The following is a 51,536-nucleotide window of genomic DNA, read 5'->3' on the forward strand; positions in this document are numbered from 1 at the left end:
TCGCTTTCGATTTTTACGATTGTGTATAAAATTTCGGGTTTGACGCCCTCGTTTGTGGCGACATACGCGACAGAATTCGTAATATCTGCATGCGAATATCCAAACAATCGCAATGAAAAAAATAAAATCAGTATAAAATTTCTCATAACTCTTTCTTATTAAATTTAACTTTGCGTGAGTATAGCAAAAAATTCGATTTTTTTCTCCAATTTAAGCGAAATTTAATATCAATCGATATATAATCACACTTCATTTTTAATAAATGGTCGCTTAGCTCAGTTGGTAGAGCGCCACCCTTACAAGGTGGATGTCATAAGTTCGAGTCTTATAGCGACCACCACTTGTGCGATGGTAGTTCAGCTGGTTAGAATGCCGCCCTGTCACGGCGGAGGTCGTGGGTTCGAGCCCCATCCATCGCGCCACTTACTTTACAATCCGTGTCTTGCTAGCTCAGTCGGTAGAGCATCTCACTTTTAATGAGGGGGCCGTTGGTTCGAATCCAACGCAGGACACCACTTTTTTATCCACATAATTTTTAATCCTTAAAGTGTTTGGCTTAAAACCTATATAAATTTTATTTTTCTTTTGATATAATCGCCAGATTTCAATTTTTGGGTATTTTATGAAAAATTTCTTTTTGCTAATTTTCTTTTTTTCGTTTGCAAACTCACAAGAGCTACTAAATGGCTACATAGAGGCTGAATTTACCTATATTTCGCCGTATAATCCTGGGATTTTAGATGAAATTTATGTGCAAAAAGGGCAAAAAATTTCTCCCGCAGATAAACTTTTTTGCGTAGATAAGGGTCTTGTCGAAGCAAATGTCAAAATCGCCCAAAACGAAGTAAATAAGGCAAAATCAAACTACGAAAATTTAATCAAAGGCAAAAGACAAAGCGAAATCTCTGCCCTAAATGCGCAGTTAAATTCCGCTAAAATCGCCTTTGAGAACGCACAAAAAGAGTTTTTTAGAGCGCAAAAACTTTTCAAATCAAACACCATAAGCAAATCCGAATTCGACCAAAAATCTGCGAATTTCGACACTGCAAAAGCCAAAGTAGCGGAATTCGAGGCAGTGTTACAAACAGCTAACCTTGGCGCAAGGGACGATGAAATCGAAATCGCAAAAACAAATATCGCCATTGCTGAGCAAAATTTAGAAAAAACAAAATTAATCTTTGCCAAAAACACAGCCGTCTCGCAACACAGCGGTCAAATTTACGATATTTATTTCAAAAAAGGCGAATTTGTCGGCTCAAACAGCCCGGTTTTATCGATTTTAGAACCGCAAAATATAAAAGTCAGATTTTTTGTGCCACAAAAAATCCTTGCGAAGCTCAAAATCGGCGATGAAATCGGAGTTTCGTGCGACGGCTGTGAGGACGAAAAACCAGCCGTGATCTCGTATATCTCGCCAAGCGCTGAATTTACTCCGCCCGTGATTTACAGCGTCGCAAGCAGAGAAAAAATGGTCTTTATGCTCGAAGCCACCTTTGCGCCAAACACCGAATTTAAGCCGGGTTTGGGCGTTAGCGTGAGAATAAAATGAGCGAATTTGCAATCGATGTTAGCGAGCTAAGAAAAAGTTTCGGCGGCAAAGAGGTCATAAAAAATATCTCGCTTCAAGTCCCGCGTGGCAAAATTTACGGATTTTTAGGCCCCAACGGCAGCGGCAAAACCACGACAATCAGGCTAATTTGCGGACTTTTGACCCCAGATAGCGCAAAAGGTCAGGTTTTAGGATACGATGTTTTGACCCAAAGCGATAAAATCCGCGAAAAAGTCGGCTACATGACCCAAAAATTCAGCTTTTGGGAAGATTTGACGATAAGGGAAAATTTAGAATTCGTAGCCCAAATTTATCAAATCCCAAATTCGAAAACAATCATCGACGAAACACTTGCAAACTTAGGCCTTATAGATAGACAAAATCAGCTAAGCAGGGGACTTTCTGGTGGTTGGAAACAAAGACTTGCGCTTAGTGCTTGCATACTGCACAAGCCTGAAATTTTGTTGCTTGATGAGCCCACGGCAGGCGTCGATCCAAAGGCTAGGCGCGAGTTTTGGGACGAGCTTGGCAGGCTCAGGGACGAGGGAATTACTACGCTTGTGAGCACGCACTACATGGACGAGGCTGAGCGTTGCGATGAGTTGGTCTATATTGCAAACGGCAAAATCGTCGTCAAAGGCACGCCAAAAAGCGTCGCTAGGCAAACTGGGCTTTTTTCGTTTATACTTGGCGGAATAAATTTGGCAAATTTGGCGCAAATTTTGCAAAATATGGACGAAATCACCACCACAGCGATGTTTGGAGAGAGTTTGCGAATTTGTGGCGAAGATGAGCAAAGCCTAGAAAAAATCCTGCAAACCTATAAATTTAAGCACGAACTTTCGTGGCAAAAAAGCGAGGTTTTGCTAGAAGATGCCTTCGTGTATTACCTAAAAAAGGCGCTTAAATGAGGCTGGCGCGCATAAAAGCCCTCGTCAAAAAAGAGCTAATTCAGCTAAGGCGCGATAAAACCACATTTGGCATGGTCGTGGCGATCCCGATAATTTGGCTTTTGATGTTTGGTTACGCCATAAATATGGACCCCAAAAACCTGCCCATGGCGCTTAATTGCAGGGACAATTCGCCGCTTAGCAGAAGCATTGTAAGTGGGCTTGAAAATTCGGGCTATTTTAGGATAGTCGCCGAAATCTCAGATGACAAAACCGGCGAAAAGCTCCTAAAACAGGGAAAAGTTTTGTTCGTGCTAAATATAGGCGAAAATTTTACCAAGGGTATAATCCGCGCTGAAAATCCTAAAATTTTGCTTCAAGCAGACGCTAGCGATCCAGTGGCTGTATCGTCAGCTATAAGCGCGATTTCTGGGGTCAGCCAAAGCGTGATAAATAAAGAATTTAAAGGAAATCTGGCTCATTTGCGCACCAAAAATCCGCCATTTGAAATTCTGCTTCACCGAAATTTCAACCCAGAGGGATTTACGAGATACAACATAATCCCCGGGCTAATCGGCATGGTTTTGATTTTTACCGGCGTTATGATGACGGCACTATCGCTGACGAGGGAGCGCGAGCTAGGCACGATGGAAAATCTGCTCTCCATGCCAGTAACCCCGCTCGAAGTGATGATTGGCAAAATCACGCCGTTTGTTTTCATCGGCATTGTGCAAACCTCTCTCATAATCATAATGGCGAAATTTCTCTTTGAAGTGCCTATTTTAGGCTCTTTGGCACTGCTTTTTTTCTGTTCGTTTATTTTCATTGTTTGCAATTTGGCATTAGGATTTTTGATATCGACAATCGCCAAAAACCAGACCCAAGCCCTGCAAATGTCGGTTTTCGTAATGCTTCCATCAATGCTATTAAGCGGGTTTATGTTCCCATTTTTAGGCATGCCAAGCTGGGCGCAGTTTTTGGGACAGTGTTTCCCGCTGACATATTTTTTGCGAATTTGTCGCGCGATAATGCTAAAAAACGCGCAATTTGCCGATGTTTTGCCAAACCTTGCCCCGCTTTGCCTAATTGTGCTTGTAATCACCGCCCTAACGCTAAAAGCCTACAAAAACACATTGGACTGAGAAATTTAAGCATTTTTTGATAAAATATATCGTTATTGAAATTTAAAAATCCCGTCAAAAGGATATTTATGCAAAATAAAATCGCAAATACGCTATTTATTCCGTTGATCGCAAGAATTCATGCAAGTAAAAATTTCAAGCAGTATTTTTACGATGAGACGGCGATGAAATTTGAAGATAAAATCCCGCAAAAATTCCTAAAAATTTCGTCCGAATACGAGTTTTTGGCTTCTGCGGCAAGATACTATGAAACCGACATTATGATAAAGGATTTCATTGCCACGCACGGCGTTTGTAATGTCGTAAATTTGGGCTGTGGCTTGGAGACTTTGGCATTTCGTTTTAGCAAAAATGGGGCGAAATTTTACGGCGTTGATTTGGCAGAAGTTATCGAATTTAGGCAAAATTTACTCCCACAAAATGAAAATGAAACTCTGATTTCATGCGATTTGTTTGATATGAAATGGAGCGAAAATTTAGATAAAAGCTTGCCTACGATTTTTGTCGCAAACGGCGTTTTTATGTATTTTACCGAGACAAAAATACTAAATTTAATCGCAAATTTAAAGGCAAATTTTAAAAATTCCGAGCACATTTTTGACGCTACGACAAAATTTGGCATAAGATGCGCGAATTTTTATGTTGGGCGGTTTGGCAAAGATATGGCAAAAATGGAGTTTTTCGTGCAAAACAGGGACGAATTTGCTAGTAAGTGCGAGTGTGAAATTTTAAGCAAAACGCCGTTTTTCACCACTGCACGAAAAATGCTAAAAAATAAAACAAAACTCTCCACTCGCCTTACAATGGCGTTTGTGGATAAATTTGATTTGGCGTTTATTTTGAGATTAAATTTGCGAAAAAAATAAAAAAGACGGGCAAAACGCCCGTCAAAATTAAAAAATTACTCCCACTCGATAGTTGCAGGTGGTTTGGACGAAATGTCATAAACTACTCTATTTATGCCTTCTACTTCGTTTATAATGCGGCGTGAACAGTTTTCTAGCAAATCATAAGGTAGGCGTGAAAAACTAGCCGTCATGCCGTCGCTCGCATCTACTACGCGGATACAAACGGCATTTTCATAAGTGCGATTATCGCCCATGACGCCGACACTTCGGACATTTAATAACACACAAAATGCCTGCCAAGTTTTATCATACCAACCGCTCGATTTTAGCTCTTCTCTTAAAATCACATCGGCTTTGCGAAGTAGCTCTAAATTTGGCGTATTTACTTCGCCCATAATGCGAATAGCTAAGCCTGGTCCCGGGAAAGGGTGGCGGAAAACGACATCTCGCGAAAGCCCAAGTTCAAGCCCTAGCTGCCTAACTTCGTCTTTGAAAATTTCACGCAATGGCTCGATTAGCTCAAATTTCATCCACTCAGGCAAACCGCCTACATTGTGATGGCTTTTTATCGTCTTACTTGCTCCGCTTGGAGAGCTTTCGATCACATCGGTATAAAGTGTGCCTTGTGCAAGATATTTTACATTTTCAAATTTTTTGGCTTCCTTATCAAAAACTTCGATAAAAGTCTCGCCGATGATTTTGCGTTTTTTCTCTGGCTCAGTTACGCCTTTTAGTCGGCTCAAAAATAGCTCGCTCGCATCGACGCTGATTAAATTTACGCCAAGTTTGAGTTTAAACATCTCTTCTACTTGCCTTGCTTCGTTTGTGCGAAGTAAGCCGTTATCTACAAAAACTACGATTAGATTCTCTGGCACTGCGTGGGCAAGGAGAGCTGCCACCACAGAGCTATCTACGCCACCACTTACGGCGCAAAGGACTTTATCATTGCCCACTTTTGCTTTTATTTTAGCGATTTGATCTTTTGCGAAGCTTCCCATATTCCAAGTGCTACTTAACCCGCAAATCTCTTTTGCAAAATTCTTTAAAATTTGATCTCCAAACTCGCTGTGTTGCACCTCTGGGTGGAATTGCAATGCGTAAATTTTCTTCGCGTCATTGCCAAACACGCACCACTCGCTCTCGTCCGAACACGCCAAAACCTCGAAATCCTCTGGCAGGCTAGCGACCTTGTCCGAGTGGCTCATCCACACGGTCGAGTTATCGCTCACGCCGTTAAAAAGCTTGTTTGAACGAAGTAGTTTTAGGCTTGCTTTGCCAAATTCTTTTTTCGCTGCTGGCACGACAGAGGCGCCGAAATGTTGCGCGATTAGCTGCATACCATAGCAAATCCCAAGTATCGGCAAACCTAAATCAAAAATTTTCTCATCACAAAAATAAGCGTCCTTCGCATACACGCTCGCTGGCCCACCGCTTAAAATCAAGCCTTTTGGGTTTTTCGCCAAAATTTGCTCGATTGAGGCGTCAAATGGTATAAGCTCTGTATAAACACCTTGTTCGCGAAGCCTACGCGCGATAAGTTGCGTGTATTGCGAACCAAAATCCAAAACTAAAATGTCAGCTGTTTGCATATTTTCCCTTCATTAAAATTTCACTGATTATAACTAAATTTAGCCATTATTTGGTTACCTTGCTCGAATTTGAGTCTGTGCTATAAAACGGATCGGCTTTGTATCCGCACCCACTAAGCAAACCTAAAATAAAAAATGCTAAAATCAACTTATGGAAACTAAAAGTATTAAACAAATCATTGCACATGTGAAAAATAGTCCTTTATACGCCAAATTTCGTGCCAGAGAGAGTTTTATTAAAATTTTGCCCAAAAACTGGCAAAAAATCATAGCCTTTATCTACACCAAAAATGACATTTTGATGATAGCTGTGAAGCACCCAGCAGGACTTCAAGAGCTAAAACGAGATAGTAGTATAAAACTGATAAAAGATATATTAAAAATATTTGCCAGCGTGCATAAATTTGGCGAATTTCACCCTGATATGGATGTGAAAATTTTTGTCGCTACCAAAACAATGAGTAAAAAGCGCAAGCAAGAACTCGCCCAAAAAAAGGCAAGTAGTAGCGATGCGCGCGTGGCAGAGAAATCACAGGGCAAATTCAAAAACAATATCAAAGATGAAAAAATTCATAAAATTTTTGAAGAAATAAGAGAGATTATCATTGCTAATCGACGAAATCAAATCCCTACCCGCTAATCCCGGCATTTATCAGTATTTCGGCGCAGACGGGAAATTGCTCTATGTGGGCAAGGCAAAGGTGCTAAAAAACCGCGTCAAAAGCTATTTTAGCTTCACTCCCACACTCGCTCCAAGCCCGCGCCTTGGCGCTCGAATCGCCAAAATGATAAGCGAAGCTGTGCATTTAGAATACATCATCACCCCAAGCGAGAGCGACGCGCTGATTTTGGAAAATTCCTTTATCAAACAGCTCAAACCTAAGTATAATATTCTTTTGCGCGACGATAAAACATACCCTTATATCTATATAAATTTAAACGATGAATTTCCGCGCTTTGAAATCACGCGCAAGGTGATAAAGGGGGCGAATATTCGCTATTTTGGTCCGTATTTTCACGGCGCAAAGGAAATTTTAGAGACGCTTTATATGAAATTTCCGCTCGTGCAGAAAAAAAACTGTATCAAAGACAAAAAAGCCTGCCTGTTTGCTCAGATTAGCCGCTGTAAAGCCCCGTGCGAGGGCAAAATTTCAAGTGGCGAATATAAAAAAATAGTCGAAGAGGCGTTAAATTCGCTCAAAAATCCGCAAAAAATGGTGCCGTATCTAAGCTCGCTAATGCTTAAATTTGCCGAAAATGAAAATTTCGAAGAAGCTGCCAGCATGCGCGATAAAATCGAAATTTTAAAGCAGATGAATATCAAAGTCGAGGTGGATTTAGCAAAGCTAGATGATTTTGAAGTATTTGCGATCGCTGGGGAGGCAAATTTGATTTGTGCCGTGCATTTTAGCGTGAGAGAGGGCAAAATTTCAGCCTCGAACTATCACATTTCCCACCTAAAAAACGCAAACGATGACGACGCAAAAAACGGCTACAAACAGCTCATTTTAAGCGCATTTCCAGGGGGTTCGCCCGTAGCGTGTGCAAAAATTTATTGCTACGCTGAATTTGACGACAAGGCGCTTGTGAGCGAAATTTTAGCCAGCAGGCATGGCAGAAATTTTAGCATTATCGTCCCAAAAATTGGCGAAAAACGCAAAATTTGCGAAATCGCCTACCAAAACTGCCAAATAAACATAAAAAAATATCTCAAAACGCATGATTATGGATTTTTAGCGGAATTGAAAGATTATTTTGGCTTGCAAAATTTGCCTGTAAATATCGAAATTTTTGATAACTCGCACATGTTCGGAAGTGCGCCAGTAGGGGCGATGGTCTGCTATAAAGAGGGCGAGTTTTTCAAAGAAAATTATCGCCACAAACACCTAAGCTCAAACAATGACTACGACCAAATGAAGGAATATCTCACCTCGCGTGCGCTTAAATTTGACGAGCTTGGCGCACCTGATTTGTGGGTGATTGATGGCGGCGAAGTTTTGTTAAATTTAGCTTGTGAGATTATTTTGAGCGTGGGAGCAAATGTCGATGTGATCGCGATTTCAAAGGAAAAATTGGGCGCCAAAGCTCACCGCGCCAAAGGATCTGCAAAGGATAAAATTTGCACAAATAATGGAATTTTTGCACTCCAACCAAACGATAAAAAATTACAATTTTTCCAAAAATTAAGGGACGAGGCACACAGATTTGCAATCTCATTTCATCAAAAAACAAAACGCAAAAATGACTTAAATAGCTCAAAACTCCTAAATTTAGGGCTTACGCAAGGCAAAATCAAAAAACTTTTGGATTTTTACGGAAGTTTCGAAAATATATATTTGGCAAATTTTGATGAAATAAAAAGCTTAATCGGACAAAATTTTGCTGAAAAATTGTTCAAATTCCGCCCATAAAATAGGCAAACAAAGCTACCTTTAAAGATTTTTAGAGTAAAATCCGAGATTAAATCTTTGAAATACAGTTTTCATTTTTCTTTGTAAAGCTTATTTTGAGGTTGAAATTTCACTTTTTTGCATTTTGCAAAATACGAAGGATGTTTTATGAGACTAAATACTTCTAGCGCTCTTAAAATGGTTGCGTGGGTTCCACTTTTAATCATTTTTGTCGTTGCGTCTTGGTATTTGTATGATGCTGCGAGGTTGTATAAAATCAACGAAAACCTCAAGCATAAAGTCGATATCTCAGCTGCTTTGTATGACTTCTACGAGGAGTTTGCCAAAGAGCGTGGTATCACAGCGGCGTATCTAGGTAGCGGTAACAATGTCGGTCTTGGCTCTGTTCTTAAAACACAACGCGCCAAAACTGATAAAGCATGGCAAGATTTCCTTGACTATCACGCTCAAACACACGAACAAGACAATGCTCTTCACCAACTTTTCATCGAGCACTCAGAGGCACAATCTGCTGCGATTAATCAAATTACAAATTTGATTGGCAGACTTCCTGAGATTAGAAAAAGCATTGACAATCGTGACAAAGTATTCGTTGAGTTATTCGAGGAGTATTATGATAAGTTTGACGAGCAATTGACTGCCTTCCGTGATACTATCAACGAAAACTTGTATTCAGCCGATGTTGGTACTCTATCGCTTACCCTTGCAAACATGTATGACACGATCTCTGGAACAGCTGCGGTTCGCGATGTTAGTATCGAATACATCATCTCAGGTAGCCCACTTCCTAGGGAAGAGATTGATCACTGGAAAGAGCACGCATGGCAATCAGAAATGCCTGACCTAGTCATCGCTACTCACTATGCTGCTACTGGTGAAGATATCGGTATTAAAAACGAGCTAGAAGAGTATTTCGCTAAACCTGAAAATGAGCAAATCGCCGAAAATGCACAAAATGCAATGAGAACGATTGAAACTCAATTAGCAACTGGCGAGTATGATATTCCATTTAACGAGTGGTTTAGTATCCAATCTAAAAAATATGCAATGCTAGATGAAGCTGTTAAAATGGCTTCTAACGCACTACAAGAGCGTGTTGATATTCACTCAGCGCAACAACTTCAAACATTGATTTTCGCTGCCGCTGCGTTCTTGCTATCACTTATCCTAGTTGGTTTCTCAATCGCCGTCGTTAGACGCATTAACAGAAACATCAACGACCTTGGAAGGGTTCTTGGTAGAGTTGGTGAGCTTTCTAACAACAACGAGCAATTCGATATCAACACAGCTGATGGTATCGACAAAGCCTACTCGCTTATCGAGGACGCGATCGACTTCATTGCCTTGCAAAAAGCAGAAGCCGAGGATGCCAACAAAGCGAAATCTATCTTCCTTGCGAATATGTCACACGAGATTAGAACTCCGCTTAATGGTATTATCGGATTTACAGAGTTGCTCAAAAACACAGATTTGGACGAAGAAAAACGCGATTATGTCGATACAATCGAAAAATCATCTGAAAACCTTCTAACCATTATTAATAACATTCTTGATGTTTCTAAAATCGAAAGCAATAAAGTTGAGATTGAGGATATTTTATTCAACCCAATTCAAGATTTCGAAAGTGCTGTTGAGATCTACGCTGCAAAAGCTGCTGAGAAAAACATCGATATCTTGCTTTACATTGACCCTACATTGGTTCATCACCTATACGGCGATATTACTAAGATTAAAGAAGTTCTTATCAACCTTATGTCAAATGCCGTTAAATTTACACCAGAGCAAGGTAGCATTGCTGTTAATATCGTCAGAGAAGAAGAGAAAAACCCTGGCGAAGCTATCGTAACATTTAGCGTCGAAGATACAGGTATCGGTATCTCTGAGGATAAACTAGCAAATGTATTTAACGCCTTCTCACAAGCTGATTCTACAATCACTAGAAAATACGGCGGAACCGGTCTTGGTCTAACCATTTCATCTAAATATGTTGCGATGATGGGTGGTAAGTTACAAGTTAAATCAACAGTTGGTAAAGGAACGAAATTCTTCTTTACTCTACCACTTAAAGAGACTCAAAAATCAGACGCAGAAGAGATGTTTGCTCACATCAGCGGCTTAAATTTCGCACTTCTAGCAGATCCTAACGATGTAATGTATAGCGATGTCGTTAAGAGATATGTAAATAATCTAGGTGCAAAAATTTCAGTCTTTAATTCAAGCGCACAACTTCGCTCTGCACAAAACAACAACTCTTTTGATGCGTTGATTACTAGATTTAAAAACTATGGCGATGTAAGCAATACTACGATTTTACCTACAATCCTAACTCTAAAACCAAAAGAGTTACAAAGTATTAGCATTACAAACCCTAGAATTTTCACTCTATCTGAGCCAGTGAACTTATCAAAACTAGGCAAAACAATAGATAAAATTCTAAAATCTGGTTCATTAAAAGCTAGACCAGCAGCAGCGGCAGCAGCGGCAGCGCCAGTAGTAGAAGAGCCTAGCCTATCTGCTATCGCTGATGAATCACCAATTATCCCAGATATCACTCTTGATGAATCGCCAATCGTCGAGGAAAGCCCTGTCGTAGAAACTCCGATAGTTGCAGAAGAGATGATTATGGAAGAAGCTCCACTAGCCGTAGAAGAACCAAAAATAGAAGAACCAAAAATAGAAGAACCAAAAATAGAAGAGCCAAAACCATCTAGCTCATCAGCAGATGAATTGCGTGCTATTTTACAAAACAGACACAGAGGCACAGCTAGCGAAGCAAGCTTCGTATCTACACCAGAGCCTGCAATCTCAGAGTCAGTTGTAGAACCTAGCGTAAGCATCGAGCCTGAAATCCCAGAGATTAGAACTGATATTTCTGATATCACTCTTGATATCCCTGAAACACCAAATGTCGAGGTAGAAATCCCTGAGATTACAATTGAAGAGCCGGTTGTGGCACCGGTTGTAGAAGCAGAAAGCCAAGAGATTGAAATTTCAGATATCGAAGCTCAAATCAGCGAGCCAGAAGTAGCAATTCAAACTCCTGAGATCAAAGTAGAAGCTCCAAGCGTAGAAGTTAGCGCTCCTGTAGTAGAACCGGTCGTAGAGCCTGAGCCAGTAGTCGAGCCAGTTGCTGCGGTTGTAGAACCAGTAGTAGAGCAAGTAGTTGAGCCAGTCGTAGAAAAAGTAGTCGAGCCAGTGGTAGAAACAGTCGCTCCTGCCGCAGCAGCTACTAAACAAAGAGTAATCGAAGAAATCATCGAAGTTCCTGTTACAATCTACGAGGAAGTTCAACAAGAAGAGACAATTATGGTTGAAGAGGAAGTTGAAGTCGAAGAAGAAGTCGAAGTTCCTGCTGAGCACAATCCAAACGATGACAATGTTCCTATGGTTAATCGCAAATACGCTGCTAAAATTCTAATCGCAGAGGATAATGAAATTAACCAAAAACTTATGAAGCACACATTAAACAGCTTCGAAATGGATTTAACGATCGTAGAAAACGGCTTGTTAGCACTAGAAGCTAGAAAATCAGGCGAAGAGTATGATTTGATTTTTATGGATATTTCAATGCCTGTAATGGACGGTATCGAAGCAACAAAACAAATCAAACAATACGAAGCAGATAACAACCTACGCCATATTCCAATCGTAGCCGTTACAGCTAACGCGCTAAAAGGCGATAGAGAGAAATTTATGGCAGCTGGCTTAGATGAGTATTGTACAAAACCAATCAAAAAAGACATTTTGGCTAATATGCTTAATGACTTTATCGGTGACAAACGCTCTGACGCGGCTCCTGCTGGTGGCACAGTCAAACAAATAGTCAAAAAACTTGTAAAACGCCAAGTTCCAAAAACTATTCTAAAAACCGTGAAAGTGCCTAAAACGATAATGAAACAAGTTCCTAAGAAAACTATCGTTAATGAACCAGTAGCACAAGCTGTCAAAGCAAAAGATGTCTTGATTTGTAAAGCAAATGTCATGGAAAGCAAAATTTTCGCAAGCATTTTGAAACACCAATACAAAGATGTTGATATGGCTGCGAATTTTGAGCAACTAATTACTATGGCAACTAACGATAGCTACAAATTGGTATTGATAGATAAAAAACTAGCTGGTATCGATTTCGCTGCCCTAGAAAATCTACACCAAAAAGCGCCAAATACAAATCTAGTATTGTTCTCTAACGACAACGATGAGAACCCTGCATTTAGCGAAGTTGTTACTTACAATATCACTAAATCTGGCCTAGAAAAACTTGCGCAAAAATATATATAAGGGATAGTTGATGAAAGAATTAAAAGTTTTGATGATTGATGATGACCTTATAAATTTGAAACTATTAGAAGTTATGATAAAAAAATATGGTAAATTTACCACAATTCTCCAAGCCAAAAACGGCTTGGACGGATTGGCTGTATTAGAGGCAGAGCCAGTGGATTTAGTCCTACTTGACATTGTTATGCCTGTAATGAACGGCTTAGAATTTTTAGATAACTTGCATTCTAGGGAGCATATCGCACATATTCCTGTAATAGTTTTGACCACAGATGAAACTGCAAAAAGAGAGGCTTTAAATAAAGGCGCGTATGACTTTATGACTAAGCCAATCGATTATTCAGATTTACAACGCAAGCTAGATGATGTTATGAACATAATCGGTGATTAATTTCACCGATTTTGTCCTTGTAGCTCAGCTGGATAGAGCGCAAAATTCCTAATTTTGAGGCCGTGAGTTCGAATCTCGCCAGGGACACCACCTATTAAATTTCAAATCAAATTTATTAAAATTTAACCCCTTTATAAAGCACAAAACGCTATAATCGCGCCAAAATTTTAAGGCAAAATTTTAAGGATAATAGTGAAAATCGCACTTTTTGGCGGGAGTTTCGATCCGCCTCATGCCGGACACGACGCGATAGTAAAAGAGGCTCTAAGCGCAAATTTAGCCGATTTGCTAGTGATTATGCCAACTTTTATAAATCCGTTTAAGTCCGAATTCACAGCCCCTCCAAGCCTGCGCCTAAAATGGTGTCAAAGCCTTTGGGGTGAGCGCGAAAATATCCTTATTAGCGATTACGAAATCTCGCAAAACCGCAAGGTTGCGACTATTGAAAGCGTGAAATTTTTAAAACAAAAATTTAACCCTAGCCAAATTTACCTCATCATCGGCGCAGACAATCTCGCCGAGCTTGAAAAATGGCAAAATTTCGAGCAGTTGCGAGATTTGGTTTGCTTCGTGATCGCCACCAGAGAGGGCGCTAGTATCCCCACAAAATGGGCAAATTTGCCAAAAATTAATATTAATGTTAAAATCTCTTCCTCATCTTTTCGCGCTAGTTTAAAAGGCGAAATTCCAGCGCAAATCAAAGATGAAGTAATAAATTTTTACAAAGGAAAAAAATGCAAGAAGTAAGACAAAGAGCCGAAAAAATCGCTCATATCCTAAGCGAAAAAAAGGCCGAAAATCCCCAAATCATCGACATGAGCGAGAAAGAATACATAGCTAAATTTGTAGTCATCGCCACGACCTTTACTGGTCGCCACGCATACTCACTGATTGAAGAGATGAAAACCACTCTCAAACCAGCTGGCGAGGAATTTTTGGCGATTGAAGAAGGCGATGATTGGAGCGTGGTTGATTTGGGCGATATAATCGTGCATCTTATGAGCGATACATACCGCGCCAAATACGATATCGAGGACTTTTTAGCAAAACTTAAAAAAGAAGAGTTCTAATGGAGCGTCAAACTTGGAGTAACAAACTCACCTATATCCTAACCGTCGCAGGCGCAACAATCGGCTTTGGCTGCACCTGGCGTTTCCCGTATTTAGTCGGCGAAAACGGCGGTGGGGCGTATGTTTTTGTATTTTGCGTAGCGATGATTGCGCTTGGAATTCCAATGATTTTGGTCGAAAATGTCATCGGACGCAGGGCGCTAAAAAATTCAGTCGATGCCTTTGGTGTGCCAAAACTTAATGGCGAGCAAATATCGCAAAAATGGAAAATCGTAGGCATTATGGGGCTAATTGGCGCGTTTGGAATTTTGGCTTATTATATGGTGCTTGGCGGCTGGGTTCTGACATACATTATCAACATAATCAATGGAAATTTCAATCTCTCCGCCCCGATAACAGACCCAAAATTTACGGAAAATTTCTACAACGCAAATATCGAAAACAACCCGCTTTGGATCGGAATTTACACATTTATTTTCGTAGCTATTAACTGGTATATCCTAAAAAAGGGCATAATAGATGGAATCGAAAAATTTGTCAAATTTCTCATGCCAGCACTTTTTTTGTGCTTTATCGCGGTTATTGTTACAAATTTGACCCTGCCTAGCGCGACAGCGGGCGTGGGGTTTTACCTTAGTATCGATTTTGCCAAAATCACGCCAAAGCTTCTAATCGATGTGCTAGGGCAGGTATTTTTCGCCCTATCTTTGGGATTTGGCGTTATGATTACCCTTTCTAGCTTTTTGGACAAGGAAGAAAATTTAATCCAAACCGCCACACTCACAGCCGTGATAAACACGATAATTGCGGTGCTTGCGGGATTTATGATTTTCCCTGCGCTCTTTTCTGTGGGTTTAGAGCCTACAAAGGGCACAAGGCTAGTGTTCGAATCCCTACCTATCGCGTTTTCGTATATGCCATTTGGCAATCTAATCGGCGTCGTGTTTTTGTCGATACTGCTCATCGCAGCACTTACCACATCGCTTACGATTTATCAGGTTTTGATAAATTATGTCGAGGAAAAATTCAACCTCACCACCATAAAATCTACAAATATCGTGCTTTTAGCTATTTTTGTGCTAGGAAATATCCCTTGCATACTTTCAAGCAATATCTTGGGCGATGTGCAAATTCTCTCTCGCTCGATATTTGACGCGTTTGACTTCGTGAGTGCAAATATTTTCTTTGTCCTAACAGCCTTGATGTGTAGCCTTTATGTAGGCTGGGTGCTAGGCGATGACGCCGTGTATGAGCTCACGAACGGCGGAAAACAAGGCGCAGGTTTAGCCAAAATTTGGCTAGTATATGTGCGATTTGTGCTACCACTAATCATAGCGGTCGTCTTTGTGTATGGAATTTTTGGATAGAAATTTATGATTTTATTTTTTCTTACAATGTTTCCGATTTCGCTAATGCCGGGCATTAATATGATTTATGCGCTAAATTTAGGCATGTCGCATGGATACGCACGCTCGCTTCCTGCGCTCATAGCCCAAACTATCGGCATTGCACTCGTTTCGCTTGCTTGCATTTTAGGCATTGCTGGGCTTTTGATAACGCACCCAAGCGCACTTTTTGTAATCAAGGTTTTGGGCGGAATTTACATTTTATACCTTGGAATTTCGCTTTTTAGAAGCAACGGAAAATTCGAAGAAAAAGAGCAAAAAATAGAGAAAAATTTATTCGCGCAAGGCTTTGTGATTTCTACGACAAATCCCAAAGCATGGATATTTTTCGCCGCGATTTATCCTAAATTTATCGATGCTAACCAAATTTTGGGTTATTATAATTTCGGCTTAATCGGCGTAATGTGTCTAAGCGAGATTATCGCGCTTAGCGTGTATTCACTCGGTGGAACGATTTTGAAAAATTTGCTTAAAACACATTTGCGATATTTAGAGATTTTTTGCGCGATTTTAATGTGCGTAATCGGAATTTTGATGATTTTTAGATGATTTAAGGAGGGAAAATGGCAGAGAGGTATGAAGGCTACAATTTTAGACTAAAAGATTCGCTTTTGGGCGTGCAGTTTCTGTTCGTAGCGTTTGGCGCGCTGGTGCTGGTGCCGATTTTGACAGGGCTAGATACTAATGTCGCACTATTTACGGCTGGTATCGGAACGCTTGTTTTTCAGCTTTGCACGAGAAAACAGGTCGTGCCGATATTTTTGGCTAGTTCGTTTGCATTTATCACGCCGATAACTTTCAGCGTATCGCAATGGGGCGTGAGTGCGACAATGGGCGGATTAATGGCGGCAGGTTTGCTCTATGTCGCACTTAGCTTTGTGGTTAGATACAAGGGTGATGGCTTCATACACAAGCTCTTGCCCCCAGTCGTCGTGGGTCCTGTAATCATCGCAATCGGCCTAATCCTAAGCCCGACAGCTGTGAATATGGCTATGGCAAAGGATATCGACGCGATCCCGCAAACCACCGCGCTTATCATCGCTTTTATCTCGCTAATCGCCACGATAATCGCCATAATGTTTGGCAAGGGTATCATCAGGCTAATACCGATTTTATCTGGTATTTTTGTAGGATACATCGCCTCGCTGTGCTTTGGGATCGTGGATTTCTCGCCCATTAGCAACGCAAAGTGGTTTTCCGTGCCAAATTTCAGTGCACCAAGCTTTAATCTAAACGCGATTTTATACATGCTTCCAATCGCCATAGCCCCTACAATCGAGCATATCGGCGATATTTTGACGATTAGTAATGTCACAAAGGAAAATTTCTTAAAAAACCCAGGACTTAAAAGCACGCTTTTGGGCGATGGCTTGGCGACTACGGCAGCTGCGTGTTTTGGTGGTCCGCCAAATACCACTTATAGCGAAGTTACAGGCGCTGTGCGCTTAACCAAAGCCTTCAACCCAGCCATTATGACATGGACAGCCATAACTGCGATTTTGCTTGCATTTGTGGGCAAACTAGGCGCATTTATCGCCACAATCCCGGTGCCTGTCATCGGCGGAATTATGATTTTGCTCTTTGGAATCATCGCTTCTGTGGGCATGGAATCTCTCATCAAAGCCAAAGTTGATCTGTCAAATCCGCGAAACATGGTCATAATCTCGCTAATCTTGGTCGTTTCAATCGGCGGATTGGTGTTGGATTTTAGTTTTGCTAAATTTAGCGGAATTGGCCTTGGAGCAATCGTGGGCGTGGTTTTAAATTTAGTTCTACCAAAGGTCGATAAAATCGAAGAAATGGACTTCGAGCAGCTAGAAAGCGACGAAGAATAAACTCAAAATTTAAAGATAAATTTGCAAAAATTTATCTTTAAATTCCTACTAAAATTCCAAAAAAAACAAAATTTGTAATAAATTATAATTATGTAACATTTTAAGCAAATTTATTGATTTAAATCAATAAATTTTTACTAAATCGTGCTAAAATACCAACTTAACAAATTTTAAATGAAAGGAGTGCTTTGATTACTAACAAATCATCACAGAAAAAGCCTTTTTCTGTAGCCGGCCTCATTCTTTCAGCCTTGATAGGCTTAGTGTTTGGCTTCGGTGTTTTTACATTTGTCTATGCAGACGGCCTAGTGCATCTTAGCAAAGATCCAATCGCCTGTAAAAAATGCCATGTCATGAACCAAGTCTATGAGAGCTGGGAAAAAGGTGGTCACCAGCATGTCGCTACTTGTGGTGATTGCCACTTGCCACACGACTTTGTCGGCAAATGGCTAATGAAAGCAGAAAGCGGTCTTCACCATGGCTATGCTTTTACTTTCAAGGACAACCCGGTAGCTTTTTCAGCTAGCCCTAAGAGCAAAGCAATCGTGCAACAAAACTGCATTGAGTGCCATAAAGAGTATGCTGAACCAGCGATTCACGCTAAACAAGCAGGTGGCTCAGATGTCCAAAACGAAGCCCTTAGTTGCGTATCTTGTCATAGACAAGCCGGACACGCCCATAATTATTAAAATTTAAATAGGAGTACCATAATGAAAAAACTTTTTGCTACCGTTTTTGTCATCGCGGCACTTGCAGGTGCTGGCGTCCTTGCGCTTTTCGCTGACATTAACAGTAAAAAAAATGAGGATAGAGAATATCCACTAATGCTTACTAAGAACGACGATACTGTTCCAAATATCCAAGAGTGGGGTAAAAATTTCCCAAGCCATCTTGATATGACTTTGAAAATGAAAGACATAAATTTCGAGACTGATTGGGCTGGTTCATTGCCATACTCAAAACTTCGCCGCTTCCCAGCTGCTAGCGTATTTTGGAAGGGCTATGCGTTTGCGGTAGATTACAATCGCCCAAGACTTCACTACTATTCACAAATAGATCAAATGGAGACAAAACGCAATAACAAAGAGTATCTAAATTCTCACGGATTGCCTAAATTTAACGGCCAACCAGGATATTGTATGAACTGCCACAGCGGTCATATCATGGCTATAATGAGCGATCCTGATTACAAAGAATTACACGATCCAGCTACTCGCCCAGAGTCATTTAACCAACCAATGGATTATTTCGACAATGACAAAGAAAATGGCGTATTCAAAAAAGAAGCATGGACAAAAATGAACTCTATCCCATACTTCGATGTTGTTAAAATGATCACTAAAAAACACGGCGAAGATCCTCACGGCGGCGCTCAACTAGGTTCAGCCTGTGCAGACTGCCACCACCCAGATGATATGAGCTTACGCGTAACTCGCCCAGGATTTGTAAATGCAATGGTTGAGCGCGGTTATGAAGCAGATCCTAAATCAGGTATCAAAGGCACAAGAGTAGAGATGAGAAACTATGTTTGTATGCAATGCCATGTCGAATACTATCCAGGCATGAACTCTACACTAGTTTTCCCATGGGCTAAATGGAAAAAAGATGAGCCTTTCAAAATCGAGAATTTCGATGAATACTACGATGAGAAAGCTGCAAATGGTCAGTTCAAATTCGACTACAAACACAAACTAACTGACGCTCCAATCGTAAAAATGCAACACCCAGAAGCAGAGCTATACTCTACAAGTATCCACGCTAGAAGCGGTGTAACATGCGTCGATTGCCACATGCCATACAAACGCGAAGGCGCTAAGAAAGTGACAAATCACACTATCCAAACACCTTATGCTGACATTACTGGCGCATGCAAAACTTGCCACATGCAAAGTGAGCAAGAGCTAAAAGATAGAATTTCATTTATCCAAAATCGCTATGCGTTCGAGCTTAGAAAATGCGAAAACAACCTAATGGCATTTATCCAAGATGTCGTTACAGCACGCGAAGAGCTAGCTAAACACGAGCAATTCTCAGGGCTTGATGCTGACGCTCAAAAAGCAGCTATCAGCGAGGCACTAAAAGATGTTCTAGCTTACCACAGAAAAGCTCACATCCGCTGGGACTTCGGATTTAGCGAGAACAGCTATGGATTCCACGCTCCACAAGAAGCAAGCAGAATCGTAGGCCAATGCCAAACTGTCGCAAGAGAGGGTCAAGCAGCACTTGTTAATGCCCTAGCTCCATACGGTATCACAATCGCTCTACGCCAAAACGCAGACGAGATCCCTGAGCCAGAGGTTATCACATCTCACAACTACCCAACAGCGATTGATCCTTCTGATAAACTCAAAAAACTTGACGAGGATATCAAAAATATGAATTTCAAATAATCTTTGATTGATTGAAATTCAGCTGCCCCGAGCAATCGGGGCATTTTTTTGCACTAAAATTTTAAAATTTAACCTTCACAAAAGCACTATTTAACGCTAAATTTTGTATAATCGCCAAATTTTATTTTTGAAGGACGCTTATGAACGCAAAGGCATATTTTGGCGCATTTGGAGGGCAATTTGTCCCAGAAACTGCGATGTTTGCGCTAGAAGAGTTAGAGGAAGCTTACAATAAAATTTCAAAAACCAAAGAATTCCAAGACGAGCTAGCAGATTTGCTGAAAAACTACGCCGGTCGCCCTAGCCCGCTTTACCACGCTACGCGCCTTAGCGAGCATTACGGGCACGAGATTTATCTCAAACGCGAGGATCTAAACCACACTGGCGCACACAAAATCAACAACGCCCTAGCCCAAGCCTTGCTCGCCAAAAAAATGGGCAAAAAAAAGGTCATAGCAGAAACCGGCGCAGGTCAGCACGGCGTGGCGACTGCGACAGCTGCGGCACTTTTGGGATTAGAGTGCGATGTGTATATGGGCGAAACAGATGCGGCTAGACAGCAGTTAAACGCATTTCGTATGAAGCTACTTGGCGCAAATTTAGTCACCATTTCTGACGGATTAAAAACGCTCAAAGAAGCTACCACAGCGGCAATTCAAGCATGGGTCAATGAGATTGAGAGTGTTTTTTATGTCATAGGCTCAGCCGTAGGTCCGCACCCATACCCTGCTATGGTGCGCGATTTCCAGCGCATTATTGGAGATGAAGCCAAAGCACAAGCCACAGAACTTGGCATAAAGCCTGATTTCGTCATCGCCTGCGTGGGTGGCGGAAGCAACGCGATTGGGATTTTCACTGCGTTTTTAGACGATGAGAGCGTAAATTTAATCGGCGTCGAAGCTGCTGGACTTGGCGTAGATACCCCCTATCACGCAGCGACTATCACAAAGGGCAAACCCGGCATAATCCATGGCATGAAAACTATCGTTTTACAAAACAAATACGGCATGATTGACCCAGTCCATAGCATTTCAGCAGGTCTTGATTATCCGGGTGTGGGCCCACAGCACGCGCATTTGCACGATATCGCTCGCGCCAAATACGCCGCCGTCACAGACGATGAGTGCATAAACGCGCTTAAACTTTGCTCGCGTTTAGAGGGTATTATCCCTGCGATTGAGAGCTCGCACGCTTTGGCGTATTTAGAAAAACTCTGCCCAAATTTGAAAGAGAAAAAAACCATAATCGTAAATGTCAGCGGACGCGGTGATAAGGATATGAACACCGTAATGAATTATCAAAAAGGAACAATCTATGGATAAGATAGCAAGCGCATTTAAGGGCAAAAAGCCAAATATCGGCTACATCGTCGCAGGATACCCAAGCGTGGCGCACACGAAGGAATTTTTATCAAATTTAGACGCTGGCGCGCTTGATTTGCTAGAAATCGGCATACCATACTCAGACCCAATCGCCGATGGCAAAGATATTTTTAACGCTAGTTTTAGCGCTGTGCAAAATGGCGTTACCACAGACACGGTGTTTGAAATTTTAGGCGAAGTAAAGACACAAAAACCGCTAGTTTTTTTGGTGTATTACAACCTGATTTTTGCTTACGGCGTGGAAAAATTCATCGAAAAATCCGCGCAGTGCGGAATTAGCGGATTTATAATCCCTGATTTGCCGTATGAGGAAAACGAGGAAGTATTCGCTCTGTGCCAAAAATTTAACCTAGCCCTAATCCCGCTAATTAGCGTTACTAGCGAGCATAGAGCCACGCGCCTTTTAAGCAGGGCGAGCGGATTTATCTACGGCGTGGGCGCAATCGGCGTAACAGGCACGAAGCAAACTCCGCTAGATAGGCTAAAAAACATGGTCGCCGACCTGCATAAAATGAGCGATTTGCCAGTGGCTATTGGCTTTGGAATCCGCACCAAAGAAAATGTTTCAGAAATCAAATCCTTTGCCGACGGCGCGATAATCGGCACTGCGATTGTAAATTTGTGCGCGAAATTTAGTGGCGCCGAGCTACAAAAACAAATCGCAAATTTATTTGAATAAAGAAAGAAAAAAAATGAGAAAACTACTTTTAATCTTACTTGCAAATTTCGCCCTCGGGGCAAATTTATTACAATACGAAATTTTCAACAACGACGATAGCGTCGATATTGTGCTCTCTTTCGACTCGTCGTATGAGCCAGATATCACGCGCACGATCGACGGGCAGTCGATGAGCCTAGTGCTAAAAAATCTAGGCAGCGAAGAGAAATACAACGAAATGCGCACCAACCAAAAGGTTTTGCGCGGATTTACTATCGCGCCTAAGGGCAACAATGTCGAAATCAACTTCCCCACAGGGGCAAATTTAATCGCAAATGCAATTTCGCAAGACGCGAAATTAAAGCTCTCAATCAATATCAAAAACCCGAATTTCGACCAAAGCCAAATGAGCGTTTCGCCTAGCCAAAGCGAAACCGAGCAAGAAAAGCCAAGCTCAAATTCTGGCCTTGGCTGGATACTGCCTGGCATTGTCATTTTGCTACTAATCGGCGCAGTAATGGTGCTCGTGCGCAAATTTAAGGGATTTAAAGGGCGCAAAAGCATAGATGATACTTGGGAGCAGTTCAACTCATCTGTGCTAGAACGCCAAAGTAGCGATGAGAGCGAGGATACAGGCGCGCAAGGTGGTGAGCGTAGCTATGAGGCGCGAGCGAATTTCGACGATGAAATCAGCGACGAAGTAGCCCAAAACATATCCTTCACCCAAGAGAGCGAAAAATCGTGGCAAGAACTAGCCCAAAGCGACGAAATAGAGGAAGCAGTAGCGGAGGAATACGAACCGCGTGGCGATAAATTTGACGATGAAATGCAAGATAAAATAGAAGAAGAATTTGAGGAAGTCCCGCAAAACAGCGCTTCTCAAAACACTGCCCCGAAAAATACTGCGCCGCAAAGCTCATTTAGCTCGGAATTAAAAGAGCGCTTGGAGGCTAAAAGCGATAAAATTTCAGCCTTTGAAAGCGTTTTGCGAAATGAAATCAAAGAAAACGCGGAAGCCAGCGTGAGCGATATCGGCGTCGAGTTTGTCAAAGAAATCGACGAAAGTAGCACAGCTGTGGTGTTAAAATTTGCTGGCAAAAAACACCTTGTCGTGCTCAAAAACTCAAATATCATCGAATAATTCTAAATTCAGGGCGAAATTTGGCTAAATTTCGCCTTTTTTATCTTTTTGATCTTATTTTATACACTCATCTTGTAATTTTTGTGCTTTTTCAAATTCTGCATACTCTTGTAAATCGCCACCATATTTAGGCAAATCATATATTTTGTATCGTAAAAATTATATATTTTTTGCATTTTTTACAACGCACAAATTTTTTCAATAATTTTATTTATTTAAATTTGCCATTTTTTTATATATCAAAAATTCAAAAAATAAATTAGCGTAAATCAAAATAATCACATAGATATGTATGACAAAAATAAAAAGCCAAAATAAAAAATTAATTGATTCTAGCCTCTTCATTATAAATTCTATATCTGAAACAATAGCTAAAAAAGCAAAATAAAAATTTGGGACAAATATAAGCAAAATCGCAAAAACGCTGACCAAAAAATTACCATTATCACTCAATTTGTAAAAAACATAATAGGTTTTGTATATAAAAATACCGCCAAATAGGTAACCTAAAAAAATAATAATATTAATCAGCAAGCTATCATCAGATCCAAAATTGCGAAAATGCAAACAACTCGCCAACATAATAATCAAAACTCCAATCAAATATAAAATCCAAGAATTTTTGTTTTTTGCAGTTTTTGACATTATGTAAAATTGCTTTATTTTGATTAAAAGCACAGAAAATAAAGCAAAATAAACCAAGCCTAAATTTGTAAAGATTGTATCCGGGTGAGAATCTATACACAAAAGACAAACGCTGACTATAAGTAATTGAATATGTATATATCTCTTATATTTTTTTAAATCAATTTTTATTAAGTGCATTGTTCAAATTCTTTATATTTTTCTATATTATTCTAAATTCTGCTTCTTTTTCACGGCCTCGTAAATTTCATCTACGCTGGTTAAATTCTGCTCGATAAATTTTTGCGCGCTTTGGCGAGTTTTGCGCCCGAAAATCCCATCTTGCTTGGCTCCGACAGCCTTTTGGATAAAGAGGATTTTCTCTTTTTGACTGATATTTACGCTATCGTTTGCATCGCGGATTATCACGACGCTGAAATTCCCCTCGTCCTTTATCGCCACGGGCGCGCTCGCGCTATCCCCAGAGCTAAATTTCGCGCACAGCTGGCTGGCTAAATTTTCAAATTTGCCCGCAAGCGCGATTTTTGGGACGCTGTTTTTAGCCGCCAGCGCCCCATACACGCCCCCTGCTAGCACAAAAACAGCCAAAATTTTCGCAAATTTCACAAACGCAGGGCGATTTCGCAGGCTTCTGCGATATTCGCTTGGGATTTCACGCTGTTTTATCAGCGTCCAAACGCTACTTAGCCCCCACAGCACCGCACCGCACACGCTAGCAGCCAGAGCGAAAACACACAACGCGCCCAAAATCCCCACTAGCGCGCTTTTACCTAGCGCCCCCGCCATAAATCCACACGCCCCAAGCGCGCCTAGCACCCATACTATCGCGCCTAGCACGCCCCACACAGCGCGCGAGTGCGTAGGCGAGACCCTATCTAGACAGCCCCTTATCATCGCGCTCATATTTCGCGCCATTTCATCGCCGATGAAGCCCTCGCATGAGCGTTTTACGATATTTACAGCCTCGTCCTCGCTAGGATTTGGCGCGCTAGCGATTTTTTTCATCGCGCTATCAAGCACGGGTTGGGCAGAGTATTTCTCGAAAAATCCATAAGCCTGACGCGCACTCATACCGCCTTGGGATTGAATTTTGACCAAATTTATGGCGTCATCGGCGAACAAATCATCGAAAATTTTAGGCTTTATAAAGATACTAAGCGGATCGCCAAAGCCAACCAAAACATAATTTTTATCAAAAATTTCAAACCTTAGCTCGACCACCTTGCATTTGCCGATATATTCGGCTTCGCACGCACTTTCGCTAAGCTCTTCCCCGCTTTGGGTAAAGGCGATTTTGCTAGCAATAAATTCTAAATTTTGCGCGCACAAATACGCCAAAAATTCATCATTATAAGCGATTTGGCGCAGTCCGATTCTAGCGCTTGCACTTGCATTTGCGCAAACGCTTCTAGTGCGGATAAAAAAGCCATTTCCCGCGCATACTTCGCAATCGCTCCAACCAGCCCCGTCGCAGGCTTTGCACTTCAATTTCCCAGTGCCAGTGCATTTTTGGCACTCTTCATAGCCCGCACCACCGCATTTTTGGCAGGTTTGCACGCCCTCGACCATTTTGGTAGAGCCGTCGCTTTGCTCCTTAATGTATGTGGCTGGGATCTGACCTGCGCCCGCGCAGACAAAGCAGGGCTGTTTGCCCGCACCCTCGCATGCTGGGCAATCTTGCGTGCCTGAACCTGCGCATTTTTTGCAGGCGATTTTGCCCTCTTGGGCGCATTTTTCGCAACCCTCATAGACGCTAAATGGGCTAAATGAATAATACCTTTGCTGTGCTTGCGCGCTTGCGATTGCCGAATTTGCGCCCTCTCTTAGCGAACTAAGCAAAATTTCATGCAGTTTTTGGCTGTTTTTGGCCTCGCTCATGCACTCACTTGCATGCGCTTCAAACCCCGCTCTATCCTTGCCAAAATGGATTGAGGCGTTTTCTCCGCCGGCTATGACCTCATCGCTAAATTCGCCGTCAAATTCCCATTTAATGGAAATTTTGACCTCGCTAGGGAAAAAGTCCCCCCTAGCATTGCGCAAATCGCTAGCCTTGGCAGAGTTTTTGTCGATTAAATTTCGTAATTTTTGTATCAGTGCTTCGTATATTTCGTCCATTTCATCGCCTCAAATTTAATCCCTAATTATAATCAAATTTTGCTTTATTATTTTTCAAATTTCGCCCACCAAGGCGCAACTAGGATAAAAATTTTGTTTTATAAGCAAATTTAAATTATAATCGCTTTATAAAAAAGGAAAACGGACAAAATGAAAAAACCAACCCCCATAAACGAAGAAATTCGCCTAGAACCAGATCGCTACATCGTATCCAAAACCGATACCAAGGGCTTTATCACCTTTGCCAACACTTATTTTTGCTATATTTGCGGATACAGCGCCGATGAGCTTCTAGGCTCGCCACACTCGATTATACGCCACCCAGACATGCCACGCCTCGCCTTTAAAATGATGTGGGACGAGATAAATCAAGGGCATGATTTTATCGCGCTGGTTAAAAATTTAGCCAAAGACGGGCGGTATTATTGGGTGATGACAGAGTTTCGCCCATACCGCGATCCCCTAAGTGGCGAGATTTACGAGCATACCGCATACCGCAAGGCTCCGCCTCGCTCTGCGATTGAGACAATCGCGCCGATTTATGCCAAGCTTTTGGAGGCTGAGAAAACAGGCGGAATCAAGGCTAGCAAGAAAATTTTGGACGAGATTTTAGCTAGCAAGGGCAAAACTTACAAAGAGTGGATTTTGGAGCTGACACTACGCAAAGATACATTTACCGATAATTTTTTCCGCACGATGAGAAATATTTTTAACCGCGGCGAAATTTGAAATTTTGCGTTATTCATTATAATTGTGAGAAATGCGAAGCATTTCAGTTAAACAAAACCAGCTAAATTTAGAGCGAAGCTCTAAATTTAGCCACCTTGTAAAGCGTCGTCGGGGGAAATTCGCACGGTGCAAAAGACGCGAACAGCGCTTTTGCGTGCGAATTAAATGTGGGGAGGGTAGCGTCTCACAAAACAAGCGAAGCGCTCGGCGTCAGCCAATGTTTCCTTGAAAACCAGCGTAGCGGTGCGAGGCGGAAGCCGAAGCAGGTTTCCCCAGAGCGCAACGCGCGAAGCAGAGCAAACAAGCGCGCCCCCTTACAGAGAATTTCAAAATTCGCTTAAAATTTAAAAAATCGTTCAATGCTAAATTTAAGTAGAATTTTGCTTTAAATTTTGCTGGATTGCTTCGGCGATAAATCGCCTCGCAATGACAGCAAATTTGCATACTTTAAATTTTAAAGTCGTAGATTGCTTCGTCGCTATCGCTCCTCGCAATGACATAGCGAGCAAAATTTGCATAATCTGTCATTGCGAGAATTTGCGTAGCAAATTCGAAGCAATCTACGAATTAAAAATTTAAAGTCAGTTTTTTTGCAAAATTTACCTAAATTACTTCGCGCGTTGCGCTTGCAATAAGAATAATTTCGGCTCAGTATTTTGAAGTTTGCGCTAGCGGAATTTGAAGAAAATGGCTAAATTTAGCCTTTGCCAAATTTAGCCTGGATTTTAAAATTTAGCCGTTTTTACGAGCGAATTCGTTCATAAACTCCACGAGAGTTTTGACATTTTGCGCTGTGATTGCATTATACAGCGACGCACGGATTCCGCCTAGCACGCGGTGTCCTTTGAGCCCAATCATACCAGCCTTGCTAGCCTCATCGATAAACTTCGCCTCGATCTTGGCCCCGCTTGCGATATTAAAGCTAATATTCATCAGGCTCCTGCTATCCGCCCTCGCATGCCCAGCGTAAAATCCGCCGCTCGCGTCGATTGTCTCGTATAAAATCGCGGCCTTTTGCTCGTTGCGCGCAGCCATTTTGGCAAGGCCGCCGATTTCGTTTTCGATCCACTCTAACATCAAATCAAGCATATAAATTCCAAAGGTATTTGGGGTATTATACATAGAATCGGCGTTTGCTTGGGTTTTGTAGCGCAAAATCATGGGCGTGTGAGTATCATCAGCCCTATCAAGCAAATCCTCGCGAATCGCCACCATTGTTACACCTGCTGGGCCGCCGTTTTTTTGGATACCGCCATAAAACAGCCCCACGCTTGAAATATCCACAGGCCTAGAAAATAAATCGCTCGAACTATCCACGACTAGCGGGCATTTGCACTTTGGTAGAGCCTTATACTGTGTGCCATAAATCGTATTATTCGAGCAAATATAGCCATAATCGGCATCGTCGCTGAATTTCACCTCTGGGATATGGTCGAATTTGCTCTCTTTGCTACTTGCGATTACGCGGTGATTTATGCCTAAAATTTCCGCCTCTTTTATGGCTTTGTTCGTCCAGTTGCCGGTGTTTGCGTATTCGGCGTAGCCTGTTTTTGTCATGAGATTCATAGGCACTTGCGCGAACTGCAAACTGCCCCCACCCTGCAAAAACAAAATTTTGAAATTCTCGCCAAAGCCATAGAGCCGTTTTACGCGCGCCATTGCGCTATGTAGGACTTCCTCGAAAATTTTGGTGCGGTGAGAAATCTCGATAATCGAATATCCATGACCCTTGTAGTCGGTAAATTCGGCCTTAGCGTGCTCTAAAACGCTTAGCGGAATCGTGCTAGGACCAGCGCTGAAATTAATAACTCTACTCATTTTGCCTCCTTGAAATTTAATCTAATATTTGCGCCACTTTTTTAGCATTTTGCGATACAATCGCGATTTTATCGCCACTTTGTAGCTCTTCTAGGCTGATTTTTTTGCCATCTTTTTGGATTTGCACTAAATCTTTTGTTAGCTCAAAATAGCTTGCTTTTTGTTTTAAAATTTCGTTTTTTAGCTCGATTTGATGAGTTAAATTTGCAAATTTGGCGTTGATTGTGTTTTTAAATTTAATCTCTAAATTTTGCAAATTTAATAAATTTTGCGTGATTTTGGTATCTACGGATTTGCTTTTTAGCTCGAAATATCGCATTTTAAGTTCATTTTGCAAATTTGCGATTTTTTCGTTTATAAATTTTTTCAAACAATTTTCCGCGCCGTCTAAATTCTGATAAAGCGTGGAAATTTCAGGCAATAAATCCACCATAGCCGCTGTTGGCGTGAGTGAGCGATGATCTGCGACAAAATCGCTTATGCTAAAATCTATTTCGTGCCCCACAGCCGAAATTATCGGCGTTTGCGCTGCATAAATTTCGCGGGCGAGCATTTCGTCGTTGAAGCACCACAAATCCTCTTTGCTGCCACCGCCCCTTGCGATAATAATCGCGTCATACCCAGCGCTATCAGCCCTGCGCAGTGCCGATATGATCGAGCTTGGCGCGCTAGTTCCTTGCACCAAAGAGTTGTAAATGTCGATTTTAAGCATAGGAAATCTATCGTTTGCTACTCTAAGCATATCCGCGCACGCTGCCGACCCCGCACTCGTAATAAGCGCGATATGGCGCGGAAATTTCGGAAGCGGTTTTTTGCGCGACGCGTCGAAAAGTCCCTCGCCAGAGAGCTTTTCTTTAAGCGCATTAAAGCGCATTTCTAGCTCGCCAGCCCCAGCTTCTCGCATTTGCGTTACTTGGATTTGATACGCACCAGTGGCTGGATAAATCGTAAGTTTGCCCGTTAGCACGACACGCATGCCGATTTTTGGTGTGAAATTTAGCTTTTGATTGGCGAAGCGAAACATAGCGCAATTAAGGGCTGAGTTTTCGTCTTTTATCGTAAAATACCAGTGTTTGCTTATACTTTGCTCGCTAAATTTCGAGATCTCGCCCTCGACCTCGATACCAGCAAAGGTCGTTTCTAGTAGCGCTTTGGCCTTTTCATTGACTTCGCTGACGCTAAGCATCGCGCACCTTTTTGGCGATAAAAAGCGTGCTCACATCGAAGCTAAATCCCTTTATCACAAGTGGCTCAAAACCCGAAATTATGAGCTTTTCTTTGAAGCTTGCGGTGTCTAGGAAATTGCCGATTGAGCTTGGCAAATACTCGTAAGCTTCCTTGTTTTTCGAAATCGCGCCACCGATTAATGGCAAAATTTTGCTGACATAAAAATCGCGCATTTTAAATACTAACCCGCCGTTTTGGGCTTTGGTAAATTCTAGCACCACGACTAAGCCGCCTGGCTTTATCACGCGGTTAAACTCGCGCAAAGCTTCATCTAGGGCCACTACATTTCGTATGCCATAGCTGATACTTACGATATCCACGCTAGCGTTTTCTAGCGTCGTTTGCGTCGCAGTCGCGGTGATAAAGGTGTGGTCTTTGAATTTCTCTTTGGCTACGCCTAGCATACCCACGCTTGGGTCAATCCCTATGATTTGCTCGATTGAAACGCCGTGTTTTGGGGCTAATTCCTCCCAAATTTTAATCATATCGCCAGTTCCGCACGCTACATCGGCGATTTTTACGCTTTTGTTTTTGCAGTATTCAAGCGCCGCTCCCACGCCTGCTTTGCGCCACGAAGTATCCACGCCAAGGCTGATTGCGCGGTTTGCCTTGTCATAAGTAGGCGCGATTTCATCGAACATTTTTATGATTTTTTCTTGTTTTTCCACGATTTTTCCTATCTGTATATTTTGATTTTTGCAATTGCTTTTTTTATGGATTTTAAAAACTCATCTTTGTGAGCTAAAATCTCGCTTTTTAGGGACTTTGTCTTGGCAATTAGCTCGTTATTTAGAGCTAAAAGATATTTAAAACTCTCGTCGTTTTTATCGCTTGCTTTTTGATACATGGCGATGAAATTTTGCCAAATACTCACATCTTGGAGCGCACCAAAGCTCTCTTGCGCGATTTTTACCTGCTTGTAAGCCTCGCTAATCCTAGCGCTCTCATAAATCCTAGCGCAAAATTCAAGCTCGTAGCGAACCTTTTTTAGATAAATTCGCGCATCGTGAAATTTGGCGATTTCGCTTTTTTCGTTTAATTCACCAATCACGCTTTTTAAAGTTTTCAACGCCTTATTTAGGCGGTTTGAAATAAATTTTTTAGCGATTTTTTCATACTCTGGGCTAAGGTAAATTCCGCCTAAATTTTTCAAAAAATCCTCAAATTTAGCCCTAAATTTATCAAATTCAGCGTCGCTTAAAGCCCTTTTTGTGCGCTCATTGATACTGCGCCCAAGCGTATTCATCTGCGCTCCAAAGTGCGCTGGGGCAGAGTTTTGCACCAAAAATTTGCTAAATACTTCGATATCTCGCATTTGGTTTGTTTTGCCGACGATGTTTTTGAGATGAGTTAAAATTTCATCAGTGATTTTTGGCGCGAAAAGCGGAGCGAAAAATTTCACCATAACCCGCATTTTGCGCATTGCAATGCGAAATTTATGAAGCGCTTCCTCATCTTTGGCGCACATATATTCATCGTGCGATTTTAAAATTTGTGAATAAATTTTAGCAAAAATCACGCCAGCACTTTGCGCGCTATCGGCGTATGGCGGGATTTGAAATTTCATATCGTCAAATTTTTCAAAAACGCTTTTGGCAAAGCCGTAATTTAGCTTTTCGCAAGGCTTACCAAAACGCGCTAAATAGCGTGTTTTGTAGCGAAAATCATCGCTGATATCTAAAAATTCGTGTTCGCCAAATGTTTTGATAAAATCAAACTTCTTGCTAGCTTCTTCGCTTTTGAAATTCGCAACTAGCGTGATTAGCGTAGATAACCTGGAAGAATAAATTTCTAGGTGAAAATCAGCCTGAGAATTCGCAAAGCCATAACGGCATTTTTGCACCATTTCGCCCTGCATATCGGCCTTGGCTTCGCTAAAATCGTCTTTGGAAATTTTAAATTTCAAAGCCTCGCGGATGAGATCTTCTTTTTTATGATGAAGCGTAAAGGTATTGTTTTCGCAGACATAGTAAATTTCGGGCGAAAATGATGTATAAAACCAGCTAACATCGCTTTTGCGAAGTTTGACGCCAGCATCTTGCAATGCAAATAAAATCGCCCTATCATAAAGTAGAAATTTGCGCTTTGTCTTCATACCCACTCCAAAAATAAAATGGGTAATGATAGCAAATTTAAGCTTATATTACCTACAAAACTCGCAGTCTTCAACTGTGGCTGTGATATTTAGTTTGCGGACAAAATTTTTAAGCTGTTTTTCGACGCTGGTGCGCATATCGTCCATAAAAATATCGCCCATAAACATATCGCTGACATTTCCGCATTTTTCGCAAACGACATGCATGTGCGGGGTGTTGTAGATATCGTATCTTGGCTTTTGGTTTGGAGTATTTACCTCGACGACCACGCCCTCATCAAGCAATCTATTTAAATTTTTATAAACCGTAGCAAGCGAAATTGATGGGTAATCCTCTTTGATCCCGTCATAAAGTGAGTCGATATTTGGGTGCTCGTGACGGTCTAGCACTTTTAGGATACAAAGGCGTTGTGGCGTGGCTTTGAGCCCGCAGTTTTTGAGCAAATCTACATGTGTCATAATGTCGTCCTTAGATAAAATTTACTCATTATATGCAAAAAATATTAAACTAAAATTATACTAATTGATAATTTTTTGTATTTGATATTACCTTTGCCAAATTTTGCGCGTCTAAACCTAGCGATTTCTCCACATCTGCGGTGCTTCCGTGCGGTAAAAAAATATCGTCAAACTCATAAGAAATAATTTTTACATTTTGAATATTTTCCTCTTGTAAAAACGCGCCTAGTATTTCGCCCACACCGCCTTTTTTCATACTTTGGCTAAATACGAACCAAATTTTGGTTTTTTTCGCTAAATTTAGTAAAAATTCTCTATCCAGCGGTTTTACAAAGACCAAATCAACGATATTTACGCTCATTTTATCATTTAGGATTTTTGCTACCTCGCACGCCTTGCCGGTGCTATCTCCATAGCCGATAAATGCGATTTGGCTAGCCTCACACTCTTTGATAAATCTTGATTTTAATGGCGAAATTTCAGGAATTTGCCCGAAATTTGGCTCCAAGCTTTGCATCGTAAAACTTCCGCGCGGATAGCGAATCGCCAAAATCCCTTTATGCTCGTGCGAATACCTCATCAAAGCCCTAAAACTCGCCTCATCGCACGGCGCACACATGCTTAAATTTGGAATCCCGTTAAATAGGCTGATATCAAACACACCCTCGTGCGTCTCGCCGTCCTCGCCCACGATTCCAGCCCTATCCATGGCGATTACTGCGTTTAAGCCCATAAGCGCTAAATCGTGGATTACTTGATCGACTGCGCGTTGCATGAAGGTCGAATATATCGTAATATATGGCCTAAAACCCTCTTTTGCCATTGCTGCCATTGAGGTTACGGCGTGTTCTTCGGCAATCGCCACATCCCAAAATCTATCAGGGAAACGCTCAATTAGCGCGTCTAGCCCAGTCCCGCTTGGCATAGCAGCTGTTACGCCAACTACATCAGAGTGAGCCTGCGCTAGCTCTAAAAGGGCTTCTTGGTAAATTTTTGTAGCCGATTTCGCGCCAGATTTTTTCTTAAATTCGCCACTTTTTATGTCGAAAGCTCCCACGCCATGCCAGTTGCCGTCGTCGTTTTCGCTGTTTTTATAACCCTTGCCTTTGATTGTTTGGATATGCACGATTACGGGCTTTTTAGCACTCTTTGCGACCTTAAATGCGCTAATTAGATCGCCCAGGTTGTGCCCATCAACGGGGCCTATGTATTCAAGGCCAAGCTCTTCAAAAAACATGCCAGGGATTATGAGTTTTAGCGAGTTTTCAAAGCGCCTTGCCATGTATGTAGCACTCTCTGGCGCGTGAGATAAAAGCTCTCTTATGCGCGATTTAAATTTTTGATATGTCTCGCCCGCCATCATTTGGCTAAGATACTTGCTAAATGCGCCGATTGGCTTAGAAATGCTCATTTTGTTATCATTTAGTATGATTACGCAAGGCAAATGCAAATCCCCTAGCTCATTCATCGCCTCATAAGTCATGCCCCCACTCATCGAGCCGTCCCCTACTAGCACCACAGGCACTCTATCCTCGCCTTTGAGTTTGATAGCCTTTGCCGCGCCCACAGCTAGGCTAATCGAGGTGCTAGCATGCCCAGCTACGAAATAATCATGCGCGCTTTCGCTAGGCTTAGTATATCCGCTAAGTCCGCCAAATTTACGCAAAGAGCTAAATTCGTCCCAACGCCCAGTCAAAAGCTTGTGCGCGTAGCTTTGGTGGCTGACATCGAAGATAAATGGATCTTTTGCGCTATCAAAAACCACATGCATAGCCACTATCGCCTCGACCGCGCCCATGTTTGAACTAAGATGACCGCCGTTTTGGCTCACGACTTCGACGATTCTGGTGCGAATTTGCTCACAAAGCTCGCTAAGTTCGGTTAGGCTTTTGTTTTTGATATCCACTATAACAACTCTTTTAAGGCTTTAAAAACGCGCGAATTTTGCTTCGGAAGTCCGATTGTAATGCGAATCGCGTTTAATCCATAGCTCTTTAAATTTCGCAAAATTATACCTTGTCGCAAAAGTGCGTCGCAAATTTTAGTTGAATTTTGGTTATCACCCAGCATAAATGTTATGAAATTTGCATAACTTGGCAGGAATTTAATGCCGTTTTTGGTGGCGAATTTTTCAAATTTTTTCATCTGCTGAAAATTATTTTGCAAGGTCTTTTGCACAAATTTATCATCGCCAAGTGCCGCAATCGCCGCTGCTAAGGTCGGCGTGGTGATATTAAATGGCGGGCGCAGTTTATAAAGCGCGCTAATAATTCCGCTCTCGCCAATTCCATACCCCACTCTCATACCCCCAAGCCCATACGCCTTAGAAAATGTCCCAAGATAGAGGGCGTTTGTGAAATGCGTGGCTATAAATTTAGGGTCAAGGTGCTTGTTTTTGTCCTTAAATGTGGCAAATTCGTTATAAGCTGCGTCGATGATGACGAGGGTGTCCTTATCCACGCTAGCGATAAATTCGTAAATTTTCTCAGCGTCCAAACACTCGCCAAGAGGGTTGTTTGGCATACACAAAAATATCGCTTTTATCTCGTTTTTATGCGCCTCGTAAAGCGATTTTAGCGCCTCTAAATCGTGCGAAATTTCTTTGGTTTTATAAATTTTGCCCTCGCAGTGCCTTGCGTAAATGCCATACATCGCAAAGCTTACCCCTGCTTGAAGTATCGCAAAACCCTTGCTAAGCACGCTGTGAAGGGCAAATTCGATGATTTGATCGCTACCTGCGCCGATTATGATATTTTCGCTTTTTACGCCAAATTTCGCCGCTAGCGCGTCTTTTAGCTCAAACATACTATCATCAGGGTAAAGATGAGCACAGGTGGCGCATTTTTTAATGGCTTTTTGCGCTTTTTTGCTAGATCCAAATGGATTTTCGTTGCTAGCTAGTTTTAGCACATCTTTTTTCTTCACACCAAATTCGCGCACCACTAACTCGATTGGCTTTCCAGCCTCGTAATTACTCAAATCGTCCAAAAATTTGTTAAATTTCATTATTCATCTCCATTTAAATAGCTTCCAAGCCAAGTTATTTCATGAGCGTGGCGAGTGGCGTTTTCTAGCACTCTAATCACACCCTCATCGTCGATATGCCCCTCAAAATCGATATAAAATACGCTTTTGAAATCATGCGATTTAATCGGGCGACTCTCTAATTTAGTCAAATTTATCCCCTCATTGCGAAACATTTGAAGTAACTCCACCAAACCGCCCGGTTTATCATCGGTTTTAGCCAAAATGCTAGTTTTGTTGCGATCACTTCTTTGGTTTTTAAAGTCGCTTAGCACGAAAAATCTCGTGCGATTGTTTGCATTATCCTCGATTTTTTCATACATTACAGGCACGCCATACAGCTCGGCTGCGATTTTAGAGCAAATCGCTGCTGAATTTGGGGTTTCAAGCGTGGCTTGGGCGGCTTTGGCAGTAGATTTGGTGGCTGTAAATTTAACCCCGCTAAGTCCGTGATCGTCTAAGAATTTCAAGCATTGATTATAGGCTTGCGGGTGAGAAAAAATCTGCGTAATCTCGGCTGTTTGCGTGCAGTTTGTAACCAAAGAGTGGTGGATATCCATATAAATTTCGGCTACGATTTTGACCTCTTGATATTTGCGCAAACAATCCAGCGTAACGCCGACTGCGCCTTCGGTGTTGTTTTCTATGGGCACGACGCCGTATTTTGCCTCTTTGGTGATTAGGGATTTAAACACTGCCTCGATGTTTGAGAGTGGCTCATAGGTGCTAATCGCGCCAAATCTGGCCTTGGCTGCTTGGTGAGTGTATGTGCCAAAAGGCCCTAAAAACGCTACGACTTGCGGTTTTTCTAAATTTCTAGAAACTGAGAAAATTTCAAAAAATATCGCCTCAATCGCCTCTTTATTTAAATTTTTAAGTTTGACGCCATCGAGCCTAGAAATTATCGCACGCTCCCTTTCTGGGCGATACACGGCGCTTCCTGTGGTTTGCTTCAATTCACCGATTTTTTTGACATAATCCATACGCAAATCAATCAAACGAATAATCTCATCGTCGATTTTATCAATCCCTACGCGTAAATCTTCTATGCTTTTCATCACTCTTCCATATATTTTTTTTCGTTTGCAACGAGATCCTCGAAACTCTCTCTGGCTCTGATTAGGCGATCCTTGCCCTCGCTAATAGCCACCTCAGCTGGACGCGGGCGCGTGTTGTAGTTGCTAGACATGCTAAACCCATACGCTCCTGCGCTTTTTATCACCAAAATATCGCCGTGGTCTAAATTTGGCAAATTTACATTTTTGGCTAAAAAATCGCCACTCTCGCAAATCGGTCCTACAATATCACAAAGCGAGCTTTCGCCCTCTTTTTGCACTGCAACAACCTCGTGATAGGCTTGATACAGGCTTGGGCGGATTAGATCGTTCATAGCTCCGTCTGTGATGACAAAGCGTTTGGCGCCGTTGTATTTCTCGTATAAAACGCTAGTGATAAACTCGCCCGCATTTCCTACGATAAACCTGCCCGGCTCGCATGTAATCGTCACATCTAGCCCACTTAAAACAGCCAAAATTCCTTGCGCATAATCATACAAACTAACCTGTTTTTCGTCTTTGTAGCGGATTCCAATCCCTCCGCCGATATCGAAAAATTTAATCTCAATCTGCGCTGCAAGCAGTTCGCGCAAAAGATCGCTTACGATTTTCGCCGCGTCGTGGATCGGCGAAATGTCAGTTAGCTGCGAACCTATGTGGAAGTGGATTCCAACTGGATTTAAAAATTCAGACTTTTTAGCGTAAAGATACATAGCGCGCGCATTATCAATGCTAACGCCGAATTTGTTTTCGTTAAGTCCAGTAGAAATGTATGGGTGGGTTTTGGCATCGACATTTGGATTTACACGGATACTAATCCTAGCGGTTTTGCCCAAATTTTGCGCGATTTTTTCTAGGCGATACATTTCGGCTTCGCTCTCTAAATTTATATATAAAATTTCGCTTTTTAGCGCCTCTTCTAGCTCGTAATCTTGCTTGCCCACGCCTGAATATATGATTTTATACGAATTTGCCCCAGCTAGTAGCGCGCGTCTAACCTCGCCGATACTCACGCAATCAAACCCGCTTCCTAGCCTTACTAAATGTTGCAAAATGCTTAAATTTGAGTTTGCCTTAATAGCGAAGCAAACTAGCGATTTGCGCGCCGCAAATGCACCTTTTAGCAATTCATAATTTTTCGTAATCTCGTCGAAATCATAAACATAAAGTGGAGAGCCGTATTTTGAGACTAAATTTTTGTAATTCATATATTTTCTTTCGGTAAAAAATTTTGCGCATTTTAGCAAATTCGGACTTAACGATGCTTAAAAACCAGCCAAATCGCAAATACTAAAAGTAGCAAAATCGGCACGATAATGCCTAATTCTGGGAGTATCACGCCATTAAGCGAGAAGCGAATCAGCACGAAAAACAGCCCCCACGCACACAGCGTAATGATAAAAAACCCAAAACTCATAAGAGCTAGGTTAAAAAACCTGCCAGTAATCGGAAAATAATAATAAAGGATTAAAATCATAATCGGCGCAAAAAGCGGGAAAAATATCATATTGTATAAATTTGCCTTGATTGAATTTACATTGACGCCTTGGTTTGCGAAGGTTTTGATAGAGCGAATCGCGTCTTTGATCGAATATACATTGCTCGTATCATACACGCTTTCGATTGAGCTTGGATTAAAGCCCCTTAGCATGGCTTCGTTTTGGATACTTTCCCTTTTCAACCCAGCCTCGCCAAGGCTTAAATTTGTAGGAATTTGGGTTTTTTCGCCCTCCCTAAATTTCCACTCTTTTGCGCTATATTCGCCGTTTTTAGCCCAAATTCTGCTTTGCAACTCGCTAGCGTTGATATCAAATGCTATCATCTCATCAGCGTGGTTTTGGTGAAGTCCGTTGATATAGACATATTTGCCCTCGTATTTGAGAAACATCTCAGGTCCTACCGGGGTAAAATCCGTCAAATTCTTTTGAAATTTCAAAGCATAGGCAAAAGGGGTGGTATTTAGATAAATATATCCTAGCGTGATAAAAAGCGATATCAAAAACGGCGGGATTATCAGGGCGTTTTTGCTCACGCCAAGGGCGTAAAAGCTGATAAGCTCGCTACTTCGAATCATGTTAAAAATCATTATAATCAGCGCAAAAATTAGGCTTAACGGCAAAATATAAGTAATCGCCACGCCAGCTGTTAGTGCCACATATAAAAGCCCTGTATTAGCGCTTTGCGGGAAGTCTTTGAGATTGGTTAAGACATCGATTCCCACATAAAAAAAGTCCAAAGCTACAAATAAAATAAAAAAATATTTAAGATAAACAAGGCTTACATATTTGGCATACAGCTTCATTGCGCAACCTTTTTTATCGTGAATTTTTGCGAAATTTCATCTATATCGCTGTGAATTAGCTCATTTACAGCCTTTTTGGCATACTCTAAAATTTGGCTTAGTTTTTCCGTATCATCGTCTCCAAATTTAGCCAAGACAAAATTTGCAGCGTCCCAGCCTTCTGGCTTTTTGCCCACGCCGATACGCACTCTTTCATACTGGGTTCCGATTAGATTGTCGATTGATTTAAGCCCGTTGTGCCCGCCAGCACTTCCGCCAAGCTTAAATTTAATCGCACCCAAAGGCAAATCAATATCGTCGTGGATTACGATAACTCTATCGGGTTTGTAAAAATCGCAAACCGCTTTGATTGAATTTCCGCTTAAATTCATAAAAGTTTGAGGTTTAAGAAGTAGAAGTGAGCCTTTTTTATAAAGCTCACCCTGAAATTTCGCTCCGCTAACATCGCTAAAACCGCCATTGCTTAGCAGAGCGTCGATTAGCATAAATCCTACATTATGCCTAGTGTGAGAATACTTCTCCCCTGGATTACCAAGTCCGACGAGCAGTATCATAGCTCACCTATTTAGCCGAAGTTACTCCGACAACTGCAACAGAGCCATCCATGATAATGCTTACGCCATCTTTTACAGGGATATCGCGAACTAGGATAAAATCGCCCAAATCTAAATCTGTAACATCTAGTGTAAAGCTATCTGGCAAATCTTTACCAGCGCATTTTACAGCTAAACGGCGTTTTGATTGGACTAAAACACCTTTGTTTTTTAGGCCTTTTGCGATACCTGTTGTATAAACTGGAACAAGATATTTGCTAACTACATTATCATCTACTACGCGTAAATCAACATGAGTTAGGGCGTTTGTTACAGGGTGTTTTTGGTATTCTTGCACTACTACTTTGTATGTGCTATCGCCCACTTTTACCTCGAAAGGCAAAGTATTTTTGCTGCGAACTGCTTTGATAAAATCGTTTGTTTTAAACGCAGCATTTATATTTTGTAATCCTTTCGCATAAATATTAGCGATTAGATAACCATCTCGTTTTAAAGACTTAGAAGCCTTTTTACCGATACTATCTCTAACGATACCTTCTAACATGAGTTTTCCTTTAAAAAAAATAGGGGCTGATTTTACTAAAATTTAACTTTAATATAGCTTTATAAAAGGGTGCTAGCAAGAAATTCTTGCTAGCATAAATTTTAACGACGAATATCTTGGAGTTGAACAACTTCTTCTGCGAGTTGATCTGGGATATCCTCGCCGTTTGCGAGCATAATACCGCGTTTTTTCGCTAGGTCTGCGTTTTTCATTTTTAACTCTAAGTCGTTGCGTTTAGAGGCCTTATCAAGGGCTTCATCTCTCGTAATCACCTCTTGGACATACAGATCAAGCAGGTGTTGATCGAAAGTTTGCATACCATAAGTATTGCGTCCATCAGCAATCGCGTCTGGAATTTCAGAGTCGCGTCCTTCTAAAATCATATCTCTAATACGGGTATTTTTACGCAAAATTTCAACTACCGCCACGCGTTTTCCATCAATTGTGCGTGCAAGGCGTTGTGAGATTACAGCCTCGATAACGCTAGCTAGTGTCATACGGATACGCTCTTGCTCTGCTTGTTCAAACATCGCAACGATACGGTTGATTGTCTCTTTGGCATCGATTGTATGCACGGTAGAAAAGACAAGGTGACCAGTCTCAGCAGCGTGAAGCGCAGTCTCAATCGTAACAAGGTCGCGCATCTCGCCCACGAAGATAACATCAGGGTCCTCGCGCAATGCCGCACGAAGTGAATCAGCGAAAGTGTTGCAGTCCTCGCCGATAGCGCGTTGGTTGATGATACATTTATCATCTTTGAAAACAAACTCAACTGGATCTTCAATCGTAACGATATGGCTCGTTCTAGCGTGGTTTATGCGATTTAGCATAGAAGCGATTGTGGTTGTTTTACCGCTACCTGTTGGACCAGTTAGAAGCACGACGCCGCGCATAGCAGTATCGCAGATCTCTTTGATACTTTTTGGAAGTCCAAGCTCATCAATAGTTGGAATTTTTACAGGAATTGTTCTAAATACCGCGCTTACGCCGTCAATTTGGAAAAAGATATTTACACGAAAGCGGTATTCGTCGTTTAATTTGTATGTAAAATCCACACTTTTATTTTTAATCATCTCCGGAAAACGAGTTTTAAGTAGCTCTTTTGCCAAAGTCATCATATCTTCTTTAAGATAAGGATCTTTTGTAAATTTTACAAGCTCACCATTAATCCTACCACGCACCACAGAACCTGCTTTTAGGTGCAAGTCGCTACCGCCGTTTTGAACCAAAAAATTCAAAAATTTATCAAGCCTATCGCGTTGCTTAAAATCCAGCGTGCTTACATCGACTTGATATTGTGAATAATCAATTGCGTCAGCCATTATTTCTCCTTTTCAAGTGTTGTCATAATCTCATCAAATGCTTGTTCAAAAGCCACCAAGCCATCTTTTAAAAGCTTTTTATAAATTTTATCCATATCAATGCCAGCCTTTTGCGCGACATCTGCGAAAAATTTATCAATTTCCTCATCGCTAAATGGAGTCTTTGGCTCACATTTTGCCCCTATGAAAGCCTTGATTGTATCAAGTGGCGCAGTATTTACGCTAAGCGGATACAAAAGCTCTTTTATATAATAATCCGCAGGGATTTCGCCACCTTTTACCCCCGTGCTAGCAAAAAGCGCCCTAACAAACGGCAAATTTTCCTTTGCGATTATATTATAGCATTTCGTAGCGTTCATAATGCCGATTTTTGCAGGCTCTAAGCCAGCTTTTTTCATATCCTCATCAAGGGCTCTATCAAAACGGCTAACAAAAATACTAATCACAGATTGCGGAAGTTTTGCGCCTTCAAATTTAGCCGCGAACTCGCTTGTGCCCTCTTTAATCGCTTCTAGGCATTTTGCGGTTTGCTCTGGCGAGAAAATCAAGGTCGCATTTACATTTATACCACGCCTCGTTAGGGCTCTCATCGTCTCGTATCCAGCCTGGGTCGCTGGGACTTTTATCATCACATTTGGCATTGCGATTTGCGCATAAAGCCTTTTGCCCTCTTTTATCATAGCCTCTGCATCATCTGAGATACTAGGATCTACTTCGATACTAATAAAGCCGTCATCGCCCCTAGCGTAGTTTGCCAAAAGCGCATTTGCGGCGTTTTTGATATCAGTTATAGCTAAAATTTCATAAAGCTTTTTTGTGTTTTTGTGCGCAAATTTCGCCTTTTGCGCGCCGTAAGCTTGGGAGGTGGTAATGGCGTTTTTGAAAATAGATGGATTTGAGGTCGCGCCGTTAAATGTGCCTTTTGCAAGAAATTCGCCAAATTCCTTTGCGATAAAATCGCGCTCGATAAAATCGCACCACAAGCTAAATTTGATATCGTCGTTATACATACTGCATTATCTCCCTTAAATCTTTTTTATCCACGCAATGAGTTGCCTCTTTTTTCAAAATTTCATTAGCGCAAAACGCGATTCTTAGCCCCGCTTCTCTAAACATCGCCACATCGTTTGCCCCATCTCCCACACACATAACCTCATCTGCGCTTAAATGCAAAATCGCTTTGAGCTGTTGCAAGACCACGCCTTTGGAGTAGCCAAACATCATCTCTCCGCCCACATGGCCGGTTAAAACGCCATCTTTTCGGTGCAAGATATTGGCAAAACTCGCATCAAATCCTAGCACCTCTTTTGCCCAGTCAGTCGCCACATGAAATCCGCCACTAAACACCACGACGGTAATTCCCTTGGATTTAAGGTAGCTTATAAGCTCTTTTGCGCCTGGCACAAAGGGCAAATTTTGCGCGATTTTTTGCATATCCGAAAATTTCATACCCTTTAAAAACATAGCCCGCTCTTGCAAACTCTCGAAAAAATCGATCTCGCCCGCCATTGCGCGCTTTGTAATCTCTTTAACCTCTTTTTCTTTTCCTACGCTTTTTGCAAAATTCGTTATCGTCTCCCCGTCCATAAGCGTAGAATCGAAATCAAACACACAAAGTTTTATCATTAAATTTCCTTTATAAAAAAAAGCAATTATATCTAAGTTTTAATTTAAGTTTTTTGAAAAGAGCTCAAAATTTTGGCTATTTTGCACCTCGTAAATTTTCTCACTCACGGCAAATGAGTTTAAATTTATATATTTCACACCCTCAAATTCTAAAATTTCATCTTGGTGATAATGCCCCTCGATTACGATAGGTGCGGTGTAGTTGTGGATTTTTGGCTCGATATAGGATTTGAAATTCCCAGCCTTTTTATACAAAATTTTATTCTCTTGGCTTTTTAAAATCATTTTTGAAATTTTAAAATTTAGCGCGCAATCGATTTTATCCATAAATTTCAAAAACGCCCTATTTCGCAGTGATAAAAGCGCAAATTTTGTCAAAGCTGGCAAAAAAATATCGCCGTGAGAGATTTGGATTTGCCTGCCTTTAAAGCTAAAATTTGCTGGCTGGGCGCAGTTTGCGAAGACCCGCGCGTGCGGGAAAATAGCCTCTAAATTAAAATCGTGATTTCCCTCGAAATAATAAATTTCACATTTTTGCGAAATTTCGTTGATTATGGCGATATATTCGGCGTAAAATTCGCGCACAAATGTCGTATTTGCGAGGAAATCAAACATATCACCAAGCATGAAAATTTGCGGCGGCAGTGTTTTCGCGCTCCTTAAATTTCGCAAAAATTTCAGAAAATTTCGCTTGTTTGCGTTATCGTGCGCGTCGCTGATAAAAATAGCTCCGGGCTTTATTTGCAGATTTTCCACGATTTAAATGCTATTTCCTAGGCGTGGCAAACCCTCGCCCACATCGTAGCCAAACATCAAATTCGCATTTGCCACGGCTTGGCTTGACGCGCCTTTTAGCAGGTTGTCGATTGCCGAGTTTATCCAAATTTTATCCCCCTGCGTTTTGACAAAAATATCGCAAAAATGCGTTCCTGCGACATTTTTCACAGACACTGGCTCACTACGCACACGCACAAAAGGCGAATTTGCATAAAATTCGCGCAAAATTTTCTCCGCGTCGATACTCTCTTTTAGCACGCCAAATACACTTGCAAGCATTCCGCGCGTAAATGGGGCCAAATTTGGCACAAAAGATACGCTAAATTCCGCGCCGTTTATTAGGCTAAGTTGCTCCATAATCTCGTCTGCGTGGCGGTGAGTGAGTGGCGAGTATGCGTTTATGTTTTCATTGACGCTCACGAAATGGCTAGTGGCTTTTAGCCCCTTGCCTGCGCCACTGACGCCACTTTTAGCGTCGATAAAAACGCCGATTTTACTATCCATATATTTCACAAATGGCGCAGCAGCTAAAATAGAGCATGTCGGATAGCAGCCAGGATTTGCCACAAGCCTTGCAGAGGCGATTTTTTCGGCGTTTAGCTCAGCCAAACCATACACAGCATGGGCTAAATTTAGCGGGTCTAAATGTTTAGTGTAGTTTTTCTCGTAAAGTTCAAGCGATAGGCGATAATCCGCGCTTAAATCCACGACTTTGACGCTAGGAAATTTTAAAATTTCACTCGCAAACTCCATTGCCTTTTCGTGCGGAAGTGCCAAAAACACCACATCGCAACTTTGCGCGGCAGTTTTAGGATCTGCTATTTGCACCCTCATATCCAAAAACCCAGCTAACTGCGGGAAAATCTCAGAAATTTCGCCCTCACTCGTAGCGGCAAGATACGAAATTTCAAGGCCTTTGTGCGCTAGTAAAATTTTAACTAGTTCAAGCCCAGTATATCCCCCTACGCCGATGATTCCAACTCTTTTCATATTTTCGCCTTAAAATTTAATCGGTTTGTAGCTAACGCTGATAATCTCGACATCTCTGGTGCCACTTGGCAGGTTTAGCACCACTTCATCGCCCTCGGCCTTGCCTAAAAGCTGGCGCGCTAGCGGGGTGTTGATATTAAGCAGTCTTTTGGAAATATCAGCCTCCATAAGCCCCACGATAACATAGGTTTCCTCGATTTCGGTTTCCACATCCATGAAAGTCACGGTAGAGCCAAATTTGACCTTATCGTGCTCGTAGCTTGCAGGATCTATTATGCGAGAGCGCGAGAGTATGTCGTTTAGCTCGGCAATGCGAGAGAGCAAAAACGCCTGTTCCTCGCGCGCGGCGTGATACTCGGCATTTTCCTTCAAATCGCCGTGATCTCGCGCGATATCGATTTGCTTGATGATGTGCGGGAGTTTGACATTTTGGAGCTCTTTAAGCTCGGCAGTGATTTTTTCGTATCCGTAAGAGGTCATGGGTTCTGTGATACTCATAGCAATCCTTTTTCAAATTTTTCTAATTATACTTTAAATTTAGCGTTTGTCGTTAAAATTCGCGCCACATTTTTCGCACTTGGCATAGCCAAATACTCTCTAAGCTCCACGCAAGCGCGCGCAAATCGCTCATCATCGCGCAAGGCGTAGGCGTCGTAGAGATTTGAGACACTCACTTCTTCTTGGATTAATTCTTTGTGAAGCTCGTCTTTTTCGCAAAAATCAAAGATTATGTTTGCAAGGCCGACATGTTTTAGCTTCACAAACCTGCGCGCGATCGCGACATCTAGGGCTTTGGCTTTGTAGCAAAGCACAAAAGGTGTGCCAATAAGCGCTGCTTGCAGGGTCGCAGTCCCAGAGCAGATAAAGGCAAATTCGCTTTTTGCTAGGGTTTTTATAGCATCTGTTTCTATGCTAAAACCGCGCGTATCGCCGTAAATTTGCTCCACCTTATCCGCTAAAAATGGTGGCACAACTAGGCTAAATTTTAAATTTGCATTTTCGCTTTTTAGCTTTTTAGCTAACTCTCTATAAACTGGCATCAGCCGCGAAATCTCAGCCCTGCGAGAGCCTGGCATAAAGGCGATTAGTCCGTTTTTTTCATACGAGCTTTTGCGCTCTTTGATTTCATCTAAAAGCGGGTGTCCTACGAAGCAAAAACCGCTTTTATCGCTTAAATTTGGCAAATTTTCAAAATTTAGATCCAAAATTTTAGAATAAAACTGCCTCTCAAACTGCCAAATTCCACACAAAAAATCGCAATTTTCTTGCAGAGCTTTGACTCTACCGCGCTTCCACGCCCAAATTTGAGGCAGGATATAATACACTATCCTCGCACTCGCGCCCGATTTTTTCAGAGCCTTTGCAAGGGGCAGGTTAAAGGCTGGACTATCGATTAACAGCACCACATCGCAGTTTTTTGCTAGCTCGCACATTTGCTTTAACGCCCTTTTTGCCTTGAAAATCAGTGGAATAATCTCCACAAATCCCATTGCCGAAAATTCGCTCGATTTATACAACGGCTCGCCGTGCGCGCTAAATTCCTCGCCAAAAATGCCATAAATTTTAGCGTTTTTATCGAGGGCTAAAATTTCACGCAAAACCTCGCTAAAATGCAGATTTGCAGACGGCTCCAAACACGAAATCAAATAATTCAAACTCTTACCTTTTTTAATTTTTGGCAATTATATCAAAATGTGCTAAAATTAAACATTTTTAAATTTTAATCACAAGGAAAAATTATGCAAAAATCCCTAATTTGCGCCATTTGCGCGCTGTTTGTAGCAGGGTGCGCTTCCACTCCAACCTACCAAAAAATGCAAATCGACGAACCAGATAGTGCCATAAAAGTGGCAAAGACAATGACCGCAAACAACGCCCCAGAGGGTATCACAAGGCAAATCAGCGATAGTTTTCGCGCTCACCCTAGCGCGCAGGCTGATTTTAACGGCGCAAGGCTAGTAGATGTCACAAGCGAGGGAGCAAGTGCTGTTTATCACTTCGAACTATCCTCAAAATGGGGCGAAATGAGCCCAAAAAATAAGGAAAATTATCTCAAATCCTTCCAAATCGTCCTAGCAAATCAAGCTTGCAACTCGCCTAGCAAGCGCATTTTGCTCCGACATGGCGTGAAATTTAGCCATAGATTTTTCTACGATGACCCAGCTTCGCCACTCTCAACTAGTGATGTCGATGAGAGCTTTTGCCTAAGCAAGGGGCTTTAATGCACGAAATTTTAATCACAAACGATGATGGCTTCGAAGCTAGGGGGCTTTTGGAACTTGCAAGCGCGCTAAGGGATATCGCGCATATCACTATCGTAGCCCCAAGCTCGCAAAAGTCCGCCTGCTCACACTCTCTCACGCTCACTCGCCCACTTCGCTTCATCGCAATCGGCGATGATTTTTACAAACTCGACGACGCTACGCCTAGCGATTGCGTGTATCTCGCACTTCAAGCCCTGTATTCGCGCAAACCTGACCTTGTGATTTCTGGCATAAATCACGGCGCAAATATAGCCGAAGATATCACATACTCAGGCACTTGCGGAGGGGCTATGGAGGGGGTTTTGCAAGGAATTCCCGCAATCGCGATCAGCCAGTATTACAGCGCAGATTCGCTGGATAAATACGGATTTAGCCTAGCTTGCAAGTTAGCGCGAAATTTGGTTAAAAAAATCTTTTCGCAAGGTTTTCCACTTCCGCCAAAACAATTTTTAAATTTAAATGTCCCGGCTGTGAGTGCGTCGCAGTTTTTGGGGCTAAAATGCGCGAGGCTTGGCGAGAAATTTTACGGACACGACGCCACGCTAAATCGCAATCCGCGCGGAGAGGAGTATTACTGGCTAGGAAATGCGGTTTTTGAGTTTGATAGCGAAAAAAACGCAGGTAGCGACATAGACCTTTTGATGAAGGGCTACGCTACGCTCTCGCCGGTGCAGTTAAATTTGACCGCAAATGACCAATTAAAGGGGCTTGAAGAGTGGATTATGAAATAAATGACCGCTTCACCAGAGCGCGCTGGATTTTTGGCGAGAAATTTGAAATTTTGCAAAATGCGCGCGTGCTTGTGTGTGGCTGTGGTGGCGTAGGAGGCGCACTCATCGAGGCGCTGTATCGTAGTGGCGTAGTAAATTTGAGCGTGATTGACTGCGATGAATTTGACATCACCAATCAAAATAGGCAGTTTGCAAGCGAAAATTTAGGGCAGAAAAAAGCAGAAGTTTTCGCGCGCAAATTTAAAGGCGTGCGCGCAATCTGCGCCAAAATAGATAGCGAATTTTTAGCTGGTTTTGACATAGGCGAATTTGACTTTATCATCGACGCAATCGACGATGTGGGCGCCAAAATCGCGCTTGCCGCGCTTGCTCACGAAAAAAATGTGAGATTCATAAGCTCTCTTGGCGCCGCCAAACGGCTGAACCCCGCCAAAATCGAAATCGCCTCCGTGTGGAAAACCCACACCGACCCATTTGCGCGCAAATTTCGCTACGAACTCAAAAAAGCGGGATTTTCTGGCGATTTTCCTTGCGTTTTTAGCTCCGAGCTTCCGCGCTGCGAAAAGCTTGGCAGTTTCATGGGCGTAACGGCCAGTTTTGGGCTTTTTATCGCCAGCTATGTCGTGCGAAATCTAATAGGCGAAAAATGAAATTTTTCATCGCCGAATTTTGGGCTTTTGGGCTAAAACAAATCCGAGCCTGCATTTTTGCTGGCTCATTTTTTGTGCTACTTTTCGCCTCAAAACACCTAAATTTGGGCTTCATCGCGCGCTATGATTTTTTGCTAATTTCGGCTTTGATTTTGCAAATTTTGCTTGTGGCGTTTAAATTCGAAAGTCTTCGCGAACTTTGCGCGATTTGCCTTTTTCACGCCATTGGGCTAGCCTTAGAGATTTTTAAAACCCACCCAGCTATCGGCTCGTGGAGCTACCCGGAGGCGGGAGTGTTTAAAATTTATGGCGTGCCACTTTATAGCGGATTTATGTATGCGGCTGTGGGAAGCTATATGATTCAGGCATGGCGAATTTTGCATTTACGGCTAGAAAACATGCCCCGCTCATACGCCAGTTTCGCCATTTGCGCGCTAATTTATGCGAATTTTTTCACGCACCATTTCATAGGTTATGATTTTCGCTATGTCCTATTAATCGCTGTTTGCGCGCTGTATTTTCGCGCGAAAGTCTATTTTCGCCCGCGCCAAAGAGAGTATGAAATGCCACTTATCCTTGCGTTTTGTCTAATCGGATTTTTTATCTGGGTTGCCGAAAATATCGCTACATTTTTTGGTGCATGGGTTTATCCAAACCAAGCCAAGAGCTGGCAAATAGTTGGCTTTGGCAAGATTTCTAGCTGGATTTTGCTTTGTATTATTAGCTTTATTATCGTAGCCGTGCTAAAACGGCTAGAAGAAAAAATGCGAATTTAGCCCAAATTTGGGCTAAATTTTGACTAAATTTATCTAACTGCGACGATGATTTGAGTAGCTTTGATTATCGCTTTTACGCTATCGCCTACTTTGAGTGCTAGGTTTTTCACAGATTCATTTGTGATAATTGCGCTCAAAACAAACTCGCCAGATTCGATTGCGATTTCGGAATTTACAGCTCCCTCTTTTACCGCCGAAACCTTACCCTCGATTTGGTTTGCCGCGCTTAGTCTGAGCTCATCTTCGCCTTTGCCAACTATGATTGATGAGGCTTTAAACAAAAACACAGCCTTTTTTCCGACTCTTAAATCCAGCGCTTTTTCAGAATCCACAGTCACAGTGGCTTTTAGGATTGCGCCATTTTGGGCTCTCGCGCACACAAGCGAATTTACAGCACCTGTTTTAACATCGGTAATTTCGACATTTAGCATATTTCTTGCACTTAGCATTATTGCTCCTTTATTTTAAAATTTGCGTCATCGTAGCAAAGAAACTTTAAGTTTTGTTTAAGTATATAATTAAAATTTTAGATTTTATTTTACAAATTTTAGCCAAAATTTGGGCGGTAGAGATTTGTTATGATTTAAATTTTGTATTTTAGAAGGCTGTTTTTAAGCCAAAATTTCAAAAATTAAATTTAACTATTTTATGAAATTTACTCGAAATGGTGCCTTGCGCCCTTAAATTCACAAGTATTGTCTAAATTTCGTTCCTCTGCCCTGCCGATGACGCTAATCGGGGTTTTGGTTTTGGAGGCGATTTCATAAATTTTGCTAAGAAATTTTGGCTCGAACGCGAATAAAATCTCATACTCTTCGCCCGAGTTTAGCACATATTCTTTGGGGCTAACAAGCCAACTCATACCCACGCCACTAGCGCGCAAAAGCCGCTCCAAATCCTGCCCAAGCCCGTCGCTGATATCCATAGAGGCACTTATGTATTTGGCGGCTTTGTAGAAAAATTTCGCCCTGAGTTCTGGGCGGAGCATGCGGGAATTTGGCGAAATTTCGCTTCTTTTGCCCCCACCTAGCAAAATTTGCAAATCAATGCCCACATAGCCGAGCTTGCCCGTGTGCGCAATCAAATGCCCGCACTTCGCGCCATTTCTGAAAATCGGCTTTTTGCACTTGCCTATCATCGTGATACTAATGGAAATTTTATCGTCGCTAATCGTATCCCCGCCGATAATCTCAATGCCCCATTTCTGCGCGGTTTCGTTTAGCCCAGCGCACAGCTCGTCAATCTGGGCAGCGGTAATGTCCCCGGGCAGCGAAAGCCCGATTAGAGCATATTTTGGCTTAGCGTTTTTGGCAATCATGTCCGAGATATTTACCAGCATGGCTTTCGCGCCGATTTCGTGCATACTAAGCCACTCGCGCCTAAAATGCACGCCCTCGACAAAAAGGTCCTTGCAATACGCCAAATCGCCCACGATAGCGCAATCATCGCCGTTTAGTTTGCTTTTGAATTTCGTGTAAATGTAGGCCTCTTTGTCCATTTTGCTAACCTTTTCGCGAGAATTAAATTTTGCTATTATATGAAATTTAGCTTAAATTTATGGGGTAAAAGCGATATTAGGCGTGAATTTCAAACTACGGGCTAAATTTAAAATTTAACCCATAGCTTAAATTTGGAAATTTGAGAATTTTGCAGAATTTATAAATTCTAAATTCTTATTCGCTCACAGCTTTTTTGATTTTTTTGGCTTCGTCTGCTGTATCTTTTGCTTTTTTGGCTTTTTTAGCTGTGTCGGTGCTCGCAGCCTTGTCTTTTAGATTTACGACCTCTTTTTTGACCTTTTTATCGGCTTTTTTTGCGGCTTTTTCTTTTTCTTTTTTCACGGTAGATTTTAGATCGCTAGTGTCCGTCTTGCCAGTGAGAGTTAGGTCGTCTTTGATAGCCTCGAAGCGCTTATCGCCGATGCCTTTGATGTTTTTAATCTCGTCGATTGAGTTAAATTTGTTGTTTTTTCTGTATTCGATGATAGCTTCGGCCTTGGCCTCGCCAATGCCAGGAAGTGCCATTAGCTCGTCTTTTGTGGCGGTGTTTAGGTTAATCCCAGCAAAAGCTAGGCTTGCAAAGATTGCGGTTGTTGATAGGATTTTAAAGATTTTCATTTTTTCTCCTTTGGGTTAAATTTGAGAAATAATTCTAAATTTAAGCTACTTAAAATTTAATAATTTTTTTAAATTTTGATAAGAATAATTTTAAAATTTAGCGATAAAGTTAAATTCGCAAAGTGAAATTTTAAATTTAAAGATAAAATTTATAGAATTTGGAATTTAAAATTTAAAAACTACAAGCAAAATTTTAAAAATTTCATTGTAATTGATTTAAAATTTGATTGACATAAAATTTTAATTGATTTAAAAAGCATAAAGAATAAAACAAAGTCCGCAACGACCTACTTTCCCGACATCCGAGTAACGGAGAGTATCATCAGCCATGATGAGCTTAGCTTCTTGGTTCGGTATGGAGCAAGGCGTTTCCTCATCTGTATAGTCACGGACAGTGTTAATTAAAAAAATTATTTCGTCTTTTTTCGCTATGCTTCGTTAGATTTCGCTTCGCACCGCAGTCACGAACCAAAGTTCGCTCCTTTGTGCTTGCTCATCTGCCTCGCCTAGCGAAAAAATACTTTATAATTTTAGAAATTGCAAATTCACAAATTCTAAATTATAAAATTTGATATTTTCTTAATTAACACTGCAAAAGTCATCAAGCCTAATAAAATCTTTTACCATATTGTTAAATGATTTCTAATACCTTTAACAAGGAAGTAATGCTTAAAAAGATAAGCAAACGAGCTATTAGTACCGGTCAGCTAAATGACTTTCATCACTTACACATCCG

The 51,536-nt window shown here is 41.7% G+C and carries 49 protein-coding genes, 4 tRNA genes and 1 rRNA gene (1 of these 54 only partly in view); 27 read left to right on the forward strand and 27 right to left on the reverse strand.

Annotated elements, in window-relative coordinates:
- Positions 1-146: the 5' end (the start) of a transglycosylase SLT domain-containing protein gene (locus tag OFN67_RS07125; RefSeq protein WP_270862130.1), read on the reverse strand. The gene continues 442 nt to the left of window position 1, outside the view; only the first 146 of its 588 coding nucleotides appear in the window; its start codon is at positions 144-146; its stop codon lies beyond the left edge, outside the window.
- A 118-nt stretch (positions 147-264) separates the two neighbouring features.
- Between OFN67_RS07125 and OFN67_RS07130 the strand changes: the two genes are divergently transcribed.
- The 7 genes from OFN67_RS07130 (at position 265) to OFN67_RS07160 (ending at position 4,447) form a co-directional block, all read left to right on the forward strand.
- A tRNA-Val gene (locus tag OFN67_RS07130) sits at positions 265-340 on the forward strand.
- Positions 341-345: 5 nt separating this feature from the next.
- Positions 346-422: transfer RNA gene (locus tag OFN67_RS07135), tRNA-Asp, on the forward strand.
- Positions 423-439: 17 nt separating this feature from the next.
- Positions 440-515, forward strand: a tRNA-Lys gene (locus tag OFN67_RS07140).
- Positions 516-622: 107 nt separating this feature from the next.
- Positions 623-1,549 carry an HlyD family secretion protein gene (locus tag OFN67_RS07145; RefSeq protein ID WP_270874011.1) on the forward strand — a complete coding sequence of 309 codons (927 nt, stop codon included), beginning with the start codon at positions 623-625 and terminating at the stop codon, positions 1,547-1,549.
- Positions 1,546-2,460 carry an ABC transporter ATP-binding protein gene (locus tag OFN67_RS07150; protein ID WP_270868814.1) on the forward strand — a complete coding sequence of 305 codons (915 nt, stop codon included), beginning with the start codon at positions 1,546-1,548 and terminating at the stop codon, positions 2,458-2,460. Before OFN67_RS07145 ends, OFN67_RS07150 begins: the two co-directional genes overlap by 4 nt.
- Complete coding sequence (locus OFN67_RS07155) at positions 2,457-3,581, forward strand: ABC transporter permease (protein WP_270865251.1); 1,125 nt, start codon at positions 2,457-2,459, stop codon at positions 3,579-3,581. Before OFN67_RS07150 ends, OFN67_RS07155 begins: the two co-directional genes overlap by 4 nt.
- A 68-nt stretch (positions 3,582-3,649) precedes the next feature.
- Entirely contained in the window at positions 3,650-4,447 is a 798-nt protein-coding gene (locus OFN67_RS07160) for a class I SAM-dependent methyltransferase (RefSeq protein WP_270868815.1), read from the forward strand.
- Positions 4,448-4,482: 35 nt separating this feature from the next.
- On the opposite strand, the gene guaA is transcribed toward OFN67_RS07160, so the two are convergent.
- Positions 4,483-6,018, reverse strand: coding sequence for a glutamine-hydrolyzing GMP synthase (gene guaA / locus OFN67_RS07165; RefSeq protein WP_270868816.1), 1,536 nt, complete (start codon positions 6,016-6,018; stop codon positions 4,483-4,485).
- A 151-nt stretch (positions 6,019-6,169) separates the two neighbouring features.
- Here guaA and OFN67_RS07170 point away from each other — a divergent pair, with 151 nt between their 5' ends.
- The 15 genes from OFN67_RS07170 (at position 6,170) to OFN67_RS07240 (ending at position 22,980) form a co-directional block, all read left to right on the forward strand.
- Entirely contained in the window at positions 6,170-6,658 is a 489-nt protein-coding gene (locus OFN67_RS07170) for a hypothetical protein (RefSeq protein WP_270868817.1), read from the forward strand.
- The gene (uvrC, locus tag OFN67_RS07175) at positions 6,624-8,429 is read left to right on the forward strand and encodes an excinuclease ABC subunit UvrC (RefSeq protein ID WP_270868818.1); all 1,806 of its coding nucleotides are present in this window, start codon (positions 6,624-6,626) and stop codon (positions 8,427-8,429) included. Before OFN67_RS07170 ends, uvrC begins: the two co-directional genes overlap by 35 nt.
- A gap of 147 nt (positions 8,430-8,576) precedes the next feature.
- Positions 8,577-12,707, forward strand: coding sequence for an ATP-binding protein (locus tag OFN67_RS07180; RefSeq protein WP_270868819.1), 4,131 nt, complete (start codon positions 8,577-8,579; stop codon positions 12,705-12,707).
- A 10-nt stretch (positions 12,708-12,717) separates the two neighbouring features.
- Positions 12,718-13,098 carry a response regulator gene (locus OFN67_RS07185; protein WP_270859672.1) on the forward strand — a complete coding sequence of 127 codons (381 nt, stop codon included), beginning with the start codon at positions 12,718-12,720 and terminating at the stop codon, positions 13,096-13,098.
- A gap of 13 nt (positions 13,099-13,111) precedes the next feature.
- Positions 13,112-13,188: transfer RNA gene (locus tag OFN67_RS07190), tRNA-Arg, on the forward strand.
- A gap of 102 nt (positions 13,189-13,290) precedes the next feature.
- Entirely contained in the window at positions 13,291-13,845 is a 555-nt protein-coding gene (gene nadD, locus OFN67_RS07195) for a nicotinate (nicotinamide) nucleotide adenylyltransferase (RefSeq protein ID WP_270866716.1), read from the forward strand.
- Complete coding sequence (gene rsfS / locus OFN67_RS07200; RefSeq protein WP_270859674.1) at positions 13,833-14,168, forward strand: ribosome silencing factor; 336 nt, start codon at positions 13,833-13,835, stop codon at positions 14,166-14,168. Before nadD ends, rsfS begins: the two co-directional genes overlap by 13 nt.
- Positions 14,168-15,535, forward strand: coding sequence for a sodium-dependent transporter (locus OFN67_RS07205; protein ID WP_270866715.1), 1,368 nt, complete (start codon positions 14,168-14,170; stop codon positions 15,533-15,535). Before rsfS ends, OFN67_RS07205 begins: the two co-directional genes overlap by 1 nt.
- Before the next feature lie 6 nt (positions 15,536-15,541).
- Positions 15,542-16,123, forward strand: a complete 582-nt coding sequence (locus tag OFN67_RS07210; protein ID WP_270859676.1) for a LysE family translocator — start codon at positions 15,542-15,544, stop codon at positions 16,121-16,123.
- Between the two features lie 14 nt (positions 16,124-16,137).
- A complete protein-coding gene (locus OFN67_RS07215; RefSeq protein ID WP_270868820.1) occupies positions 16,138-17,409 on the forward strand; it encodes a uracil-xanthine permease family protein in 1,272 nt (423 codons plus the stop codon).
- A 188-nt stretch (positions 17,410-17,597) separates the two neighbouring features.
- The gene (gene nrfH, locus OFN67_RS07220) at positions 17,598-18,098 is read left to right on the forward strand and encodes a cytochrome c nitrite reductase small subunit (protein WP_270859678.1); all 501 of its coding nucleotides are present in this window, start codon (positions 17,598-17,600) and stop codon (positions 18,096-18,098) included.
- Positions 18,099-18,119: 21 nt separating this feature from the next.
- Positions 18,120-19,799, forward strand: a complete 1,680-nt coding sequence (locus OFN67_RS07225; RefSeq protein ID WP_270868821.1) for an ammonia-forming cytochrome c nitrite reductase subunit c552 — start codon at positions 18,120-18,122, stop codon at positions 19,797-19,799.
- Between the two features lie 140 nt (positions 19,800-19,939).
- Positions 19,940-21,121 carry a tryptophan synthase subunit beta gene (trpB, locus tag OFN67_RS07230; protein WP_270859680.1) on the forward strand — a complete coding sequence of 394 codons (1,182 nt, stop codon included), beginning with the start codon at positions 19,940-19,942 and terminating at the stop codon, positions 21,119-21,121.
- Positions 21,114-21,860: a tryptophan synthase subunit alpha gene (gene trpA / locus OFN67_RS07235; protein ID WP_270868822.1), complete on the forward strand. Its 747-nt coding sequence runs from the start codon at positions 21,114-21,116 to the stop codon at positions 21,858-21,860. Before trpB ends, trpA begins: the two co-directional genes overlap by 8 nt.
- Before the next feature lie 13 nt (positions 21,861-21,873).
- A complete protein-coding gene (locus OFN67_RS07240) occupies positions 21,874-22,980 on the forward strand; it encodes a hypothetical protein (RefSeq protein WP_270868823.1) in 1,107 nt (368 codons plus the stop codon).
- 207 nt (positions 22,981-23,187) lie between these two features.
- On the opposite strand, the gene OFN67_RS07245 is transcribed toward OFN67_RS07240, so the two are convergent.
- Both OFN67_RS07245 and OFN67_RS07250 read right to left on the reverse strand, forming a co-directional pair.
- Positions 23,188-23,625, reverse strand: a complete 438-nt coding sequence (locus tag OFN67_RS07245) for a hypothetical protein (RefSeq protein ID WP_270868824.1) — start codon at positions 23,623-23,625, stop codon at positions 23,188-23,190.
- Between the two features lie 207 nt (positions 23,626-23,832).
- A complete protein-coding gene (locus tag OFN67_RS07250; protein WP_270868825.1) occupies positions 23,833-25,740 on the reverse strand; it encodes a zinc finger-like domain-containing protein in 1,908 nt (635 codons plus the stop codon).
- Positions 25,741-25,890: 150 nt separating this feature from the next.
- Between OFN67_RS07250 and OFN67_RS07255 the strand changes: the two genes are divergently transcribed.
- Positions 25,891-26,469, forward strand: coding sequence for a PAS domain-containing protein (locus OFN67_RS07255; protein WP_270868826.1), 579 nt, complete (start codon positions 25,891-25,893; stop codon positions 26,467-26,469).
- A gap of 732 nt (positions 26,470-27,201) precedes the next feature.
- On the opposite strand, the gene serC is transcribed toward OFN67_RS07255, so the two are convergent.
- From serC to lpxB, 19 genes are all read right to left on the reverse strand, one after another.
- A complete protein-coding gene (gene serC / locus OFN67_RS07260) occupies positions 27,202-28,287 on the reverse strand; it encodes a phosphoserine transaminase (protein ID WP_270868827.1) in 1,086 nt (361 codons plus the stop codon).
- Positions 28,288-28,303: 16 nt separating this feature from the next.
- Positions 28,304-29,473, reverse strand: a complete 1,170-nt coding sequence (gene xseA, locus OFN67_RS07265; protein WP_270868828.1) for an exodeoxyribonuclease VII large subunit — start codon at positions 29,471-29,473, stop codon at positions 28,304-28,306.
- Positions 29,466-30,182: a bifunctional demethylmenaquinone methyltransferase/2-methoxy-6-polyprenyl-1,4-benzoquinol methylase UbiE gene (gene ubiE / locus OFN67_RS07270; protein ID WP_270868829.1), complete on the reverse strand. Its 717-nt coding sequence runs from the start codon at positions 30,180-30,182 to the stop codon at positions 29,466-29,468. Before ubiE ends, xseA begins: the two co-directional genes overlap by 8 nt.
- An 8-nt stretch (positions 30,183-30,190) precedes the next feature.
- Entirely contained in the window at positions 30,191-31,609 is a 1,419-nt protein-coding gene (locus OFN67_RS07275) for a CYTH and CHAD domain-containing protein (RefSeq protein ID WP_270868830.1), read from the reverse strand.
- A gap of 48 nt (positions 31,610-31,657) precedes the next feature.
- The gene (locus OFN67_RS07280; RefSeq protein ID WP_270859690.1) at positions 31,658-32,068 is read right to left on the reverse strand and encodes a Fur family transcriptional regulator; all 411 of its coding nucleotides are present in this window, start codon (positions 32,066-32,068) and stop codon (positions 31,658-31,660) included.
- Between the two features lie 55 nt (positions 32,069-32,123).
- Positions 32,124-33,974, reverse strand: coding sequence for a 1-deoxy-D-xylulose-5-phosphate synthase (gene dxs / locus OFN67_RS07285; RefSeq protein WP_270868831.1), 1,851 nt, complete (start codon positions 33,972-33,974; stop codon positions 32,124-32,126).
- The gene (gene hisC, locus OFN67_RS07290; RefSeq protein ID WP_270868832.1) at positions 33,974-35,074 is read right to left on the reverse strand and encodes a histidinol-phosphate transaminase; all 1,101 of its coding nucleotides are present in this window, start codon (positions 35,072-35,074) and stop codon (positions 33,974-33,976) included. Before hisC ends, dxs begins: the two co-directional genes overlap by 1 nt.
- A complete protein-coding gene (gene pheA / locus OFN67_RS07295; protein ID WP_270859693.1) occupies positions 35,074-36,150 on the reverse strand; it encodes a prephenate dehydratase in 1,077 nt (358 codons plus the stop codon). The genes hisC and pheA overlap by 1 nt, the downstream gene beginning before the upstream one ends.
- Positions 36,150-37,355 carry a diaminopimelate decarboxylase gene (lysA, locus tag OFN67_RS07300; protein ID WP_270859694.1) on the reverse strand — a complete coding sequence of 402 codons (1,206 nt, stop codon included), beginning with the start codon at positions 37,353-37,355 and terminating at the stop codon, positions 36,150-36,152. The genes pheA and lysA overlap by 1 nt, the downstream gene beginning before the upstream one ends.
- 47 nt (positions 37,356-37,402) lie before the next feature.
- Complete coding sequence (locus OFN67_RS07305) at positions 37,403-38,449, reverse strand: LptF/LptG family permease (protein ID WP_270859695.1); 1,047 nt, start codon at positions 38,447-38,449, stop codon at positions 37,403-37,405.
- A complete protein-coding gene (pth, locus tag OFN67_RS07310; protein WP_270868833.1) occupies positions 38,446-39,003 on the reverse strand; it encodes an aminoacyl-tRNA hydrolase in 558 nt (185 codons plus the stop codon). Before pth ends, OFN67_RS07305 begins: the two co-directional genes overlap by 4 nt.
- A gap of 7 nt (positions 39,004-39,010) precedes the next feature.
- Positions 39,011-39,547 (reverse strand): 50S ribosomal protein L25/general stress protein Ctc, encoded by a 537-nt coding sequence (locus OFN67_RS07315; RefSeq protein ID WP_270868834.1) that lies wholly within the window; start codon positions 39,545-39,547, stop codon positions 39,011-39,013.
- Between the two features lie 101 nt (positions 39,548-39,648).
- Complete coding sequence (locus OFN67_RS07320; protein ID WP_270859698.1) at positions 39,649-40,869, reverse strand: type IV pilus twitching motility protein PilT; 1,221 nt, start codon at positions 40,867-40,869, stop codon at positions 39,649-39,651.
- The gene (locus OFN67_RS07325; protein WP_270868835.1) at positions 40,869-41,879 is read right to left on the reverse strand and encodes a transaldolase; all 1,011 of its coding nucleotides are present in this window, start codon (positions 41,877-41,879) and stop codon (positions 40,869-40,871) included. The genes OFN67_RS07320 and OFN67_RS07325 overlap by 1 nt, the downstream gene beginning before the upstream one ends.
- On the reverse strand, positions 41,872-42,495 hold the full coding sequence (serB, locus tag OFN67_RS07330) for a phosphoserine phosphatase SerB (protein ID WP_270868836.1): 624 nt from the start codon (positions 42,493-42,495) through the stop codon (positions 41,872-41,874). The genes OFN67_RS07325 and serB overlap by 8 nt, the downstream gene beginning before the upstream one ends.
- Positions 42,496-42,534: 39 nt before the next feature.
- Entirely contained in the window at positions 42,535-43,251 is a 717-nt protein-coding gene (locus tag OFN67_RS07335; RefSeq protein ID WP_270874012.1) for a UDP-2,3-diacylglucosamine diphosphatase, read from the reverse strand.
- A 3-nt stretch (positions 43,252-43,254) separates the two neighbouring features.
- Entirely contained in the window at positions 43,255-44,262 is a 1,008-nt protein-coding gene (gene argC, locus OFN67_RS07340) for an N-acetyl-gamma-glutamyl-phosphate reductase (protein ID WP_270874013.1), read from the reverse strand.
- Positions 44,263-44,271: 9 nt separating this feature from the next.
- Entirely contained in the window at positions 44,272-44,754 is a 483-nt protein-coding gene (gene greA, locus OFN67_RS07345) for a transcription elongation factor GreA (RefSeq protein ID WP_270859711.1), read from the reverse strand.
- Positions 44,755-44,786: 32 nt separating this feature from the next.
- Entirely contained in the window at positions 44,787-45,917 is a 1,131-nt protein-coding gene (gene lpxB, locus OFN67_RS07350; protein WP_270868839.1) for a lipid-A-disaccharide synthase, read from the reverse strand.
- Positions 45,918-46,001: 84 nt separating this feature from the next.
- Here lpxB and OFN67_RS07355 point away from each other — a divergent pair, with 84 nt between their 5' ends.
- From OFN67_RS07355 to OFN67_RS07370, 4 genes are read left to right on the forward strand one after another with little or no spacing between them, the layout of a single operon-like run.
- Entirely contained in the window at positions 46,002-46,484 is a 483-nt protein-coding gene (locus OFN67_RS07355; protein ID WP_270868840.1) for a hypothetical protein, read from the forward strand.
- Positions 46,484-47,257, forward strand: a complete 774-nt coding sequence (gene surE / locus OFN67_RS07360) for a 5'/3'-nucleotidase SurE (protein WP_270868841.1) — start codon at positions 46,484-46,486, stop codon at positions 47,255-47,257. Before OFN67_RS07355 ends, surE begins: the two co-directional genes overlap by 1 nt.
- Positions 47,254-47,907, forward strand: coding sequence for a tRNA threonylcarbamoyladenosine dehydratase (locus tag OFN67_RS07365; RefSeq protein ID WP_270868847.1), 654 nt, complete (start codon positions 47,254-47,256; stop codon positions 47,905-47,907). The genes surE and OFN67_RS07365 overlap by 4 nt, the downstream gene beginning before the upstream one ends.
- A complete protein-coding gene (locus tag OFN67_RS07370) occupies positions 47,904-48,683 on the forward strand; it encodes a DUF817 domain-containing protein (protein ID WP_270874014.1) in 780 nt (259 codons plus the stop codon). The genes OFN67_RS07365 and OFN67_RS07370 overlap by 4 nt, the downstream gene beginning before the upstream one ends.
- A 29-nt stretch (positions 48,684-48,712) precedes the next feature.
- Here OFN67_RS07370 and OFN67_RS07375 read toward each other — a convergent pair whose 3' ends face one another.
- From OFN67_RS07375 to rrf, 4 genes are all read right to left on the reverse strand, one after another.
- Positions 48,713-49,132: a TOBE domain-containing protein gene (locus tag OFN67_RS07375; RefSeq protein WP_270868843.1), complete on the reverse strand. Its 420-nt coding sequence runs from the start codon at positions 49,130-49,132 to the stop codon at positions 48,713-48,715.
- 206 nt (positions 49,133-49,338) lie between these two features.
- Positions 49,339-50,181 (reverse strand): thiamine-phosphate kinase, encoded by an 843-nt coding sequence (locus OFN67_RS07380; RefSeq protein ID WP_270868844.1) that lies wholly within the window; start codon positions 50,179-50,181, stop codon positions 49,339-49,341.
- Positions 50,182-50,356: 175 nt separating this feature from the next.
- The gene (locus OFN67_RS08075) at positions 50,357-50,800 is read right to left on the reverse strand and encodes a ComEA family DNA-binding protein (protein ID WP_443101034.1); all 444 of its coding nucleotides are present in this window, start codon (positions 50,798-50,800) and stop codon (positions 50,357-50,359) included.
- Positions 50,801-51,074: 274 nt separating this feature from the next.
- A 5S ribosomal RNA gene (gene rrf / locus OFN67_RS07390) occupies positions 51,075-51,193 on the reverse strand.
- Positions 51,194-51,536 lie beyond the last annotated feature (343 nt).

Origin of the sequence: Campylobacter sp. JMF_11 EL3 (assembly GCF_027736965.1) — a bacterium.
Taxonomy (GTDB): domain Bacteria; phylum Campylobacterota; class Campylobacteria; order Campylobacterales; family Campylobacteraceae; genus Campylobacter_B.

What these genes read in the sequence shown, in the direction of transcription:
- serB (WP_270868836.1), bottom strand. Translation starts at nt 42,495, where the DNA reads ATGATAAAACTTTGTGTGTTTGATTTCGATTCTACGCTTATGGACGGG.
- OFN67_RS07150 (WP_270868814.1), top strand. Translation starts at nt 1,546, where the DNA reads ATGAGCGAATTTGCAATCGATGTTAGCGAGCTAAGAAAAAGTTTCGGC.
- argC (WP_270874013.1), bottom strand. Translation starts at nt 44,262, where the DNA reads ATGAAAAGAGTTGGAATCATCGGCGTAGGGGGATATACTGGGCTTGAA.
- OFN67_RS07320 (WP_270859698.1), bottom strand. Translation starts at nt 40,869, where the DNA reads ATGGCTGACGCAATTGATTATTCACAATATCAAGTCGATGTAAGCACG.
- OFN67_RS07155 (WP_270865251.1), top strand. Translation starts at nt 2,457, where the DNA reads ATGAGGCTGGCGCGCATAAAAGCCCTCGTCAAAAAAGAGCTAATTCAG.
- OFN67_RS07245 (WP_270868824.1), bottom strand. Translation starts at nt 23,625, where the DNA reads ATGTCAAAAACTGCAAAAAACAAAAATTCTTGGATTTTATATTTGATT.
- OFN67_RS07315 (WP_270868834.1), bottom strand. Translation starts at nt 39,547, where the DNA reads ATGTTAGAAGGTATCGTTAGAGATAGTATCGGTAAAAAGGCTTCTAAG.
- surE (WP_270868841.1), top strand. Translation starts at nt 46,484, where the DNA reads ATGCACGAAATTTTAATCACAAACGATGATGGCTTCGAAGCTAGGGGG.
- OFN67_RS07375 (WP_270868843.1), bottom strand. Translation starts at nt 49,132, where the DNA reads ATGCTAAGTGCAAGAAATATGCTAAATGTCGAAATTACCGATGTTAAA.
- OFN67_RS08075 (WP_443101034.1), bottom strand. Translation starts at nt 50,800, where the DNA reads ATGAAAATCTTTAAAATCCTATCAACAACCGCAATCTTTGCAAGCCTA.
- trpA (WP_270868822.1), top strand. Translation starts at nt 21,114, where the DNA reads ATGGATAAGATAGCAAGCGCATTTAAGGGCAAAAAGCCAAATATCGGC.
- serC (WP_270868827.1), bottom strand. Translation starts at nt 28,287, where the DNA reads ATGAGTAGAGTTATTAATTTCAGCGCTGGTCCTAGCACGATTCCGCTA.
- OFN67_RS07240 (WP_270868823.1), top strand. Translation starts at nt 21,874, where the DNA reads ATGAGAAAACTACTTTTAATCTTACTTGCAAATTTCGCCCTCGGGGCA.
- OFN67_RS07205 (WP_270866715.1), top strand. Translation starts at nt 14,168, where the DNA reads ATGGAGCGTCAAACTTGGAGTAACAAACTCACCTATATCCTAACCGTC.
- OFN67_RS07380 (WP_270868844.1), bottom strand. Translation starts at nt 50,181, where the DNA reads ATGGACAAAGAGGCCTACATTTACACGAAATTCAAAAGCAAACTAAAC.
- pheA (WP_270859693.1), bottom strand. Translation starts at nt 36,150, where the DNA reads ATGAAAAGCATAGAAGATTTACGCGTAGGGATTGATAAAATCGACGAT.
- trpB (WP_270859680.1), top strand. Translation starts at nt 19,940, where the DNA reads ATGAACGCAAAGGCATATTTTGGCGCATTTGGAGGGCAATTTGTCCCA.
- OFN67_RS07280 (WP_270859690.1), bottom strand. Translation starts at nt 32,068, where the DNA reads ATGACACATGTAGATTTGCTCAAAAACTGCGGGCTCAAAGCCACGCCA.
- OFN67_RS07255 (WP_270868826.1), top strand. Translation starts at nt 25,891, where the DNA reads ATGAAAAAACCAACCCCCATAAACGAAGAAATTCGCCTAGAACCAGAT.
- OFN67_RS07145 (WP_270874011.1), top strand. Translation starts at nt 623, where the DNA reads ATGAAAAATTTCTTTTTGCTAATTTTCTTTTTTTCGTTTGCAAACTCA.
- rsfS (WP_270859674.1), top strand. Translation starts at nt 13,833, where the DNA reads ATGCAAGAAGTAAGACAAAGAGCCGAAAAAATCGCTCATATCCTAAGC.
- pth (WP_270868833.1), bottom strand. Translation starts at nt 39,003, where the DNA reads ATGATACTGCTCGTCGGACTTGGTAATCCAGGGGAGAAGTATTCTCAC.
- OFN67_RS07185 (WP_270859672.1), top strand. Translation starts at nt 12,718, where the DNA reads ATGAAAGAATTAAAAGTTTTGATGATTGATGATGACCTTATAAATTTG.
- OFN67_RS07250 (WP_270868825.1), bottom strand. Translation starts at nt 25,740, where the DNA reads ATGGACGAAATATACGAAGCACTGATACAAAAATTACGAAATTTAATC.
- OFN67_RS07325 (WP_270868835.1), bottom strand. Translation starts at nt 41,879, where the DNA reads ATGTATAACGACGATATCAAATTTAGCTTGTGGTGCGATTTTATCGAG.
- xseA (WP_270868828.1), bottom strand. Translation starts at nt 29,473, where the DNA reads ATGCTTAGCGTCAGCGAAGTCAATGAAAAGGCCAAAGCGCTACTAGAA.
- lysA (WP_270859694.1), bottom strand. Translation starts at nt 37,355, where the DNA reads ATGAATTACAAAAATTTAGTCTCAAAATACGGCTCTCCACTTTATGTT.
- OFN67_RS07215 (WP_270868820.1), top strand. Translation starts at nt 16,138, where the DNA reads ATGGCAGAGAGGTATGAAGGCTACAATTTTAGACTAAAAGATTCGCTT.
- OFN67_RS07225 (WP_270868821.1), top strand. Translation starts at nt 18,120, where the DNA reads ATGAAAAAACTTTTTGCTACCGTTTTTGTCATCGCGGCACTTGCAGGT.
- OFN67_RS07275 (WP_270868830.1), bottom strand. Translation starts at nt 31,609, where the DNA reads ATGAAGACAAAGCGCAAATTTCTACTTTATGATAGGGCGATTTTATTT.
- OFN67_RS07210 (WP_270859676.1), top strand. Translation starts at nt 15,542, where the DNA reads ATGATTTTATTTTTTCTTACAATGTTTCCGATTTCGCTAATGCCGGGC.
- OFN67_RS07170 (WP_270868817.1), top strand. Translation starts at nt 6,170, where the DNA reads ATGGAAACTAAAAGTATTAAACAAATCATTGCACATGTGAAAAATAGT.
- OFN67_RS07180 (WP_270868819.1), top strand. Translation starts at nt 8,577, where the DNA reads ATGAGACTAAATACTTCTAGCGCTCTTAAAATGGTTGCGTGGGTTCCA.
- OFN67_RS07160 (WP_270868815.1), top strand. Translation starts at nt 3,650, where the DNA reads ATGCAAAATAAAATCGCAAATACGCTATTTATTCCGTTGATCGCAAGA.
- guaA (WP_270868816.1), bottom strand. Translation starts at nt 6,018, where the DNA reads ATGCAAACAGCTGACATTTTAGTTTTGGATTTTGGTTCGCAATACACG.
- OFN67_RS07355 (WP_270868840.1), top strand. Translation starts at nt 46,002, where the DNA reads ATGCAAAAATCCCTAATTTGCGCCATTTGCGCGCTGTTTGTAGCAGGG.
- OFN67_RS07305 (WP_270859695.1), bottom strand. Translation starts at nt 38,449, where the DNA reads ATGAAGCTGTATGCCAAATATGTAAGCCTTGTTTATCTTAAATATTTT.
- hisC (WP_270868832.1), bottom strand. Translation starts at nt 35,074, where the DNA reads ATGAAATTTAACAAATTTTTGGACGATTTGAGTAATTACGAGGCTGGA.
- OFN67_RS07370 (WP_270874014.1), top strand. Translation starts at nt 47,904, where the DNA reads ATGAAATTTTTCATCGCCGAATTTTGGGCTTTTGGGCTAAAACAAATC.